The organism is Paraburkholderia sp. BR10937, from assembly GCF_040965695.1.
In the GTDB taxonomy this organism is placed as follows: Bacteria; Pseudomonadota; Gammaproteobacteria; order Burkholderiales; family Burkholderiaceae; genus Paraburkholderia.
On the sequence record NZ_JBFRCL010000074.1, the window covers coordinates 1 to 40379 of the forward strand.

31 protein-coding genes and 3 pseudogenes are annotated in these 40379 nt (G+C 66.7%); 20 read left to right on the plus strand and 14 right to left on the minus strand.

All coding sequences use genetic code 11. The features are described 5' to 3' along the window. Positions 1–402 (plus strand): annotated as a pseudogene (locus AB4Y44_RS37345) (M48 family peptidase); the annotation flags it as partial. 8 nt (positions 403–410) lie between these two features. On the opposite strand, the gene AB4Y44_RS37350 reads toward AB4Y44_RS37345, so the two are convergent. From AB4Y44_RS37350 to AB4Y44_RS37375, 6 genes are all read right to left on the minus strand, one after another. Beyond that, positions 411–1046, minus strand: a complete 636-nt coding sequence (locus tag AB4Y44_RS37350; protein ID WP_368702305.1) for a DUF2946 family protein — start codon at positions 1044–1046, stop codon at positions 411–413. Next, on the minus strand, positions 1039–2109 hold the full coding sequence (locus AB4Y44_RS37355; RefSeq protein WP_342921190.1) for an alpha/beta fold hydrolase: 1071 nt from the start codon (positions 2107–2109) through the stop codon (positions 1039–1041). Before AB4Y44_RS37355 ends, AB4Y44_RS37350 begins: the two co-directional genes overlap by 8 nt. 27 nt (positions 2110–2136) lie before the next feature. Further along, positions 2137–2583 (minus strand): nuclear transport factor 2 family protein, encoded by a 447-nt coding sequence (locus AB4Y44_RS37360; protein ID WP_069262853.1) that lies wholly within the window; start codon positions 2581–2583, stop codon positions 2137–2139. Between the two features lie 302 nt (positions 2584–2885). Continuing rightward, positions 2886–3911: a lipopolysaccharide heptosyltransferase II gene (gene waaF / locus AB4Y44_RS37365; RefSeq protein ID WP_368702306.1), complete on the minus strand. Its 1026-nt coding sequence runs from the start codon at positions 3909–3911 to the stop codon at positions 2886–2888. Positions 3912–4118: 207 nt separating this feature from the next. After that, positions 4119–4313 (minus strand): zinc-finger domain-containing protein, encoded by a 195-nt coding sequence (locus AB4Y44_RS37370; RefSeq protein WP_028205950.1) that lies wholly within the window; start codon positions 4311–4313, stop codon positions 4119–4121. Positions 4314–4373: 60 nt separating this feature from the next. Further along, positions 4374–5297: a branched-chain amino acid transaminase gene (locus AB4Y44_RS37375; protein WP_342921188.1), complete on the minus strand. Its 924-nt coding sequence runs from the start codon at positions 5295–5297 to the stop codon at positions 4374–4376. A 496-nt stretch (positions 5298–5793) separates the two neighbouring features. Between AB4Y44_RS37375 and AB4Y44_RS37380 the strand changes: the two genes are divergently transcribed. The 7 genes from AB4Y44_RS37380 to AB4Y44_RS37410 all read left to right on the plus strand — a co-directional run bounded on the left by AB4Y44_RS37380 (position 5794) and on the right by AB4Y44_RS37410 (position 14319). Continuing rightward, complete coding sequence (locus AB4Y44_RS37380; RefSeq protein ID WP_368702307.1) at positions 5794–6993, plus strand: phosphoglycerate kinase; 1200 nt, start codon at positions 5794–5796, stop codon at positions 6991–6993. Between the two features lie 429 nt (positions 6994–7422). Continuing rightward, complete coding sequence (pyk, locus tag AB4Y44_RS37385) at positions 7423–8859, plus strand: pyruvate kinase (protein WP_069262849.1); 1437 nt, start codon at positions 7423–7425, stop codon at positions 8857–8859. Positions 8860–9257: 398 nt separating this feature from the next. Next, positions 9258–10322: a class II fructose-bisphosphate aldolase gene (gene fba, locus AB4Y44_RS37390; protein ID WP_133182807.1), complete on the plus strand. Its 1065-nt coding sequence runs from the start codon at positions 9258–9260 to the stop codon at positions 10320–10322. Positions 10323–10538: 216 nt separating this feature from the next. Continuing rightward, positions 10539–11429 (plus strand): phosphoribosylaminoimidazolesuccinocarboxamide synthase, encoded by an 891-nt coding sequence (locus AB4Y44_RS37395; RefSeq protein ID WP_368702308.1) that lies wholly within the window; start codon positions 10539–10541, stop codon positions 11427–11429. Between the two features lie 30 nt (positions 11430–11459). Beyond that, positions 11460–11978, plus strand: a complete 519-nt coding sequence (purE, locus tag AB4Y44_RS37400) for a 5-(carboxyamino)imidazole ribonucleotide mutase (protein WP_028205944.1) — start codon at positions 11460–11462, stop codon at positions 11976–11978. Positions 11979–12034: 56 nt separating this feature from the next. Then, complete coding sequence (locus AB4Y44_RS37405) at positions 12035–13252, plus strand: 5-(carboxyamino)imidazole ribonucleotide synthase (protein ID WP_368702309.1); 1218 nt, start codon at positions 12035–12037, stop codon at positions 13250–13252. A gap of 14 nt (positions 13253–13266) precedes the next feature. After that, entirely contained in the window at positions 13267–14319 is a 1053-nt protein-coding gene (locus tag AB4Y44_RS37410; protein ID WP_368702310.1) for an L-threonylcarbamoyladenylate synthase, read from the plus strand. Positions 14320–14416: 97 nt separating this feature from the next. Here AB4Y44_RS37410 and AB4Y44_RS37415 read toward each other — a convergent pair whose 3' ends face one another. The 3 genes from AB4Y44_RS37415 to dacB form a co-directional block, all read right to left on the minus strand. After that, positions 14417–15799: an acylhydrolase gene (locus AB4Y44_RS37415; RefSeq protein WP_368702311.1), complete on the minus strand. Its 1383-nt coding sequence runs from the start codon at positions 15797–15799 to the stop codon at positions 14417–14419. A gap of 182 nt (positions 15800–15981) precedes the next feature. Then, positions 15982–16956, minus strand: a complete 975-nt coding sequence (locus AB4Y44_RS37420) for a sterol desaturase family protein (RefSeq protein ID WP_368702312.1) — start codon at positions 16954–16956, stop codon at positions 15982–15984. A 343-nt stretch (positions 16957–17299) separates the two neighbouring features. After that, positions 17300–18970: a D-alanyl-D-alanine carboxypeptidase/D-alanyl-D-alanine-endopeptidase gene (gene dacB / locus AB4Y44_RS37425; RefSeq protein WP_368702313.1), complete on the minus strand. Its 1671-nt coding sequence runs from the start codon at positions 18968–18970 to the stop codon at positions 17300–17302. A gap of 420 nt (positions 18971–19390) precedes the next feature. Between dacB and AB4Y44_RS37430 the strand changes: the two genes are divergently transcribed. The 6 genes from AB4Y44_RS37430 to AB4Y44_RS37455 all read left to right on the plus strand — a co-directional run bounded on the left by AB4Y44_RS37430 (position 19391) and on the right by AB4Y44_RS37455 (position 25256). Beyond that, positions 19391–20053: a response regulator gene (locus AB4Y44_RS37430; RefSeq protein ID WP_028205939.1), complete on the plus strand. Its 663-nt coding sequence runs from the start codon at positions 19391–19393 to the stop codon at positions 20051–20053. An 86-nt stretch (positions 20054–20139) separates the two neighbouring features. After that, positions 20140–21441, plus strand: coding sequence for an ATP-binding protein (locus AB4Y44_RS37435; RefSeq protein ID WP_368702314.1), 1302 nt, complete (start codon positions 20140–20142; stop codon positions 21439–21441). Positions 21442–21577: 136 nt separating this feature from the next. Then, positions 21578–23083 carry a DegQ family serine endoprotease gene (locus tag AB4Y44_RS37440; protein WP_368702315.1) on the plus strand — a complete coding sequence of 502 codons (1506 nt, stop codon included), beginning with the start codon at positions 21578–21580 and terminating at the stop codon, positions 23081–23083. A 196-nt stretch (positions 23084–23279) separates the two neighbouring features. Next, entirely contained in the window at positions 23280–23786 is a 507-nt protein-coding gene (locus AB4Y44_RS37445; protein WP_342921178.1) for a carboxypeptidase regulatory-like domain-containing protein, read from the plus strand. 321 nt (positions 23787–24107) lie between these two features. After that, positions 24108–24473: a DUF427 domain-containing protein gene (locus tag AB4Y44_RS37450; RefSeq protein ID WP_368702316.1), complete on the plus strand. Its 366-nt coding sequence runs from the start codon at positions 24108–24110 to the stop codon at positions 24471–24473. Positions 24474–24506: 33 nt separating this feature from the next. Next, positions 24507–25256, plus strand: coding sequence for a CoxG family protein (locus AB4Y44_RS37455; RefSeq protein ID WP_368687602.1), 750 nt, complete (start codon positions 24507–24509; stop codon positions 25254–25256). Between the two features lie 48 nt (positions 25257–25304). Here the strand turns inward: AB4Y44_RS37455 and AB4Y44_RS37460 are convergent, their stop codons facing one another. Beyond that, a complete protein-coding gene (locus AB4Y44_RS37460) occupies positions 25305–26291 on the minus strand; it encodes a helix-turn-helix domain-containing protein (RefSeq protein ID WP_368702317.1) in 987 nt (328 codons plus the stop codon). 139 nt (positions 26292–26430) lie between these two features. Here AB4Y44_RS37460 and AB4Y44_RS37465 point away from each other — a divergent pair, with 139 nt between their 5' ends. Then, positions 26431–27072 (plus strand): cysteine hydrolase family protein, encoded by a 642-nt coding sequence (locus tag AB4Y44_RS37465; RefSeq protein WP_368702318.1) that lies wholly within the window; start codon positions 26431–26433, stop codon positions 27070–27072. 68 nt (positions 27073–27140) lie between these two features. Here the strand turns inward: AB4Y44_RS37465 and AB4Y44_RS37470 are convergent, their stop codons facing one another. Then, positions 27141–27794: a TetR family transcriptional regulator gene (locus AB4Y44_RS37470; protein WP_368702319.1), complete on the minus strand. Its 654-nt coding sequence runs from the start codon at positions 27792–27794 to the stop codon at positions 27141–27143. 435 nt (positions 27795–28229) lie between these two features. Here AB4Y44_RS37470 and AB4Y44_RS37475 point away from each other — a divergent pair, with 435 nt between their 5' ends. From AB4Y44_RS37475 to AB4Y44_RS37485, 3 genes are read left to right on the plus strand one after another with little or no spacing between them, the layout of a single operon-like run. After that, positions 28230–29492 carry an efflux RND transporter periplasmic adaptor subunit gene (locus AB4Y44_RS37475; protein ID WP_368702320.1) on the plus strand — a complete coding sequence of 421 codons (1263 nt, stop codon included), beginning with the start codon at positions 28230–28232 and terminating at the stop codon, positions 29490–29492. Positions 29493–29507: 15 nt separating this feature from the next. After that, complete coding sequence (locus tag AB4Y44_RS37480) at positions 29508–32774, plus strand: efflux RND transporter permease subunit (protein ID WP_368702321.1); 3267 nt, start codon at positions 29508–29510, stop codon at positions 32772–32774. A 1-nt stretch (position 32775) separates the two neighbouring features. Further along, positions 32776–34326, plus strand: a complete 1551-nt coding sequence (locus AB4Y44_RS37485; protein ID WP_368702322.1) for an efflux transporter outer membrane subunit — start codon at positions 32776–32778, stop codon at positions 34324–34326. 245 nt (positions 34327–34571) lie between these two features. On the opposite strand, the gene AB4Y44_RS37490 is transcribed toward AB4Y44_RS37485, so the two are convergent. Beyond that, a complete protein-coding gene (locus tag AB4Y44_RS37490) occupies positions 34572–36026 on the minus strand; it encodes a nucleobase:cation symporter-2 family protein (protein WP_368702323.1) in 1455 nt (484 codons plus the stop codon). Positions 36027–36610: 584 nt separating this feature from the next. On the opposite strand from AB4Y44_RS37490, the gene AB4Y44_RS37495 reads away from it, so the two are divergent. Together AB4Y44_RS37495 and AB4Y44_RS37500 are read left to right on the plus strand one after the other, a co-directional pair. After that, a complete protein-coding gene (locus tag AB4Y44_RS37495; RefSeq protein ID WP_368702324.1) occupies positions 36611–38089 on the plus strand; it encodes a xylulokinase in 1479 nt (492 codons plus the stop codon). Positions 38090–38129: 40 nt separating this feature from the next. Continuing rightward, positions 38130–39231: pseudogene (locus AB4Y44_RS37500) on the plus strand (S-(hydroxymethyl)glutathione dehydrogenase/class III alcohol dehydrogenase). A 71-nt stretch (positions 39232–39302) separates the two neighbouring features. Here AB4Y44_RS37500 and AB4Y44_RS37505 read toward each other — a convergent pair. Together AB4Y44_RS37505 and AB4Y44_RS37510 are read right to left on the minus strand one after the other, a co-directional pair. Further along, positions 39303–40085: a metal ABC transporter permease gene (locus tag AB4Y44_RS37505; RefSeq protein ID WP_368702325.1), complete on the minus strand. Its 783-nt coding sequence runs from the start codon at positions 40083–40085 to the stop codon at positions 39303–39305. Next, positions 40078–40379 (minus strand): annotated as a pseudogene (locus AB4Y44_RS37510) (ABC transporter ATP-binding protein); the annotation flags it as partial. The pseudogene AB4Y44_RS37510 and the gene AB4Y44_RS37505, both read right to left, overlap by 8 nt.

Below are 40379 nucleotides of genomic sequence, written 5' to 3' on the forward strand. Positions count from 1 at the left end.
GACGACGCCGTGCGGCAGGCCCTGGCCGCGCACAAGGCGTGGCCAGGCTCCCACGCGGCCACCGATGCGCTGCTGCAGGCGCTGATCGCGGCGCGGCGCTTCAAGGAGGCGCAGACGCTCGCGCGCAGCGAAACCGAGGCCGAACCGCAGCAGGACGCATGGTGGCTCTATCTGGCGCAAGCGAGCGCCGGACTCGGCGACGCGCTCACCCAGCATCGGGCGATGGCCGAGAAGCTGGCGCTCGACGGCGCCTGGCCCTCGGCGATCCGTCAGCTCAAGGAGGCGCGCGATATGAAATCGGTGGGCTACTACGACCTGTCGACGATCGAGGCGCGTCTGCACGACTTCGAGGCGCGTTACCAGCAGGAGCGCCAGGACGAGAAGGATGAGGGCCGCGGCTAAGTCGGGGCTCAGTCTGCGGATGCAGGCGGCGTGCCGCTCGCGCCGTGCCCCGCGGCCCGCGCTTCGCGCTCGGCGCGCGCCGGGCTCGTCACGAAGGCAAAGCGCTTGCTCACGTCGGCGCGCTTGATCGGCTGCAGCGGCAGCGCGGCGTCGGCGCGCCAGTGGAATGTGCCGCTGTTGGCGTCGTCCGCGAGCGTGGCGTGGTCGGTGAAGAGGTCGAGGTCGTGGTCGTGCAGCAGCGCCGCGCGCGGCGGCGCGCTCGCATCGGCGAAGATCACGCTGCCCGCTTCGTCGAGGTAGGCAGCCACGGGCTCGAACGTTTGACCGCCCTGATCGGTGAGCGTCAGCGCGTCGTCGCCGTCACGACCCGCGGCGAGACGCACGATCCACGGCGTGTATTCCAGCTCGACATACACGCGCTGCGGCCCGTTCTGGAAGTACCACTGGCCTTGTTCATCGCGCTCGTAATTGCGGTTGATGAAGCCGAGCAGCGCTTCGTGGCGGATCGCCGTGCCGGGTGCGTTCTGCGCCTGGGCGGCCTCGTCACGCATGCGCCAGTTGCCGCGTGCGTCGAGCATCAGCCAGCCCGTGCAATGCGGGACGTTGGGCCAGCGCGCGAGCGCTTGTTTGACGATGTCATCCATGAGCGACGAAAGGCGAGAGATAAGCGAACACGCGCTGCGAAAGCCAGTCGCTGCGGCCAGGGAACGGTCCCGTCATGAAGCCGACGTGGCCGCCGTGCGCGGGCTGATCGAGCTCGACGGCGGCGCTCACTTCGTGGCGCGCAGGCAGCGCGCGGTCCGGCAGGAACGGATCGTTGCGCGCGTTCAGAATGAGCGTGGGGACGGCGATTTCGCCGAGCTTCGGGCGGATCGTCGCCTGGGTGTAGTAGTCGTGGGTGTCGCGAAAACCGTGCAGCGGCGCCGTCACGACATTGTCGAATTCATACATCGTGCGGCTGGCGAGCACGGCTTGCGCGTCGAACAGGCCGGGGTACTGTTCGAGTTTCTGGAGCGCCTTCACCTTCAGCGTCTTCAGGAAGCTGCGCGTGTAGATCATGCCGAAGCCCTGCGTCAGCATCTCGCTGCCTGCATGCACGTCGAGCGGCGTGGAGATCGCGGCGGCCGCGGCGACGATCGCGGCGTCTTCGCGACGCTGGGCGAGCCAGTGCAGCAGCACGTTGCCGCCGAGCGACACGCCCGCGACCACGAGCGGCCCCGCGTGGCGGGCAGCGAAGCGGCGCAGCACCCAGTCGACTTCGGCGGAATCGGCGAGATGGTAGAAGCGCGGCAGCAGGTTCAGCGGACCGCTGCAGCTGCGAAAGTGGGGGATCGCCGCATGCCAGCCGCGCGCATGCGCAGCGGCAGCGAGCGCGCGCGCGTAGTGGGAGCTCGAGCCGCCTTCCAGGCCGTGGAACAGGACGAACAGCGGGGCGTTGTGTGAATCCGCACCGGCACGCTTGCCGTCCAGCCAGTCCACTTCGATGAAGTCGCCATCCGGCGTGTCCCAGCGCTCGCGCCGGTAGGCGGGCGCGGGCAGGCGCGAGAACAGCGCCGGCACGATGGTCTGGATGTGCGCACCGGGCAGCCAGAACGGCGCGCGGTAGTCGTTGTCGTAGTGAGGGCCGAGCAGGGCAGTCTGGGCTTCGAGCGCGGCCGCGACGCGGGCTGCCTCGCCGGGCCTGCGGGTGTCGTCGGTCGTACTCATCACTGCCCCCTGCTTTGCGCCCTTATGTCAGTGCAGCGCGCCCTGGCCGTGGCGCAATCTGGCCGAGAACTGGGTAGCTGCGTCGTCGGGCATGCGGCTCGCGTGAATGTGCGCAATGCGCCACTCGCCGCGCTCGTGAACCATCACGTAGGTCGTGAAGACCATGGTGGGAATCGCACTGGGATCGACCGGGCGGTGCGCTTCCACGATCGCGTAGACCACGGTGCCGAGGCTGTCGTACACGCGGATGTCGAGCGGCTCGATCGACACCGGCGCCGCTTCGAGCTGCGCGGCGAGGCCCGCGCGGATGCTCGGCAGGCCGTGCAGATGCGCGCCTTCCGCCGTGATGCAGCTCACGAACTCTTCATCGATCCACAGACCCATCAAGCTGTCGATGTTGACTTCCGCGACGGCCTGGTAGTACGCGTTGAGGGTGTCCGCGGCGGCTTCGAAGATGTGGGCAAAACGTGGCATGGCTCGTTGGTCTTGTGCGCTCGGTGGCGTCTGCCTGGGCGCGGGTTGGCGATTGGTCGGTTGCGTCGCTGCTCGGCTGTCGCTGCATGCCGCGCGTTTGCCGCGAGCATGCCGCTTTCGCGAGACAGGCCTGTGACGTCCTCCGATGCGGCGCTTTGGTCTCTCCCGCGCCTCGATGCCTCTATTGGGCGCGCGCAACGCGCATGGCGTCCGTTGCGTGGCGCACATCCATTTGTGTGCGCGATGTTTTCAGCGTGGCGGGCGGCACACAGCCGCCCCACGCTGCCGGCGAGACCTGTTGCTTATCGCTGCCCGAGCAGCATGCCGCGCAGATCGCCGAAAACCTGCTCCGGGCTCAGTTCGCGCAGGCAGTTCAGATGCCCGAGCGGACACTCGCGCGCAAAGCAGGGACTGCATTCGAGATGGAGCCATTGTACCTTTGCAAGCTCGGACAAGGGCGGCGTGTGGCGCGGATCCGTCGAACCGTACAGCGCGACGAGCGGGCGGCGCAGCGCGGCGGCCACGTGCATCAGGCCCGAATCGTTGGTGACCACGGCGTTCGCGCGCGAGATCAGCGCGCACGCTTCGCCGAGCGCGGTTTGCCCGCACAGGTTGCGCACGTTCGGCGCGCGATCGGCAATGGCCTGGGCGAGCGGGGCGTCCTTCGGCGAGCCGAGCGCGACGATCTGCGTGTACGGGAACGACTGGCCCACCATCTTCGCGAGCGCCGCGAAATGCTCGGGCGGCCAGCGCTTGGCCGGGCCGTACTCGGCGCCGGGGCAGAACACGAGCAGCGGCACGCGCGTATCGAGATTGAAGCGTGCCGACACGCGCGACGCCTCGTTCGGGTCCGACTCGAGGCGCGGCGTCGGCAGGTCGTCGGGCACGCTCGCGCCGGGCGCGTACGCGAGCGCGGCGTAGTGCCTGACCATCGGCGGGCGCTCGTCCTTCGGCGGATTCGCGTGGCGCACGTTCAAGAGGCCGTAGCGGTTCTCGCCCGTGTAGCCGATGCGCAGCCCGATATTGGCGAGCCACGGGATCAGCGCGGACTTGAGCGAATTGGGCAGCACGTAGGCGGCGTCATAGCGCTCGGCGCGCAAGTCGCCCGCCAGTTGCCAGCGGCGCAGCAGCTGCAGCTTGCCGTGGCCGAGGTCGGTGGCGTAGACGTCGCGGATCTCGGGCATACGCTCGAGCACGGGCGCAACCCAGGTTGGCGCGAGCGCATCGATCTGAATGCGCGGGTGCAGTTTCACGAGCCGCGAAAAAAGCGGCTGCGCCATCAGTGCGTCACCGATCCAGTTCGGTGCGATTACCAGCGCGCGGCGCATCGGGAGTCAGGGTCCGGAGAGGGTAAAGGTTGCACGTGCGGCTGGCCCGCCCGGGGCCGGCACTGGCCGGCATGGGGGCGTATCGGGCCGCGCGCGAAACACGGTTGGGAAAATGACGAACAGCCGCGCGCCGGTGAACGGGCGGCGGCGGCACGTAAAACGCGCCGCCGTATGCACGACGGCGCGCCGCGAATGAGGCGAAACGCGTCAGTGGCCGTGGACGACCTCGCCCGCGCGCAGCTTGTAACGCGTGCTGCAGTACGGGCACTTCGCTTCGCCGTGCGTCACGTCGAGGAACACGCGCGGGTGGTTGCTCCAGCGCGGCATCGACGGATTCGGGCAGTAAGCGGGCAGATCCTTGGCCGAAAGTTCGACCAGCGGCATTTCCTTAATTTCGCTCATGAGGACGATTCTCTGTGTAGCTGTGGGGGCCGGGCGCAGGGGCGCCCGGACCTTTAATTCTTAGACCTTCGCGAGCCAGTGCGCGTACTTGTCGTTCTTGCCCGAGACGACGTCGAAGAAGGCCGATTGCAGCTTCTCCGTGACCGGGCCGCGCGAGCCGCTGCCGATGGTGCGGTTGTCGAGCTCGCGGATCGGCGTGACTTCGGCGGCGGTGCCCGTGAAGAACGCTTCGTCGCAGGTGTACACCTCGTCACGCGTGATGCGCTTTTCGATCACGGGAATGCCCATGTCGCGCGCGAGCGTGATGACGGTGTCGCGCGTGATGCCGTCGAGGCACGACGCGAGGTCCGGCGTGTACAGCTTGCCATTGTTCACGAGGAAGAAGTTCTCGCCCGAGCCTTCCGAGACATAGCCGTCCACGTCGAGCAGGAGCGCTTCGTCGTAGCCGTCGGCGGTGGCTTCCTGGTTGGCGAGGATCGAGTTCACGTACCAGCCCGAAGCCTTGGCGCGCACCATCGACACGTTTACGTGATGGCGCGTGAACGACGACGTCTTCACGCGGATGCCCTTGGCAAGGCCGTCTTCACCAAGATAGGCGCCCCACGGCCAAGCGGCGATGGCCACGTGAATGGTGTTGCCCTTGGCCGAAACGCCGAGCTTTTCCGAGCCGACCCAGATGATCGGGCGGATGTAGCACGACTCGAGCTTGTTCGCGCGCACGACTTCGAGTTGCGCGTCGGCGAGCGTCTTCGCGTCGAACGGCACGTCCATCTGGAAGATCTTGGCCGAGTTGAGCAGACGCTTGGTGTGCTCGGCGAGGCGGAAGATGGCGGTGCTGCCGTCGGCGGTCTGATAGGCGCGTACGCCTTCGAAAACACCCATGCCGTAGTGCAGCGTATGGGTCAGAACGTGAATGTTGGCGTCGCGCCAATCAATCAGCTTGCCGTCCATCCAGATCTTGCCGTCGCGGTCGGCCATTGACATACGATTCTCCAGACAAGTGCAGTAAATATCGGGCTTATACAGGGGTTTCGCCGCGCGCCGCGTGGCTGCGATTGGCAAAGACGATTATTTTAGCGTCATTTGACGCCTGCCAGCGCGAGCGCGGGCGCGTGAGGCTGGGTTTTCGGGCGATTTTAGGGTCGTTTCGCACCGCCTCCAGCCGAATTTTTTTCGGGTTTCGCGCGTGCTGCAACGCAGCAAATCGCGTGAACGCCCGCCCGGCGAGCAGCGCCTGCCCAAATACGGGAGATTCGCCTGGACACGTCTCAGATCGTCCTGGCTATCAGCTAAAATACCGATCTCGCAATTCGATGCCGGCTCGTGCCAGCGACGAGCAGCGACATGGAGCCGCGACCCGAGACAGCGTTCAAACCCGGATCCCGCGCCGTGCCGCTGAGCACGTCTTGCCGCGCCAGAATACGGCCCGCGGCGCCGCATCGCCTTGCCACCGCCTTCCCACCATCAAGATGACATGCCCATGAACAAGGTTCTGCGTCTTTCCGATCTGATCTCCGAAGGCAAATTGAAGGGCAAGCGCGTATTCATCCGCGCCGACCTGAACGTGCCGCAGGACGACAACGGCAACATCACCGAAGACACCCGCGTGCGCGCCTCCGTGCCGGCCATCAAGGCCGCACTCGACGCCGGCGCGGCCGTCATGGTCACCTCGCACCTGGGCCGCCCGACCGAAGGCGAATTCAAGCCCGAAGACTCCCTCGCGCCCGTCGCGAAGCGCCTCGCCGAACTGCTCGGCCGCGACGTGCCGCTGGTCGCGAACTGGGTGGAAAACGGCGTGAACATCGAGCCGGGCAACGTGGTGCTGCTCGAAAACTGCCGCGTCAACAAGGGCGAGAAGAAGAACTCGGACGAGCTTTCGCAAAAGATGGCGAAGCTCTGCGATATCTACGTGAACGACGCGTTCGGCACCGCCCATCGCGCCGAAGCCACGACCTACGGCATCGCGAAGTACGCGAGCGTCGCCTGCGCGGGCCCGCTGCTCGCGGCTGAACTCGACGCCCTCGGCAAGGCGCTCGGCGCGCCCAAGCGTCCGCTGGTGGCGATCGTGGCGGGCTCGAAGGTGTCGACCAAGCTCACTATTCTCAAGTCGCTGGCCGAGAAGGTCGACCAGCTGATCGTCGGCGGCGGCATCGCCAACACGTTCATGCTGGCCGCGGGTCTGAAGATCGGCAAGTCGCTTGCCGAAGCCGATCTGGTGGACGAAGCGAAGGCCATCATCGACGCGGCGCGCGCACGCGGCGCCTCGGTGCCGATCCCGACCGACGTCGTGACCGCCAAGGAATTCTCGCCGACGGCCAGGGCCGAGACGAAGAACGTGGCCGACGTGGCCGACGACGACATGATCCTCGACATCGGTCCCGTCACCGCCAACGCACTCGCCGCGCAACTCGCGCAGGCCGGCACGATCGTGTGGAACGGCCCGGTCGGCGTGTTCGAGTTCGACCAGTTCGGCAACGGCACGAAGACGCTCGCGGATGCGATCGCCAGCTCGGGCGCGTTCTCGATCGCCGGCGGCGGCGACACGCTCGCAGCCATCGCGAAGTACAACATCGCCGACAAGGTCAGCTATATCTCCACCGGCGGCGGCGCCTTCCTCGAGTTCCTCGAAGGCAAGAAGCTGCCGGCGGTCGAAGTGCTCGAAACGCGGGCGGCCGGTTAAGTGGCGCCGCGCGCCCCGGCCGGGAAGGCCATGAGCAAACTTCCTCGTGCAGGCGCACAGAAGTCGCGCAGCGCAGCCGGGGCCGCAGCAAAACAGAAGGGGCGCGCAGCGCCCCAGGCAGAGACGGAAAAGGCGAGGGCCGACGCGACCCCCGCCGCCGCTGCCGAATTGGACATTGCGGCGACGCAGTCGACTGCTGAATCGACAGCCGCACAGAATCCGACAGGGCGCCCATCCACGCCCGCATCGAATACGACTACGCATGTAGATAGCGCCGCAGCGGCTCATGTGAGCCCTGCGGCGCCCTCCAAGAAAGCGACGCCGGGTACACCCGGTGCGCGTTCCGGCGCCTCCGCACCCGCGGCGCAGCCGGCCAGCACTTCTCGCAGCAACGGTTTTCCCAGCGATCCTATCCAGACGAGGAGACTCATGCATCGCGCCACCAAGATTGTCGCCACCATCGGTCCGGCTTCCAGCACGCCGGACATCCTGCTGAAAATGATCCGCGCAGGACTGGACGTGGTGCGCCTCAACTTTTCGCACGGCACCGCCGACGACCATCGTCAGCGTGCTGAAATGGTGCGGGACTGCGCCCGCCAGGCTGGCCGCGAAGTTGCGATCATGGCGGACCTGCAAGGCCCGAAGATTCGCGTCGGCAAATTCGAGAATGGCAAGACGACGCTCGAGCCGGGCCATCCGTTCATCCTCGACGCCGAATGCGAGCTCGGCAATGACGAGCGCGTCGGTCTCGACTACAAGGACCTGCCGCGCGACCTGAAGCCGGGCGACATCCTGTTGCTCAACGACGGCCTGATCGTGCTCGACGTCGCACGCGTGATCGGCAGCGAGATCCACACGATCGTGCGCGTGGGCGGCGACCTGTCGAACAACAAGGGCATCAACCGCCAGGGCGGCGGCCTCACGGCGCCCGCGCTCACCGCGAAGGACATGGAAGACATCCGCACGGCCATGTCGCTGGGCGCGGACTTTGTCGCCGTGTCGTTCCCGAAGAACGCCACCGACATGGAAATGGCGCGCCAGCTCGCGAACATCGCGGGCGCGCCGTACGGCATCAAGCCGAAGATGATCGCGAAGATCGAGCGCGCCGAAGCGATTCCGGCGCTACAGGAAATTCTCGATTCGTCGGACGGCATCATGGTCGCGCGCGGCGACCTGGCCGTGGAAGTGGGCAATGCCGCCGTGCCGGCGCTGCAAAAGCGCATGATCCGCATGGCGCGCGACTCGAACAAGCTCGTCATCACGGCCACGCAGATGATGGAGTCGATGATCCACGCGCCGGTGCCCACGCGCGCCGAAGTCTCGGACGTCGCCAACGCGGTGCTCGACGGCACGGACGCGGTGATGCTCTCGGCCGAATCGGCGGCGGGCAAGTACCCGGTGCAGACCATCGAGGCCATGGCCGCGATCTGTCTGGAAGCGGAGAAGTCGGAGCAATCCGAGCTGGACAAGGATTTCCTCGACCGCACCTTCACGCGCATCGACCAGTCGATCGCCATGGGCGCGCTGTTCACGGCCTACCATCTGGGCGCGAAGGCGATCGTCGCGCTCACGGAGTCGGGCTCGACCGCGCTCTGGATGTCGCGCCACTGGACCCACGTGCCGATCTTCGCGCTCACGCCGCGCGCAGGCAGCGAGCGCGCCATGTCGCTCTACCGCAATGTCACGCCGCTGCACCTCGACACGAGCAGCGACCGCGACACGGCGCTTCAGCAAGCCATCGAGGTGGTGGTGAGCAAGGGCTACGCGTCGCACGGCGACATGGTCGTGCTGACCGTGGGCGAGCCGATGGGGCAGCCGGGCGGCACGAACACGCTGAAGATCGTGCGCGTCGGCGACGTGCTCTAAATTCGGTGCGCTAATCTCGAGGCGATTTTTTGCGCTTTATTTTCGCGACTCCCGAAAATAAATATGGTCGGCGTCGACTGGTATCACACTGGTATCAGATCGGCGCCAGATCGATGCCATTTAGATGCCTTTTCCCCGCAATTGCAGCCCGTACGCCGTAGAAACGGCGGCGCGGGCTGTCAACTCTTTTTGCACCTTCTCGCGCTTTTGACGCTCCGATACGCCAATTTCATGCCAGTTACGTGCCTGGCGCCGGGAACGGACGCGCTTCGCGATAAAATCACGCCATCGAGCCCGCGGCAGGTCACGCGGGCGGCGGCTGCCAGGCCGTCCTCGACCGGCTGCGCAAGACAGCCGGCGGCAGAAGCATTTCGTTTCAAATCAAAGGAGTAGCAACAATGCCTCTCGTATCAATGCGTCAACTGCTCGACCACGCGGCTGAACACGGTTATGGCCTGCCTGCGTTCAACGTGAACAACCTGGAACAGGTCCAGGCGATCATGGAAGCCGCGAACCAGGTCGGTTCGCCGGTGATCATGCAGGCATCGGCCGGCGCGCGTAAGTACGCGGGCGAGCCCTTCCTGCGCCACCTGATCGAAGCCGCGGTCGAGTCGTATCCGCATATTCCGGTCGTGATGCACCAGGACCACGGCCAGTCGCCGGCGGTCTGCATGGCGGCGATCCGCAGCGGCTTCACCAGCGTGATGATGGACGGCTCGCTCGAAGCCGACGGCAAGACGGTCGCATCGTACGAGTACAACGTCGAAGTCTCGCGCAAGGTCGTCGAAATGGCGCACTCGATCGGCGTGACGGTCGAAGCGGAACTGGGCGTGCTCGGTTCGCTGGAAACGATGAAGGGCGACAAGGAAGACGGTCACGGCGCCGAAGGCACCATGACGCGCGAGCAGCTCCTGACGGACCCGGAGCAGGCCGCCGACTTCGTGAAGCTCACGCAGTGCGACGCGCTGGCCATCGCCATCGGCACCTCGCACGGCGCGTACAAATTCTCCAAGAAGCCCACGGGCGACATCCTGTCGATCCAGCGCATCAAGGAAATCCACGCGCGCATTCCGAACACGCACCTCGTGATGCACGGTTCGTCGTCGGTGCCGCAGGAACTGCTGGCCGAGATCCGCGAATTCGGCGGCGACATGAAGGAAACGTACGGCGTGCCGGTGGAAGAGATCCAGGAAGGCATCCGTCACGGCGTGCGCAAGATCAACATCGACACCGACCTGCGTCTGGCGATCACGGGCGCGATCCGTCGCTATATGTATGAAAACCCGTCGAAGTTCGACCCGCGCGACTACCTGAAGCCGGCTCGCGAAGCCGCGAAGAAGGTGTGCGTGGACCGCTTCCTCGCGTTCGGCTCGGAAGGCCAGGCTGGCAAGATCAAGCCGGTCGCGCTCGACAAGATCGCCGAGAAGTACAAGTCGGGCGAATTCGCGCAGATCGTTCGCTAAGCGGGCTTCTGTGCCAGGCGCTCCGCGCCTCGAGTAGCAAAACATCGCCGTTTCCGCCTGTTTTGGGGGAACGGCGATGGGCTTTTCCGGGAAATTTGCCAGTTTTTGGTTTACCCTCGCATTACCTTCGGTTTTACGGTTTCCTGCCGCGGTTGCAACCGCGATTCCGGACCGAACCCGCCTCCGTTTCGATTGTCCTTTTAGCGAATCACGACGATGTCTACCCTCTACGAATCCACGCTCCGCTCGCTGCCGCTTCTCGGCCGCGGCAAGGTCCGCGACAACTATGCCGTGGGCAACGACAAGCTGCTGATCGTCACCACCGACCGTCTGTCGGCGTTCGACGTCATCATGGGCGAGCCGATTCCGCGCAAGGGCGAGGTGCTCAACCAGATGGCCGACTTCTGGTTTGAAAAGCTCAAGCACGTCGTGCCGAACCATCTCACGGGCGTCGCGCCGGAAACCGTCGTGGCCGCCGACGAAGTCGAGCAGGTCAAGGGCCGCGCCGTCGTGGTGAAGCGCCTCGAGCCGATCCTCGTGGAAGCCGTGGTGCGCGGTTATCTGGCCGGCAGCGGCTGGAAGGACTATCAGGCAACGGGCGCCGTATGCGGCGTCGAACTGCCGCCGGGCCTGCAAAATGCACAAAAGCTGCCCGAGCCGATCTTCACGCCGGCAGCGAAGGCCGAAATGGGCCACCACGACGAGAACATCACGTACGACGAGATGGAGCGCCGCATCGGCACCGAGCTGTCGCGCACCATCAAGGAAATCTCGATCAAGCTGTACAAGGAAGCCGCCGACTACGCGGCCACGCGAGGCATCATCATCGCCGACACGAAGTTCGAATTCGGTCTCGACAACCACGGCCAGCTGTATCTGATGGACGAAGCGCTCACCGCCGACTCGTCGCGCTTCTGGCCGGCCGACCAGTATCAGGTGGGCTCGAACCCGCCGTCGTTCGACAAGCAGTTCGTGCGCGACTGGCTCGAAACCCAGGACTGGAAGAAGGAGCCGCCGGCGCCCAGGCTGCCCGACGAAGTGGTCGCCAAGACGTCGGCGAAGTATCAGGAGGCGCTTGAGCGTCTCACGGGTCAAAAGCTCGTCTAATCGAGCGCGAAGAGGGAAGAAGGAAGCACAATGAGCGAAGTTCAGACGGCTCACCAGCATGCGGCGCCGCTCGTCGGCGTGTTGATGGGCTCCAGCTCCGACTGGGACACGATGAAGCACGCGGTCGCGATCCTGCAGGAGTTCGGCGTCGCGTACGAGGCCAAGGTGGTCTCGGCGCACCGCATGCCCGACGAGATGTTCGAGTACGCGGAAAAGGCGCGCGAGCGCGGCCTGCGCGCGATCATCGCCGGCGCGGGCGGCGCTGCACACCTGCCGGGTATGCTGGCGGCCAAGACCACGGTGCCCGTGCTGGGCGTGCCGGCGGTCAGCAAGTATCTGAAGGGCGTGGATTCGCTCCACTCGATCGTGCAGATGCCCAAGGGCGTGCCGGTCGCGACCTTCGCCATCGGCGAAGCGGGCGCGGCCAATGCGGCGCTCTTCGCCGTCTCGATTTTGAGCGTGACCAACACCGAGTACGCGAACAAGCTCGCCGCTTTCCGCGTGCGCCAGAACGAAGCGGCGCACGCCATGGTGCTGCCCCCGCTTTGATTGCCCCGCTTTGATTGTCCCCACGCGCCGCGGCCATCCCGCGGCCGACCACGAAGATGACTCCTGACAATTCACCGGTATCACCGATCCTGCCCGGCGCCTGGCTGGGCATGGTGGGTGGCGGCCAGCTCGGCCGCATGTTCTGCTTTGCCGCGCAGGCGATGGGCTACCGCGTCGCCGTGCTCGATCCCGACGCGACCAGCCCCGCGGGCACCGTGGCCGACCGCCACATCTGCGCCGCGTACGACGACGAAGCCGCGCTCACCGAACTCGCGCGCCTGTGCGCGGCCATCTCGACCGAGTTCGAGAACGTGCCCGCGGCGAGCCTCGACACGCTCGCGAAGTCGACCTTCGTGAGCCCGGCCGGGCGCTGCGTGGCGGTGGCGCAGGACCGCATCGCCGAGAAGCGCTTTATCGCGGCGGCCGGCGTGCCGGTCGCGCCGCACGTGGTGATTGAGTCGTCGCAGGCGCTCGCCGGCATCGACGACAAGGCGCTCGCCGCCGTGCTGCCGGGCATTCTCAAGACGGCGCGCATGGGCTACGACGGCAAAGGCCAGATTCGCGTCTCCAACGCCGAAGAAGTGCGCGAGGCGCATGCGTCGCTCGGCGGCGTGCCGTGCGTGCTGGAAAAGCGCCTGCCGCTGAAGTTCGAGGTGAGCGCGCTGATCGCGCGCGGCGCGAACGGCAAGGCCGTCGTTTATCCGCTCGCGCAGAACACCCACCGCAACGGCGTGCTCTCGCACACCATCGTGCCCGCGCCGGACGCCAGCCCGGCGCTCGTGCAGCAGGCCCAGCAGGCCGCGATCCAGATCGCGGCGAAGCTCGGCTATGTGGGCGTGCTGTGCGTGGAGTTCTTCATCCTCGAAGACGGCTCGCTCGTCGCCAACGAAATGGCGCCGCGTCCGCACAACTCGGGCCACTACACGACCGATGCGTGCGCCACGAGCCAGTTCGAGCAGCAGGTACGCGCCATGACGGCCATGCCGCTCGGCGACACGCGCCAGCACTCGCCGGCCGTGATGCTGAACATTCTCGGCGACGTGTGGTTCCCCTGCGCCGTGGGCGAGGCAAAGCCCCAGAAGGGCGCCGCGCCCGTCACGCCGCCGTGGGACCAGGTGGCCGCGATGCCGGCCGCGCGCCTGCATCTGTACGGCAAGGAAGACGCGCGTCCGGGCCGCAAGATGGGCCACGTGAACTTCACTGCGCCGACGCTCGACGAAGCGCGCACGGCCGCACGCGACTGCGCGCGCCTGCTGCACATCGCCACGAGCTGAGGTTGGACCGCATCATGTCCGATCAGCAGAACGCGCCGCACGATGGCACGCCGCCCCTGACCGCAGCCGACATCGAGCATGCCGCCGCGCTGCTCGACGCGGGCGAGCTGGTCGCGTTCCCGACCGAGACCGTTTACGGTCTGGGCGGCGATGCGGCGAGCCCCGAGGCGGTCGCGCGCATCTATGCGGCTAAAGGGCGGCCGGCGAACCATCCGGTGATCGTTCACCTGCCGCCCGGCGGCGATCCGCAGTACTGGGCCGCTCAGTGGCCAGAGGCGGCGCAAAAGCTCGTCGACGCCTTCTGGCCCGGCCCGCTCACGCTGATCGTCAAACGCCACGAGCGCATTCCCGACGCCGTGAGCGGCGGCCAGGATTCGGTGGGGCTGCGCTGCCCGTCGCATCCGGTAGCGCAGCAGTTGCTGGCGGCGTTTTCCGCGCGTCGCGGCGGCCATGGCGGCGTGGCGGCGCCGTCGGCGAACCGCTTCGGCCACGTGAGCCCGACCACGGCGCAGCACGTGCGCGACGAATTCGGCGCGGCGGTGCATGTGCTCGACGGCGGCGCATGCGACGTGGGAATCGAATCGACGATTCTCGATCTCTCGCGCGGATTTCCCGCGTTGCTGCGGCCGGGTCATGTGACGCCGCACGACATCGCACGCGTGCTGGGCGAGGCGCCGCGCTTGCCCGACGGCTCGGACGCCACGGCGCCGCGCGCCTCGGGTACGCTCAAGGCGCACTATGCGCCGCGCACGCCGCTCGCGCTGCTGCCGTTCGAGGCGCTGGAGCCGCTGCTTGCGGCGGCGCGTGATGCCGGGGAAACGGTGGCGCTCGTGGCGCGCGCCTCGCGCGCGGGCGATTGGGCGCAGGCCCAGGGCGTGCACTTCGTCACCGCGCCGGAAGAGCCGCAGGAATATGCGCGTGAGCTGTATGGCTTGCTGCGCGCGCTCGATCGCGCGAACGTCTCGCGCATTCTCATCGAGAAACTGCCGGAGACGATCGAGTGGATCGCGGTCAATGACCGGTTGGGTCGGGCGGCGGCGGCGTTCGAGGCGCAGCAGCAGGGCTGAGCACCTTCTTTCGCGTTCAATGAAAAACACCCCACGAGCCTGACGGTTCGTGGGGTGTTTTTTCTTGCACCGGTAGGCCCGGTGCAAGCGACGCTTATCAGGGCGCCTTGCCGATGCCCGCGGCAGCCAGCTGCGTTTCGACGAACGTCGCGAATTGCGAGTGCAGTGCCGTGGTCGGGTGCACGAGATCCGCGAACATGTAGGTCGTGGGCGCGTTGGCCGTCGTCAGCGTTTGCGGCGAGCAGAACAGCGAGCTGCCGAAGCTCTGGCCATACGCCGCGGCATACGCGTTGATGGTGGCTTGCGGCGTCGTGGCCGGGTTCAACCCGAGCGTTGCCTGCGGATTGGCGAGCGCGTAGTTGGTCGCGCTGGTCGTCATGGCCGTGAGGTTACAGGCCGTATCCGTGTTCGTCACGGTAAAGCCGAGGCTCGCCGCGTTCGCGATCGACTGGTCGAGCCACGAGAACGTATCGACCAGCACGACCTTCTTCGCCTGCACGTCGGCCGCGCTCGCCTGGATCAGCGTGAGGTTGTACATCGCCGAAATGAGCGAGAGCGCCTGGTCGGCCGAGCTCGCAGAGCCGGGCGTTGCACCGACGGCGGCATCGGCCTTCAGCGCCGCCGGCGTCTTGCCGATGTCGGGCACCGTGACGAGCGCGATCTTCGGATTGCCGGGGACGATATCTGCATGGACAAGTGCGCTCAGCGTAGCCGCTGCTGTCAGGACCGGGGTGATCGACGAGAAGGCGGTCGGATTTGCCTTATAGAGGCCAAGCGCAACGGCTGCCGGCGCGAGCGCCGTGGCCTGGGCCTGCGTGAAGCCTTCCGTCATCAGCGTTGCGACGGCGGTCGGGCCGTTCGCGGTGACTGCGGCCGAGAAATTGTTCGCGACGAGCGCCGCGCCGAACAACGCCAGGCCCGTCGGGCTGCCGTCCGTAGGCACGTCCAGCAGGTTCAGGATTTCATTCGCGCCGCCTTCCACGAGCACGAGCTGATTCGCATTGAAGCTGCCGTGCTGCGCCACATACTGCTGGAGCTGCCAAGTGACCGGCTGCTCGCTCGCGGCAGGGATCACGGCGCTGGTATTCGCCACGCCGCCGCCCGTCACCAGCGCGCCGCCTTGCGCGTAGTCGAGCCCGCCCGTTGCCGTCAGCGGCAGACCGAAGCCGCCTTCGAAGGCCGGCGAAAGCGTGTTGCCGAAGTACTCGGACACGTGCTGCGCCCAGACTTCGCCCGGGTTGGTCGTGAAGCGGCCGCCGCCGAAGCCCGGCAGAATCTGCTCCGAATACGTGCCCGCGTCGGTCAGGCTCGTGCCGAACGCCACCACCTGCATGTTGACGCCCGACGGCGGCGGCGTGCTCGCATTGTTGTTCCCACTGCTGCCGCCACCGCAGGCGGCGAGCAGCGCAAAGGCGGCGCTCGCGGCAGCGATCTGGGTGGCGCGCAACAACGTACGGTGTCTCGGTCCTTGATGCTTCATATTCACTTCATCTCCTCTGTGTGTGGCCTTTGATGCCATGCTTGCCTACTCATGCAACGGGTGCTCGTGGCACGAGCGGCTGCCCCGTTGTCGATGTTTTTCTCGATCGCCGGCCTTGCATGCAACCCCCTGCGTGCTGCTGCCCCAGGGTCAGGGCCAAGGCCGACAGACTACGCAATCTCTCAGCTATTGCGCGACCCGAACTCACCCTCGGTGTTGTTTTCCGGCACGCCGCAGCGTGTTCCCGCGGGTGTCGCCGGCGCCGTCACGGATGCGAGGCCGAGCGCGTCGTGGCGCTCGCACCAATCGGGCGGCGCGAACAGCGCGGCGAGACGCGAGCGCCAGTCGGGCATGCGCGCGAAGTCCCGCGCCATCGCGAGCCACTCGTGAAATGTCGCCTTAAGCGGATTGCATGATGCAAGCGGCTTGACGATGCCGTAATCGGGCGCGTCGTGCGCGTCTTCCTCGACATAGCTGCCGAACAGGCGGTCCCAGATCGCGAGCACCCCGGCGTAATTGCGATCGATGTAGCGCGCGTTGCGCGCGTGGTGGACGCGATGCATCGACGGCGTGTTGAACACGTATTCGAGCCAGCCGAGCTTGCCTACGGCCTGGGTGTGCACGAAGAACTGGAACGCGAGATTGACGAGCACGACCGCGACGATCTGCTCCGGCGTGAAGCCGAGCATGGCGAGCGGAATCCAGAAGATCCACATGCCCGCCACGGGATACATCAGGCTCTGGCGAAACGCCGTGGAAAGGTTCAGGCGCTCCGACGAATGGTGGACGACGTGCGCGGCCCAGAGCCAGCGCACGCGATGGCTCGCGCGGTGAAACACGTAGTAGAGCAGGTCCTGTGCGATAAAGAGTGCGAACCATGCGACGAGCCCCGGCTGCCACGCAACGAGCCGGAAGTGCCGGTACACGTAGGCATAGACGGGCACGGCGACGAGCCACGCAAGCTTGTCGGCGCCCTGGTGCATGAGCGCGAGCGCGGCGTTGCAGAGTGTATCGGGCCAGGCGTAGCGGGCGCTGTCGGGGGTGGCGTTCGATGCAGCGCGCGGCCGCGTGCGGGAGAGATGCCACGCTTCCCAGCCGATGCAGGCGAGAAACACGGGGGCGAGGGCAAGCAGCAGCCATTGCGCATCGAACTGCACGAACGTCGTCCTCCTTGTCCCGTGGGCGGCGCTGGTGGGCAGCGCGGCGGTTGTAGTCTCATGTCTTGTCGGCCGCGTTGGTGCGCGTTCTCACGGGCGCGCGGCTCGATTGGCGGGCGCGTGTGACAGATTTTTATAACGCGCCTTCGGCCTTTGCCCGTCAGGGTACACGCCTCGCGCCCAGGACGGGCGGGGCTTTGCTAGAGGAAAGATTCGAGCCCGACGCGCGGCGGCGGGCTCGGGCGAGCTGTACGGGGACAGGTCCGCGGCGCCCCGCCCGGCGTGCACACAGCATGTTCGCCGTGTGCAATCAGCGTGCGCCCGGCGCGTGGTCAATGCGTGGTCAATGCGCGCCGCGTCGTCGGGCCGGAGCCTTGTGCGTGGACTTCGCAACCTTTGCCGCGCGCTTCGGATGCGGCTCGACGTACACAGGCTTTTCTTCGGGCATGCCCTTGTAGACCCACTCGAGCAGTGCGTCGTGCGCGGCGCGTGCGGCCTCGGCGCGCGGATCGTTGATGAGGCTCACCACGATCCAGCTCTCGCCGTTCTCGGCCGCTACGTAACCGGCGATGGCGCGCACGTCGCGCAGCGTGCCCGTCTTGATATGCGCGTTGCCTTCGACGCCCGCGTTGGTGAGGCGGTTGCGCATCGTGCCGTCCACACCGACGATCGGCAGCGAGTCGATGAACACCTGCGCGACCGGGCTAGCGTTCGCGTTCTGCAGCAGGTTCGCGAGCGAGAGCGCGCTGACGTGCTCTTCGCGCGAGAGGCCGCAGCCGTTGTCGAGCACGAGTTCGGGCATGTTCAGGCCGCTGCGCCGCAAGAACGTATTGACGGCCGTGGCGGCCTTGGTCGTGGTCGCAGGCGGCCTGCCCTCGACGGCGCCGAGCGTGAGGAACAGATTGCGCGCCATCACGTTGTTGCTGAACTTGTTGATGTCGTGCACGACGTCCGAGAGCGGCGGGCTCTGGTGCACGGCGAGCAAACGCGCGCGCGGCGGCACGATGCCTTCGCGCACCGCGCCGGCCGGCGTGGCGAAGAGGCTGCCGCCCGTTTGCTGCCAGAGGGCGAGGAAGCCGTCCGCGAAGAACGTGCTGTGGTCCACGGGTGCGGCCATGTTGAGCGTGCGCTCGCCGCAGCGCATCGCGTAGCTGCCCGCGAAGCTCGCGGTGACGACGCCGTTGCCGCTGGGCGAAACCTGCGGGCTCGGCAGCATGCCGCCGCAGGCGCCGGCGCGCTCGCGGATCTGGTTGTCGATCTGCCACTGCGCAACGGGCGGCACCACGTCGATCGACACGCCCTCGCGGGAGGGCGAGAACGTGAACGAGACCGACTTGAACGCGTACATCAGCGGATCGGGGCCGACGTTGTAGGGGGCGCTGTCGTCGCCGTCGAACGAGGGCAGGTCGCGCGTGGACGGATCGAACTCGCTCTTGTCGAGCACGAGCGCGCCGTCGATGCGCGCGACGCCCGCCGCGCGAATCTTCTGCACGAGGTCGATCAGCTCTTCAGGCACGAGCTTCGGGTCGCCTGTGCCCTTGATATAGAGGTTGCCGTGCAGCGTGCCGCTCGCATCGACTTCGCCGTCGGTATAGGCGCTCGTTTTCCAGCGATAGTCGGGACCGAGCATCGCGAGGCCGCTCCACGTCGTGACGAGCTTCATCGTCGAGGCGGGCATCATCGGCTGGCCGGCATTCACGGCGACGCTGGGCTGGCGGTCGCCGACCTTTTCGATCACCACGCTGACCGACGAGAGCGGCACGTGCGCGCGCTCGAGGGCCGCCATCACGGTGGGCGGCAGCACGGTGGTCACGTTGACCGTGGGCATGCGCGCGCCTTCGGGCTGCGCATACGCGGCCGGCGCGGCGGCGAAGCTCGCGGCGAGCGTGGCGCAGGCGAGAGCGAGGGCGAGCGTTCGTTGCCGCCGCGCAGTGGCGGCGCGATGCGTGCGGTCGGTGCGCGAGGCAGGCAGTCTGAACAAGGAGCGTAGGCGGGACAGCGAAGCGGGCAGCATGAAATGCGTTCGGGCGAGTGCAGGGGCGGTGCTTGGGCCGGGCGTGGTGCACGGAAAGCGGAGACTCTCCGGTGCTGCGCGCGGACGCGAAAATTGGGGCGGCGTGTGATTCGTGGTGCGCGCGCGATGCGCTCGCTTGAACGTACTGTACAAGTCCGCACGCGCGCATCGCGGCCGAATCACGAGTGGAGCGCCGCAAAAGCGCACATTGTAAAGACCTCGCGCCGCGTGCGCGCATTGCCGCAAGAAAACGTTGCACATTGCGTGGCGTGATGCAAACACTGCCCGCCACGCGCGCCATTGCATCGCGACCGGCTGCGTGCCGCAGCGGCGCGGCGCCCCCTGTTCAGGCGCTAGAATGCTCGCATCCTCATCCACTTACGCAGCGCGGCGCAGCAGCGCCGCCCGGCCAACATTACGATGCGCATACTGCTAGTCGAAGATGACCGCATGATCGCCGAAGGCGTGCGCAAGGCGCTGCGCGGCGAAGGCTTCGCGGTCGACTGGGTCGAAGACGGCGATGCCGCCCTCTCCGCCGCGAGCGCGGATTCTTACGATCTCATGCTGCTCGATCTCGGATTGCCGCGGCGCGACGGTCTCGACGTGCTGCGTACGCTGCGCGCGCGCGGCGCGGCGCTGCCCGTGCTGATCCTCACCGCGCGCGACGCCGTCGCCGACCGCGTGAAGGGTCTCGACGCCGGCGCGGACGACTACCTCATCAAGCCTTTCGATCTCGACGAACTGGGCGCACGCATGCGCGCGCTGATCCGCCGCCAGGCGGGCCGCAGCGATTCGACCATCCGCCACGGCTCGATCACGCTCGATCCGGCCTCGCACCAGGTCACCCAGGACGGTTCGCCCGTTGCGCTCTCGGCGCGCGAATTCGCGCTGCTCGAAGCGCTGCTCGCGCGTCCGGGCGCGGTGCTCTCGAAAACCCAGCTCGAAGAGAAGATGTACGGCTGGGGCGAGGAGATCGGCAGCAATACCGTCGAGGTCTATATTCACGCGCTGCGCAAGAAGCTCGGGGCCGACCTGATCCGCAACGTGCGCGGCCTCGGCTACATGATCGCCAAAGACGCATGAAGCAGGTAATCAAGCGCGGCCTTGCATGGGACCGGAGTAAGCGCGAAAGCGCTAACTCCGGATCGACAGGGAGACTCCTTTAGCCGATGAGTTCCATCCGACGACAACTGCTGTTCTGGCTGCTCGCGATCGTCGTCGCGGGCGTTGGGCTCGCGGGCTGGCTGATCTATCGTCAGGCGCTCGCCGAAGCCAACGAGCTGTTCGACTACCAGCTGCAGGAAATCGCCGAGGCGTTGCCCTCCGAGCCATTCAACGAGATCCTCAGTTCGCGCGACACGGGCGACGAAGGCATCGTGCTGCAGATCTGGAATCGCAACGGCGTGCTCATGTACTACTCGCATCCGCGTGCGCCGCTCGCGCCGCGCGCGGAACTCGGCTTTTCGACGGAGCGCACCGATCGCGGCGACTGGCGCGTGTATGGCGCGATCGTCGGCGACAACGTCGTGCAGCTCGCGCAGCCCGTTTCCGTGCGCAACCGGCTCGCCGCGAACGTCGCGTTGCGCACGCTCTGGCCGCTCATCGTGGTGCTGCCATTTCTCGGCATCGCGGTCTGGATCATGGTGGGGCGCGGGCTCAGGCCGCTCTCGCGAGTCGCGCGGGCGCTCGACACGCGTCATCCCGAAGCGCTCGACCCGCTGCCCGAAGAGCGTCTGCCCCGCGAAGTCACGCCGCTCGTGCATGCGTTGAATGCGCTGCTCGAACGCCTCGCGCAGGCCATCGACACGCAGAAGGCCTTCGTCGCCGATGCCGCGCATGAGTTGCGCACGCCGCTGGCGGCCGTGCAGATTCAGGCGCAACTCGTTGCGCGCGCAAAGGATGACGAAACGCGCCGCGAGGCGCTCGTCGATCTGCAGGCCGGTGTGACGCGCGCCACGCGTCTTGCCGAGCAACTGCTCGCCCTCGCGCGCTCCGAACCCGACGCTCACGCGCGCGCGCAGAACGTCGATCTGCATGCGCTGCTCGATGATTGCGTGCTCAACTATGCGCCGCTTGCCCAGCAGCGCGGCGTCGATCTCGGCATCGAGGAAAGCGCGGCGACGAGCGTGCATGGCGACGCCGATGCATTGCGCGTGATGCTCAACAACCTGCTCGACAACGCGACCAAATACACGCCCGCGGGCGGCCGCGTGGACGTGAGCCTCGCGGTCGTCGACGGGCATCCGCGCGTGCGCATCGCGGACAGCGGGCCGGGCATCCCGGAAGAGGAGCGTGCACGCGTGTTCGATCGCTTTTATCGCGTGGGTGCGGGTGCGAATCGCGCGCGCACCGATATCGCCGGCACGGGACTCGGGCTCGCTATCGTGCGACGCATCGCGGATCAGCACGACGCGACCATCACACTCGGCGATTCACCGGCCGGCGGCCTGCTCGTGGACGTGCGCTTCTGACTCCGAATCACCCGCAAATGCCCGCCGCACGGGCGTTTGCGCGATTATTGCGATTTCCGCGTACTTAAGACTCCTTTAAGCGACACGGCTTACTCTTCGGTACGTCGTGATGAGTACCCCGCGCAAGGAGTCCGCAATGAATACAAAAGTTCTTTCCCGCAGTACCGTGGCAGCCGCCGTGGTCGTCGCATTGTCGGCGGGCTACGTAGCAGGGCACCGTGATCTGCCTGCTCCGCAGGTCATCTCGCAGGCCCAGGCCGCGGCGATGATGCCCGCCGAAGCCGCAGCCAAGACTGGCATTCCCGACTTCTCGGGTCTCGTGGAAACCTACGGGCCCGCGGTGGTCAACATCAGCGCCAAGCACGTCGTGAAGCAGACGGCGCTGCGCAGCGGCGGCAGCGGTTCGCAACAACTGCCGATCGATCCGAGCGATCCGTTCTACCAGTTCTTCAAGCACTTCTATGGCGGCGCGCCCGGCATGGGCGGCGGCGACAATGGTCCGCAGGCCGACCAGCCGAGCGCGAGCCTCGGCTCGGGCTTCATCGTCAGCCCGGACGGCTACATTCTCACGAACGCGCACGTCGTGGACGGGGCCAACGTCGTGACGGTGAAGCTCACCGACAAGCGCGAATACAAGGCGAAGGTCGTGGGCGCGGACAAGCAGTCGGACGTCGCCGTGCTCAAGATCGACGCGAAGGATCTGCCGACCGTGAAGATCGGCGACCCGCGCCAGAGCAAGGTTGGCCAGTGGGTAGTGGCGATCGGCTCGCCGTATGGCTTCGACAACACGGTGACCTCGGGCATCATCAGCGCGAAGTCGCGCTCGCTGCCTGACGAAAACTACACGCCGTTCATCCAGACCGATGTGCCGGTCAACCCCGGCAATTCGGGCGGCCCGCTGTTCAATCTGCAGGGCGAAGTAATCGGCATCAACTCGATGATCTACTCGCAGACGGGCGGCTTCCAGGGCCTTTCGTTCGCAATCCCGATCAATGAGGCGATCAAGGTCAAGGACGAACTCGTCAAGACCGGTCATGTGAGCCGTGGGCGTCTCGGCGTCGCGGTGCAGTCGATGAACCAGACGCTCGCCAACTCGTTCGGCATGGACAAGCCGCGCGGCGCGCTGGTGAGCTCGGTGGACGCGAGCGGTCCGGCCGCGAAGGCGGGCCTGAAGCCCGGCGACGTGATCCTGTCCGTGAACGGCCAGGCCGTGGACGACTCGTCCGCTCTGCCTTCGCTCATCGCCGGCATGAAGCCGGGCACGAAGGCCGATGTTCAGGTGTGGCGTGACAAGAGCACGAAGGACCTCACCGCAACCATCGGCACGCTGGGCGACGCGAAGGTGGCTTCGAACGAGGCACCGCAGGCGCAGATGCAAGGGCGCCTCGGCGTCGCCGTGCGCCCGCTCACGCCGGAAGAGAAGAGCAACGGTTCGCTCGATCACGGTCTGCTCGTCGAGCAGTCGGGTGGCGCGGCCGAAAACGCGGGCGTCCAGCCCGGCGACGTGATTCTCGCCGTGAATGGCCGCCCGGTGACGAGCGCCGATCAGCTCAAGCAAATGGTTTCCAAGGCTGGCAACAGCATTGCGCTCCTGATCCAGCGAGACGACGCACAGATTTTCGTGCCCGTCGATCTCGGCTGATCCCTGCTGTCGCGAATCCGGCTCCGTGCGCCGGATTCGCGGCGAGAGCAGGTTTCATTACGTTGTACCTGTGCTGCCGCCGTTGGCCCTTGGCCCCGGCGGCAGCGGTTTTTTGGGGCGCACAAGACCTTCGACGCGCTGATCGGGCATGCCCCTTGCGAGAGCATTACATCGGACAACCTGAAAGGAGCGATCGATGAAGCGTTTCCACAACTCGCGCCCCGTTCATGCCACCGCTTACGCGACGGTTCTCGCGGCCACGCTTGCGCTCGGCTACTCGGGCGGCGCGGTGGCGCAACAGGCCGATGCCTCGGGCACGGTCGGCGGCTCGACCACCGACAACACGAGCGCCGGCAACACCAACGGCGGCGGCATGCCCCAGGTTCAGCAGCAGGGCGACGTGTCGTTCGTCTCCGGCGGCGTGGGTCTCGACGAATCCAGGGCGCTGCTCAGCGCGGAGCGCGAGTGGCCACTGGCGTTGCGCTTTACCCAGCGCAGCGGCGAGTACGTGGCGGATGTGCGCGTGCAGATCACCGACTCGCACGGCGCGAGCGTGCTCGATACGACTTCCCGCGGGCCGTACATGCTCGTCAAGGTGCGTCCGGGCCGCTACAACGTGCATGTGAGCCATGCGGGCGTCGACAAGACGAGCGCCGTGACGGTGGGCTCGAACGGCAGCGCGCGGGCGGCGTTCATCTGGTAAGCCGCCTGACCGGGCCCCGCCGCGTTTGGGCGTTGCCGCGCGCGCGCCGCGCATAAGATTCACGCAGCCAGGACGAGTTTGGCCGATAATGAAGCCGAAGGGAGGCCGCGATCGCTCAGGCGTTTCGCGAGCGGGTTCGCGTGTTGCCGTCGGTCGCCGTCGCTTGCGTGACCGGCGCGGCGACAGGCGGCTGGCGAGCGGCCATCCCGTGGCATTGCACGGCACGCGCCTTCGTGGCGGCGGGCCACGCGAACCGGTGCGGCCTGCCGCCCGGCGAGGGCAGGGCGCCGCAGGCGCCGCCTACCAACAGGGGAGCCGAACATGGCGGTCGAACCGGATGCGGACCATCGCATCGAACTCGTCGCGAACCGTCACCGCGTGCGCGTGATTCATGGCGGCATCACCATTGCCGATACGCTGCACGCCGTCACCCTTTGCGAAACCGGCTACCCCGACGTCTTCTACTTTCCGCGCGCCGACGTGAACATGGCGCGACTCGAACGCTCCGGACAGATCTCGCATTGCCCGTTCAAGGGCGAGGCGACGTATTTCCATTTGCGTACCGAAGACGGGCGCGTCGACGACGCGGCCTGGAGCTACGAAGCGCCGCTCGATGACGCACGCGGCATCAAGGGGTATCTGGCCTTCTACGCGACTCGCGTGGACCGGATCGACCAGACCTCCTGAAATGGCCCGGTAGCTTGCATAGGGGGAGCCGCCATGGAACTGAACGATGCGTTGAGAATTCCGCTCGAACCGGCCGCCGTCTGGGCGGCGCTGCAGGACGTGGCGCTCGTGCGCGCGAGCATGGAGCATTGCGAGTCGTTCAGGCGGCTCGGCCCCGGCGAATACGCGATCACGCTCACGGTGCCGCTCGGGCCGCTGCGCGCACGCTACGAAGTGCGCGCCCACATTGCCAGTGACACGGCGCAGGTGCCGCTCACGCCCCGGCGCGTGCTGAGCTTTCGCGCCCGCGCGGACGGCATCGGCTCGCTGCGCGGCCAGATCGACGTCGCGCTGCGCCCCGAAGAGCGCGCCACGACGCGGGAGCCGGGTACGGGCAAGGATGTGAGCACGCGGATCGACTACTCGGTGTGGGCCACGCTCACGGGCCCGCTTTCCGAGCTGCCGCCGCGCCAGATCGAGAACGCGCTGCACGAGCTCGCCGACGACTTCTTCACGGAGTTCTGCGCCGTGGTCGCGGTCAAGCACGGCCAGGCGCCGAACCGCGTGGCGGGCGAGCAGCCGCGCCGGCAGCACGTGTTCCTGCGGCCGATCAACCTCGCCGGTCTGGCCCGCCGCGCGCATATCCTGCCGCAGCACCATGCGGGCGGCACGCTATCGGGCCGCGCGGCAAGCACGCTGAATCACGAGCCGCCGCCGCATGCCATGCCGTATTGGGCGTGGGCCGCGATGATCTTTTTCGTCGCGTTGCTGCTCTATGCGGCCCGCTGGTTTACTGCGACCTGAAATCGGCGGCGGGCGGCGCGCCGCCCGCCGGACCGCGCAAAGAAACGTTCACGCCCCCCGAAACTCCCGCCGCCACGCCGACGGCGAAATCCTGAACGCCTCCACGAAATGCTGACGCAGCGACGCAGCCGAGCCGAAGCCCGCGCGTTGGGCGATCGCGTCGATCGGCTGATCGGTGCTTTCGAGCAGCTGCTGCGCGCGGGCGAGGCGCTCGCCGAGCAGCCACGCGCTCACCGTCGTTCCCGTCGTCGAACGGAACTGGCGCGTGAAGGTGCGCCGGCTCATCAGGGCGCGCTGCGCGAGCGAGTCGAGCGTGTGGGGCGCGTCGAGGTGGGCGCGAATCCAGTCGAGCAGACCCGGTAGACGCTCGCCGCGCCCGGCCGCCGCGAGTGGCTGCTGTACGTACTGGGCCTGGTTGCCCTGGCGATGCGGCGGCACGACGAGCCGCCGCGCCACATAGTTCGCGGCGCCCGAGCCGCACAGGCGCCGCATGAGATGCAGACAGCAGTCGAGTCCCGCCGCCGTGCCCGCCGAGGTCAGCAGGTCGCCGTCGTCGATGTAGAGCACGCCGGGGTCGAAGCGCACGGCCGGAAAGCGCTGCGCGAAGTCGTCGGCGGCGGCCCAGTGCGTGGTGCCCGGGCGGTCGTCGAGCAGGCCCGCATGCGCGAGCACGTAGGCGCCGAGGCAGAGCCCGACGAGGATCGCGCCGCTCGCGTGCGCGTCGCGCAGCGCGTCGCAAAGCGCGGCGGGCGGCGCCTCGTGGGTGTCGCGCCAGCTGGGCACGACGATCACGTCCGCGCCGCGCAGCCCCTCGAGGCCGTGCGGCGCGCCGATCGTGAAGCCTGCCGTGGTCGTGAGCGTGCCGGGCTCCGCCGCGCAGACGGCGAGTTCGAACGGCGGCACGCCGCCTTCGCTGCGGGATTCGCCGAACACGACGCAAGGCACCGAGAGATGGAACGGGCTGATGCGGTCGAACGCGATCACGGCGACGCGCAACGGGGTCGGTGAAGGAGCCTGACGGATAGCAGCGGCCATGACGAGTCCCGAAGAGGAATGGCCCGATTCTAGCGAAAGTTGTCATCCGGGCCACTGTCGCGTGGGTGCACGCGGCGCCACAATCCCGCCATCGACTGCGCGTCTTCGGACCGGTCGGTTTCTCTCAATCCCAGGAGGCATGGCCATGTCCGCGAATCCGCGCCGGGCGCTCGTCGTCATCGACGTGCAGAACGAATATGTCAGCGGCGATCTGCCGATCGAATATCCCCCCATCGAGACGTCGCTCGCCAATATCGGCCGCGCGATCGACGCCGCGCACGCCGCTGGCGTGCCGGTCGTGGTGGTGCAGAACGTCGCCCCGGCGGATTCGCCGCTCTTCGCGAGCGGCAGCGTGGGCGCCGAGTTGCATCCGGTCGTGGCCTCGCGCGAGCGCGATCACTATGTCGAAAAAGCGCTGCCGAGCGCCTTCGCGGGCACCGATCTCAAGGCCTGGCTGGCCGGGCGCGGCATCGACACGCTCACGGTGGTGGGCTACATGACGCACAACTGTGACGCTTCGACGGTGTTCGAGGCGACCCACGCGGGTCTTGCCGTGGAGTTTCTGGCCGATGCGACCGGTGCGGTGCCGTATGCAAACGAGGCGGGAACGGCGAGCGCCGAGGAGATCCACCGCGCGTTCAGCGTGGTGATGCACACGCGCTTCGCGGCGGTCGTGAGCACGGATGCCTGGCTTGCCGCCGTCGAAAAAGGCGTGCCGCTCGCGCGCGACAACATCTACGCGTCGAATCAGCGGGCCCGCGCGAACCGCGTGCCGGCCTGAGCGCTCAAGAAAAAGGCGGCCTCGTCAGCGGGCCGCCTCGGTCGATCCGGGAACTGCGCGCGCAGGGCTCAGGCGTCCGGCTCGCCCGCCCCGATGCGCAGTGACGAGCTGAAGCGCAGCGCGTCGAGCATCGCGTCGACGTGCAGTTCGGCGTTGCTCGCCACGTCGAACACGTCCGGCAGGATCGCCATATCGCGCAGCGCGCCGCCGATGAACGAATGGAGCACGCGCGAAGCGCGCTTCGGGTCGAGGTCGGCGGGCAGCTGACCCTTCGACATCGCATTGCGCAAACCCTGCTCGATGCTGGCCAGCCCCTCGCGCATATCGGTCTGATGGCGCGCCATCACGGGGCCCATCTCCTCGACGAACTCGCACTTCAGGAACAGGATCTCGAACACGCGGCGGCGGCGTACGTCGGTGGCCGTATTGCGCAGACACAGAATGCATAGATCGCGCATGCGCCCGAGCGGGTCGGGCTCGCCGGGATCGGTCGATGCCACCTTCAGCTCGTCGAGCGGCAGCACCACGCGGTCGAACATGGCCGTGAACAGGTCGCCCTTGTTCTCGAAATGCCAATAAATCGCGCCGCGCGTCACGCCCGCAGTCTGGGCGATGTCGGCCAGCGAAGTGCGCGACACGCCCTTTTCGTAAAAGACGTGTTCGGCGGCGTCGAGGATCCGGTTGCGCGTCTCCAGCGCTTCCTCTTTCGTGCGGCGGACCATTTTGTAAAGTCAGTGCGTTGCAGTGGGTTAGGGGGAATAAATGTATTTGGGGTGCGAACCGTAATGTATTGATTTGTAATATAGAGGTGATGCGCGGATCGCTCCTGAAGTACCACTCAACGGTTACGTAACGTCCTTTTACATTCGTTCGCGAATGTATCTATAATAGCACCCCACCACCTGGGTGCCTCAAGTGGTGATGTCCGGTTAATATCCGTCCTTGGCCAAGTGGTCGTAGAAACCCCAATGCGCGACGCCTCTCGCGGCGGCGCGCGGCAGTATCGCCCGGACGGATGTGCAGACCGGAACGCGCCTTTCTAGAAGAAGTACCGGGTTTATCCGTCAGGTATTTGCCAGATGCTGGCGTGCGTGGTCGTCCTCCTCGTTGCAGGACGCCGCACGCTTTTATTGTCAGTTATAGACAGAGGTCGCTCCATGCGCGTCGAACGGGTTCCATTCCGCCTAATCAGTGTCGCGACGGCTGCCATCGTGCTCGCAGCCTGCGGGCAAAAGCAGTCGGCGCCGCCGCCGCAAACCCCCGAAGTGGGTATCGTCACCCTCCAGCCGACCGCCGTGCCGGTCGTCTCCGAGCTGCCCGGCCGTACCAGTGCCTACCTCGTCGCGCAAGTGCGCGCACGGGTGGACGGCATCGTGCTGCGCCGCGAATTCACCGAAGGCGCGCTCGTCAAGGCCGGTCAGCGGCTCTACAAGATCGATCCGGCGCCGTACATCGCCGCGCTGAACAATGCCAAGGCCACGCTCGCCAAGGCGCAGGCCAACCTCGTCACGCAGAACGCGCTGGTCGCGCGCTACAAGGTGCTGGTGCAGGCCAACGCGGTGAGCAAGCAGGACTACGACAACGCCATTTCCGCCCAGGGCCAGGCCGCAGCCGACGTCGCCGCCGGCAAGGCCGCCGTCGACACGGCACAGATCAACCTCGGCTACACCGACGTCACTTCGCCGGTCTCGGGCCAGGTCGGCATCTCGCAGGTCACGCCGGGCGCCTACGTGCAGGCGAGCGCGGCCACGTTGATGTCGACGGTGCAGCAGCTCGATCCGATGTACGTGGACGTCACGCAGTCCAGTCTCGAAGGCCTGAAGCTGCGCCGCGAGATCCAGGAAGGACGCCTGAAGACCAACGGCCCGAACGCCGCCAAGGTCTCGCTCGTCCTCGAAGACGGCCGCACCTATTCGGAAAAGGGCAAGCTCCAGTTCTCCGACGTCACCGTCGACCAGACCACGGGCTCGGTCACGGTTCGCGCGATTTTCCCGAACGCCGACCGCGTGCTGCTGCCGGGCATGTTCGTGCGCGCGCGCATCGAAGAAGGCATCAACAACAACGCGTTCCTCGTGCCGCAGGTCGGCGTGCAGCACGACCAGAAGGGGCAGGCCTCGGTGTACGTCGTCAACCAGGACAACAAGGTCGTGCCGACGCCGATCACCACGGCGGGCACGCAGGGTCAGGACTGGGTCGTTCAGAGCGGTCTGAACGCCGGCGACCGCGTGATCGTTCAGGGCACCGACAAGGTCAAGCCGGGTGCGCAGGTCAAGCCGGTTCCCGCGCAGCTGCCGCCGCCGCCGCCGCAGGGCGCGCCTTCGGCCGACATGGCAACGGCTTCGGGCTACGCGAACGCCGCCAGCGCCGCATCGGGGCCGAAGGCTGCCTCGGCTGCACCTGCCGCCTCCGCAGCGCAATAACGGGGAGCCTGCTTCATGGCAAAGTTCTTTATTGATCGCCCAATCTTTGCATGGGTGATCGCCATCATCCTGATGCTGGCGGGTGTGGCGTCGGTGTTCACGCTGCCGGTCGCGCAGTATCCGACCATCGCGCCGCCTTCCATCCAGATCAGCGCGAACTATCCGGGCGCATCGGCCAAGACGGTGGAAAACACGGTCACGCAGGTGATCGAGCAGCAGATGAGCGGTCTCGACCACCTGCTGTACATCTCGTCGACTTCCGATGACTCGGGCACGGCTACGATCACGCTGACGTTCGCGGCGGGTACTAACCCGGACATCGCGCAGGTGCAGGTGCAGAACAAGTTGCAGCTCGCCACGCCGATCCTGCCGCAGGTGGTGCAGCAGCTCGGTATCAGCGTCACGAAATCGAGCAGCAGCTTCCTGCTGGTGCTCGCGTTCGTGTCCGAAGACGGCAGCATGACCAAGTACGACCTCGCGAACTACGTGGCGTCGAACGTGAAAGACCCGATCAGCCGTATCGACGGCGTGGGTACGGTCACGCTGTTCGGCTCGCAGTACGCGATGCGTGTCTGGCTCGATCCAAACAAGCTCACGAACTTCCAGCTAACGCCAACCGACGTCACAGCGGCAATCACCGCGCAGAACGTGCAGATCGCGGGCGGTCAGCTGGGCGGCACGCCGGCGGTGGCGGGGCAGGCGTTCCAGGCGACCATCACCGAATCGACGCTGCTGCAGACGCCCGAGCAGTTCGGCAACATCCTGCTGAAGGTGAACCAGGACGGCTCGCAGGTGCGCTTGAAGGACGTGGCGCGTATTGGTCTGGGTGGCGAAAACTACAACTTCGACACGAAGTACAACGGTGCGCCGACGGCCGGTCTGGGCATTCAGCTCGCGACGGGCGCCAACGCGCTGCAGACCGCGAAGCTCGTGCGCCAGAAGATCGACGACCTCTCGAGGTACTTCCCGCACGGTCTCGTCGTGAAGTACCCGTACGACACGACGCCGTTCGTGCGCCTGTCGATCGAGGAAGTGATCAAGACGCTGCTGGAAGGCATCGTGCTCGTGTTCCTCGTGATGTACCTGTTCCTGCAGAATCTGCGCGCGACGTTGATTCCGACGATCGCGGTGCCGGTGGTGCTGCTGGGCACGTTCGCGATCATGGCGGCGGTGGGCTTCTCGATCAACACGCTGTCGATGTTCGGTCTCGTGCTCGCCATCGGCCTGCTGGTGGACGACGCGATCGTGGTCGTGGAGAACGTCGAGCGGGTGATGGTGGAAGAGGGGTTAGGGCCGAAGGAGGCCACCCGCAAGGCGATGGGCCAGATTACCGGCGCACTCGTTGGCGTGGCGCTCGTGCTTTCCGCGGTGTTCGTGCCGGTGGCGTTCTCGGGCGGCTCGGTCGGCGCCATCTACCGGCAGTTCTCGCTCACGATCGTGGCGGCGATGGTGCTGTCCGTGCTCGTCGCGCTGATTCTCACGCCGGCGTTGTGCGCGACCATTCTCAAGCCGATTCCGAAGGGTCATCACGAAGAGAAGAAGGGCTTCTTCGGCTGGTTCAACCGTACGTTCGAGACGAGCCGCGACAAGTATCACTCCGGCGTGCACCACGTGATCAAGCGCTCGGGCCGCTGGCTCATCATCTATCTCGCGGTGATCGTCGCGGTTGGTCTGCTGTTCGTGCGCCTGCCGAAGTCGTTCCTGCCCGATGAAGACCAGGGCACGATGTTCGTGATCGTGCAGACGCCCGTGGGCTCGACCCAGGAAACGACGGCACGCACGCTCGCCAACATCCAGAACTGGCTGCTCAAGGACGAAGGCAGCATCGTCGAGTCGGTGTTCACGGTGAACGGCTTCAGCTTCGCGGGCCGTGGCCAGAACTCGGGTCTCGTGTTCGTACGGATGAAGGACTACAAGCAGCGTCAGAACGCGGACCAGAAGGTCCAGGCGCTGGTGCGGCGTATGTTCATGCACTATGCGGGCTACAAGGACGCGATGGTGTTCCCGGTGAATCCGCCTTCGATTCCTGAACTCGGCACCGCGTCGGGCTTCGACTTCGAATTGCAGGACCGCGGAGGTCTCGGTCACGAGAAGCTGATGGAAGCGCGCAACATGCTGCTCGGCATGGCTGCGAAGGATCCGACGCTCGCACTTGTGCGCCCGAACGGCCTGAACGACACGCCGCAGTTCACGGTGGACATCGACCGGGAAAAGGCCGAGGCGCTCGGTGTGACGGCGGCCGCGGTCGACCAGACCTTCTCGATCGCGTGGGCGTCGGCGTACGTGAACAACTTCCTCGACACGGACGGCCGTATCAAGAAGGTGTACGTGATGGCCGATGCACCGTTCCGCATGACGCCCGAGGACATGAACCTCTGGTACGTGCGCAACAGCGCGGGCGGAATGGCGCCGTTCGGCTCGGTCGCGAAAGGCCGCTGGACCTTCGGTTCGCCGAAGCTCGAACGCTACAACGGCATTTCCGCTCTGGAAATCCAGGGTCAGGCGGGGCAGGGCAAGTCGACCGGCCAGGCCATGACGGCCATGGAGCAGATCGCGGCGAAGTTGCCCGCGGGTATCGGCTACGAATGGACGGGGCTCTCGTATCAGGAGCGCCAGTCGGGCTCGCAGGCGCCGATCCTGTACGGCATTTCGATCCTCGTCGTGTTCCTGTGTCTTGCGGCGCTGTATGAAAGCTGGTCGATTCCGTTCGCGGTCATCATGGTGGTGCCGCTCGGCGTGCTCGGTGCGCTGCTGGCGGTGACCTTGCGCGGCCTCGAGAACGACGTGTTCTTCCAGGTGGGCCTGCTAACCACTGTGGGTCTGTCGGCGAAGAACGCGATTCTGATTGTGGAGTTCGCGCGCGACCTGCAGGCCGAGGGAAAGATGGGACCGATCGAGGCGGCGCTCGAAGCTTCGCGACTGCGTCTGCGGCCGATTCTCATGACGTCGATGGCGTTCATTCTCGGCGTGCTGCCGCTCGCGATCAGTAACGGCGCGGGTTCGGCTTCGCAGCACGCGATCGGCACGGGCGTGATCGGCGGGATGATCACGGCCACGTTCCTCGCGATCTTCATGATCCCGATGTTCTTCGTGGTGATCCGCGCAAAGTTCGCCGGCGAGAAGGAAGACGCCGACGTCGCGCTCCAGCACTACGAAGAGCACCACGCGCACGACCATGACCAGGACAATGGCGCGAATGGTGGCGGCGCCGGCGGTCAGGGTGGCAACGACCGTGGTGGCGAAGGTGGCAACGGCGACGGCCCGGGCAAGGAAGGACATTGAGATGCATAAACTATCCGTAATTGCAGCGGCCGCCGCAGCGGTGGCCGCCGCGCTCCTCGCGGGTTGCACGATGGAGCCTTGGTACCACCGGCCCGAAGCGCCGGTGTCGCAGAGCTTCCCGCAGGGCGGCGTGTACGCCACGCAGCCCGCTGCTGCGGGCGCGAATGGCCAGAACGGCCAGGCCGCCCCGAGCGCCAATGGCGCCGCGGCGACCGACATCGGCTGGCGCGAATTCTTCGTCGATCCGCGCCTGCAGCAGCTCGTGGACATCGCGCTGAAGAACAACCGCGATCTGCGCGTGTCGGTGCTCAACGTCGAGGCGGCGCGCGCGCAGTATCAGATCACGCGCGCCGAACTGTTCCCGGCGATCAACGGTGTGGCTTCGGACACGCGCACGCGCGTGCCGAGGAACTTCCAGACCACGGTGAATAATCCGTACAGCGTCTACAACGTGGGCGTGCAGGCGTCATGGGAACTGGACTTCTGGGGGCGCATCCGCAGCCTGAAGGACCAGGCGTTGGCGCAGTACCTCTCGACGGCGTATGCGCGCAAGGCGGCCGAGATCACGCTGGTTTCGGAAGTCGCGGACCAGTACCTGACCATGCTCTCCGACGACGACCTCCTCAAGGTCACGCAGGAAACGCTCAAGACGGCGCAGGACTCGTACAACATCGCGAAGGCGCAGTTCGATACGGGCACCGGCACCGAACTCGATTTGCGTCAGGCGCAAACCGTGGTCGAGAACGCGCAGGCCAACATGCAGGCGCAACTGCGCGCACGCGCCCAGGCCGAAAACGCGCTCGTGCTGCTGATCGGCGAGCCGCTGCCGGCGGATCTGCCGCAAGGCCTGCCGCTCGACGGCCAGGCCCTGCTCAACGACATTCCGGCAGGCCTGCCTTCGGATCTGCTCACGCGTCGCCCGGACATCATGCAGGCCGAAGAGACACTGCTCGCGGCAAACGCCAACATCGGCGCGGCGCGTGCGGCGTTCTTCCCGAAGATCTCGCTCACGGCGGCGTTCGGCACCGAAAGCCTGTCGCTCGGCGGGCTCTTCAAGGCCGGCACGGCGGCGTGGAGCTTCGTGCCGCAGATCACGCTGCCGATCTTCGAAGGCGGTTCGAACATCGCGAACCTGCAACTCGCGAACGTCGAGAAGCGCATCGAGATCGCCAACTACGAGAAGTCGATCCAGTCGGCGTTCCGCGAAGTGGCCGACGGCCTGGCTGCGCGCGGCACCTACGATGAGCAGATCGCCGCACTCGAGCGCAGCACCTTTGCGAACCAACGCTCGCTCACGCTTTCGGAACTGCGCTACAAGAACGGCGTGGACAGCTATCTGCCGGTGCTGGCCGCGCAGACCAGCCTCTACACGGCGCAGCAGTCGCTCGTCACGGCGCGCCTCGCGCGCCTGACCAACCTCGTCGATCTGTATCGCGCGTTGGGCGGCGGCTGGATCGCGCATGCGGGCGAGACGCCGCGCGAACCCGATGCGCCGGCCGATTACGGCGCGGCCAGCGCGCCGGTGGCGGCTTCGGCGGCTACGACGGGGTAACGCGCTACGGTTCGCGCTACGGCTTCGGAACCGGAAGCCAGAACGCCACGGGAGACCGTGGCGTTTTTTTTTGCGCGTGAGCGTGCGCAACGCAAGGACGAAAAAAAAGCGCCATGGTTTCCCATGGCGCCGAACCAGCAAAAGACCCCGCCCGCCATGTGCATGGATGGGCACCTGCGAGCGGGGCACCTCTCGCGTCAACTCAATACGTTCAAACCCGCTTCGATTGGCTCACTGCGATCGACTCAATGCGCGGCCGAGCGCGGCATTTCGTGGCCCGCGTCTGGCGTCTGTTCCGCATCCGGACGGCCTTCGAGATCGTGTCCGGCGCGGCGGATGGCGCGCTCGGCGGCTTTCTCGCTCCTGGCACCGTTGAAGATCAGGTTCAGCACCACCGCCGAAACCGAAGCAAGCAGGATGCCGCTATGGAGCAGCGGCGAAAGCGCGGGCGGCAGCTTGGCGAAGAAGTGCGGCGACACTACCGGCACGAGGCCGAAACCCACGCTCACGGCCACGATGAAGAGGTTGTGCTGGTTCTTCACGAAGTCCACGCGCGAGAGCACCTTGATGCCGTTCGCCGCCACCATGCCGAACATCACGATGCCTGCGCCGCCCAGTACGAAAGCGGGCACCGAGGCGACCATCTGCGCCATCTTCGGGAAGAGCCCGAGCAGCACGAGAATCACGCCGCCCATCGCGCACACATAGCGGCTCTTCACGCCCGTCACGCCGATGAGCCCCACGTTCTGCGAGAACGACGTATGCGGGAACGAGTTGAAAATGCCGCCGATCATCGTGCCGAGACCGTCCACACGCAGGCCGCGCACGAGTGTGGCCTGATCGACGGGGCGCTCGACCATGTCGCCCACGGCGAGGAACATGCCCGTCGATTCGATGAAGGTCACGAACATCACGATCACCATCGTCGCGATCGGCAGGACGTGGAACTTCGGCATGCCGAAGTGGAACGGCATGACGATGCCGACCCACGGCGCGCTCGCCATGCCTTCGAGATTCACGCGGCCGAGTGCAAGCGCAATGGCGAAGCCCGCGACGATGCCGAGCAGCACCGAGATATTGGCGATGAAGCCGCGTCCGAACTTGTTGATGAGCAGGATCAGCATCAGTACGAGCAGCGAGAGGCCGAGGTAGATGGGGTTCCCATAGTCGGGGTTGCCCACGCCGCCCGCAGCCCAGTTGATGCCCACTTCCATGAGCGAGAGGCCGATCACCGCGATCACGGTGCCCACCACGACAGGCGGGAAGAAGCGCAGCAGCTTGCCGATCATCGGCGCGATCACGATGCCGATTGCGCCCGCCGCGATGGTCGAGCCGAAGATGTCGAGCAGGCCGAGCGACGGATTGGTGCCGATGGCGATCATCGGGCCCACCGAGGCGAACGTGCAGCCCATGATCACGGGCAGGCGGATGCCGAAGATCCACAGGCCGAGCGTCTGGATCAGCGTGGCGATGCCGCAGGCGAACAGGTCGGCGCTGATGAGAAAGGCGATCTGGTCCTTCGGCAGCCCGATCGCGCCGCCGACGATGAGCGGCACGGCCACCGCGCCTGCGTACATCACGAGCACGTGCTGGATGCCGAGTGTCAGCAGCTGGCTAAACGGCAGGCGCTCGTCGCAGGGGTGGACCTGCTTCTGGCCAGACCGCTGGGCGGCCTGGTCCTCAATGCCCTTGGCTTGCATGTCGTCTGTCTCCGTCTCTTTGTTTAAGGGATATGGCCTCCAAGGTATGCGGTAAGAAAATAGGCAACAAGACCACTGGAGACTATTCCGTGCTTTCCGGCGACGATATGCGCGCGTCGGGATGGGCCGGCGACATAAGGGTGGGATCGGCGCGCGTGGCGGCATCATGGCGGCGTCGCGAGGCGCCGGTTCGGACCGCGCGTGCGGCGGCGCAAGGCGGGGAGGCCCCTGTTTGCGGCGATTGGGCGGCTTCGCGCTGTGGGTGCCGCGGTGCGGCCGTGGCGGTACGGCGCCATGGCGGAGCGCGTGCAGGTGGCTCGAAGTGAGGCCGGCGATGCCCAGCGGGTCATGTCACCTATGTCAGCGTCGTTATGATCTCTATTTCGAATGCGCAATGTGAGCCATTTTGCACCTCGCGAACACCCAACGGGTTAACCCGCGAATGGGCATGATTCGCGTCGAAATCGGCTGCGTTGCACGCGGGTTCGCGGCAGGTTTGAATCCCCCGCTTAACGCACATTCGGCGGCGTGCTCGCCGGTATGATCGTTCTTCCCGTCCTCACCCACCTCGCACAGCGTTCCCCATGAGCCCATCGCAGACGCGTTTTCTCGGCATCGACCTCGGCACCGGTTCACTCAAGCTCGGCATCATCGATGGCGATGGCGTCGAGCGTGCCGCCGCGAGCGTGGCCTATGCGCTCGAAACACCGCAGCCCGGCTGGGCCGAGATCGCCGTGGATCGGTGGTGGGACGCGCTCGTCGTGGCCTGCGCGCGATTGCCGGAGAGCGAGCGCGCCGCGGTGCGGGCAATCGGCTTTTCCGGACAGATGCACGGCGTCGTGCTCACCGACGCAGCGGGCCGCGCGTTGCGCCCCGCGATGCTCTGGCCCGACACGCGCGCGCATGCGCTGCTCGACGCGTGGCCCGACGACGCCGAACACGCGCAGCCCAACCCCGTGGCGCCCGGCATGGCGGGGCCGCTGCTGCGCTGGGTCCTGCAGCATGAGCCGCAAGTCGCCCAAGCCGCGCGCTGGGCGCTGCAGCCGAAAGACTGGTTGCGCGTGGCGCTGGGTGGCGCGTTCCACGCCGATCCCTCGGACGCGTGCGCGACGGCGCTCGCCGCACCCGATGGCGCGTGGGACTTCGCGTTAATCGAGCGGCTGGGACTGCCGGCGCGGTGGTTCGCGCCGCTTGCCGCGTCGCATGAAGCGAGCGGCGCGCTGAGCGCGCAGGCCGCCCAGGCGCTCGGGCTGCCCGCTGGCATCGCGCTCGCGACGGGCGCGGGCGACACGCCTTGCGCCGCGTTCGGCAGTGGCCTGGCCGACGAAGGCGACGCGCTCCTCACGACCGGCACGGGCGGCCAGATCGTCGTGACCGCGCGCAGCGAGCCGCCCGCGCGGCGCGGGCTGCATCGCTACCGCTCGGCGACGGGCGGGTGGTACACCATGGCCGCCATGCAGAACGTGGGCGTGGCGCTGGAAGCGGCACGCGGCTGGCTGGCCTACGACTGGGCTTCGGCTTACGCGGATGCGTTCGCCGTGCCGCCGTCGGCGACGCTCGCGTTCCTGCCTTACCTGAGCGGCGAGCGCTCGCCGTGGCTCGACCCGGCGGCGCGCGGCGGCTGGCTGGGCGCTTCGCTCGGCGACTCGCGCGGCACGCTCATGCGCGCGGCGTTCGAAGGCGTCACGTTCGCGTTGCGCGCGGGCCTCGACGCCGTGCGCAGCACCCATGAAGCCGCCGATGGAGGCACGCGGGATGCGCGCAGTGTGCCGACGCTCAAGCTCGCGGGCGGCGGCTCCGTGGACGCGCGCTGGCGGCAGTTGCTCGCCGACACGCTCGACGCGGACCTCTACGCGATCGACTGCCCGAACGCAGCGGCGCGCGGCGCCGCGATGCTGGGCGGCCTCGCGTGCGGGCACTGGCGCATGAGCGACCTCGCGGCGCTTGCGCCGGCCGCGACGCTGGTGGCGTCGCCGCGCGAGGACGCCGCGCTCGCGCAGCGCTATGCGCGCTTCATCGATCTGTATGGCCGCGTGCGAACCTGGTTTGCACCGGCACCGTGATGAGGCGTATCGACATCACCGAGACACAGGAGCAGCGAAGATGAAGACGAAAGCCGCCGTCGCATGGAAAGCCGGGACCCCGCTGACGATCGAGGAAGTGGATCTGGAAGGTCCGCGCGCCGGCGAGGTGCTGATCGAGGTGAAGGCGACGGGCATCTGCCATACCGATTACTACACGCTCTCGGGCGCGGACCCGGAAGGAATCTTTCCGGCGATCCTCGGCCATGAAGGCGCGGGCATCGTGGTCGATGTCGGTGCGGGCGTGGGCACGGTGAGGAAAGGCGACCACTCCGCTTTACACGCCGGAATGCCGCCAGTGCAAATTCTGTCTCTCGCGCAAGACGAACCTGTGTCAGGCCATTCGCGCGACGCAAGGCAAGGGCCTCATGCCCGACGCCACCTCGCGCTTCTCGCTGGGCGGCAAGCCGCTCTATCACTACATGGGCACGTCGACGTTCTCGAACTACATCGTCGTGCCGGAAATCGCCGTGGCGAAAATCCGTGAGGACGCGCCGTTCGGCAAGGTCTGCTATATCGGCTGCGGCGTGACGACGGGCGTGGGCGCCGTGGTGTACTCGGCGAAAATGGAAGCGGGCGCGAACGTGGCGGTGTTCGGCCTGGGCGGCATTGGCCTGAACGTGATCCAGGGCGCGAAGATGGTGGGCGCCGACAAGATCATCGGCGTGGATATCAACCCGAAGCGCGTCGAACTCGCAAAGCAGTTTGGCATGACGCATTTCGTCGATCCGAACGATGTGGAGAACATCGTCGATTACATCGTGCAACTGACCGATGGCGGCGCCGACTATTCGTTCGAATGCATCGGCAACACGAAGGTGATGCGCGAGGCGCTCGAATGCACGCACAAGGGCTGGGGCCAGTCGTTCATCATCGGCGTGGCGGCGGCCGGCGAGGAGATCAGCACGCGCCCGTTTCAGCTCGTCACGGGCCGCCAATGGAAAGGCTCGGCGTTCGGCGGCGCGCGCGGGCGCACCGACGTGCCGACGATCGTCGACTGGTACATGGAAGGCAAGATCAACATCGACGATCTGATCACGCACACGCTCGAACTCGACCAGATCAACCAAGGCTTCGACCTCATGAAAAAGGGCGAGTCGATCCGCTCGGTCGTGCTCTACTGAGCGAGGCGTAACAGCAAAAAAGGCGTTGCCACCGCGAGGGGCAACGCCTTTTTCATGGCGCGTACAGCGTGCTAGCGACGCTCGATCAGACTCGCGCCGTAGACGAGCGCGGCGAGCGCGGTGATCCAGAAGCTGGTGGGCCAGTCGGTGTAGAAGGCGAGCGTCACGCCGAGCCATGCCTGCACGAGCGCGAGCAGCGCGGCGAGCACGAGGCCGGTGGACAGGCGCGTGGTGAGATTCTGCGCGGCGGCGGCCGGACCGACCATCAGCGTAAAGACGAGCAGCACGCCGACGATCTGCGTGCACGCGGCCACCGCGAGCGCGGCGATGGCGAGGAACAGCATCGAGACCGCGCGCAGCGACACGCCCTTCGCTTCGGCGAGTTCGGGCTGCAGCGAGGCGAACAGCAGCGGCCGCATGATGGCGGCCAGCGCCGCGAGACTCGCCACGGCGAGGGCGGCCAGCACGCCGAGCGTCTCGCGGTTCACGCCGAGCACGTTGCCGAACAGCAGCGCCGTGACCTGCGTGGCATACGACGTGAAGAAGTGCAGAAACAAGAGGCCGAAGCCGAGCGCGAGCGAAAGGATCACGCCGATCGCCACATCGCGGCCCGCGAGCTTTTCGCCGAGCGCGCCCATCGAAACGCCAGCGGCGAGCGTGAAGCCCACCATGCCCCACATCGGCGAGACGCCGAGCAGCACGGCGCCCGTCGCGCCCGTGAAACCCACGTGTGAGAGCGCGTGGCCCGCGAAGGTCTGACCGCGCATCACGAGGAAATAGCCCACCACGCCCGCGAGCACCGCGACGATGCCCGCCGCCGCGAAGGCGTTCACCATGAAATCGTATTCAAGCATCGTGCGTGTGGCCGTGGGTGTTGTCGTTGTTGTTGCCGTGGGCGTGACTGTGTCCGTGCGCGTGGCCGTGGCCGCCGTGGTCGTGCTCATGCTCGTGGTCGTGCTTTTCGACTTCCACGTCGCCCGACATCACGAAGATGCGGCCCTTCATGCGCATCACTTCGATCGGCGAGCCGTAGAGGCGCGAGAGCACGGGCGCCGTGATGACTTCGTCCACGCTGCCGAGCGCGGCCACGCCATTGCCGAGATAGAGCACGCGGTCGAGCGCGTTGAGCAGCGGGTTGAGTTCGTGGG

Excerpts from the sequence above, each read along its gene's own strand:
- AB4Y44_RS37435 (WP_368702314.1), top strand. The coding sequence starts at position 20,140 with ATGAGTTCCATCCGACGACAACTGCTGTTCTGGCTGCTCGCGATCGTC.
- AB4Y44_RS37360 (WP_069262853.1), bottom strand. The coding sequence starts at position 2,583 with ATGCCACGTTTTGCCCACATCTTCGAAGCCGCCGCGGACACCCTCAAC.
- AB4Y44_RS37445 (WP_342921178.1), top strand. The coding sequence starts at position 23,280 with ATGAAGCGTTTCCACAACTCGCGCCCCGTTCATGCCACCGCTTACGCG.
- dacB (WP_368702313.1), bottom strand. The coding sequence starts at position 18,970 with ATGCTGCCCGCTTCGCTGTCCCGCCTACGCTCCTTGTTCAGACTGCCT.
- AB4Y44_RS37395 (WP_368702308.1), top strand. The coding sequence starts at position 10,539 with ATGTCTACCCTCTACGAATCCACGCTCCGCTCGCTGCCGCTTCTCGGC.
- AB4Y44_RS37505 (WP_368702325.1), bottom strand. The coding sequence starts at position 40,085 with ATGCTTGAATACGATTTCATGGTGAACGCCTTCGCGGCGGCGGGCATC.
- AB4Y44_RS37375 (WP_342921188.1), bottom strand. The coding sequence starts at position 5,297 with ATGTCAATGGCCGACCGCGACGGCAAGATCTGGATGGACGGCAAGCTG.
- pyk (WP_069262849.1), top strand. The coding sequence starts at position 7,423 with ATGCATCGCGCCACCAAGATTGTCGCCACCATCGGTCCGGCTTCCAGC.
- AB4Y44_RS37355 (WP_342921190.1), bottom strand. The coding sequence starts at position 2,109 with ATGAGTACGACCGACGACACCCGCAGGCCCGGCGAGGCAGCCCGCGTC.
- AB4Y44_RS37460 (WP_368702317.1), bottom strand. The coding sequence starts at position 26,291 with ATGGCCGCTGCTATCCGTCAGGCTCCTTCACCGACCCCGTTGCGCGTC.
- AB4Y44_RS37495 (WP_368702324.1), top strand. The coding sequence starts at position 36,611 with ATGAGCCCATCGCAGACGCGTTTTCTCGGCATCGACCTCGGCACCGGT.
- AB4Y44_RS37455 (WP_368687602.1), top strand. The coding sequence starts at position 24,507 with ATGGAACTGAACGATGCGTTGAGAATTCCGCTCGAACCGGCCGCCGTC.
- AB4Y44_RS37490 (WP_368702323.1), bottom strand. The coding sequence starts at position 36,026 with ATGCAAGCCAAGGGCATTGAGGACCAGGCCGCCCAGCGGTCTGGCCAG.
- AB4Y44_RS37465 (WP_368702318.1), top strand. The coding sequence starts at position 26,431 with ATGGCCATGTCCGCGAATCCGCGCCGGGCGCTCGTCGTCATCGACGTG.
- waaF (WP_368702306.1), bottom strand. The coding sequence starts at position 3,911 with ATGCGCCGCGCGCTGGTAATCGCACCGAACTGGATCGGTGACGCACTG.
- AB4Y44_RS37440 (WP_368702315.1), top strand. The coding sequence starts at position 21,578 with ATGAATACAAAAGTTCTTTCCCGCAGTACCGTGGCAGCCGCCGTGGTC.
- AB4Y44_RS37405 (WP_368702309.1), top strand. The coding sequence starts at position 12,035 with ATGACTCCTGACAATTCACCGGTATCACCGATCCTGCCCGGCGCCTGG.
- purE (WP_028205944.1), top strand. The coding sequence starts at position 11,460 with ATGAGCGAAGTTCAGACGGCTCACCAGCATGCGGCGCCGCTCGTCGGC.
- AB4Y44_RS37480 (WP_368702321.1), top strand. The coding sequence starts at position 29,508 with ATGGCAAAGTTCTTTATTGATCGCCCAATCTTTGCATGGGTGATCGCC.
- AB4Y44_RS37470 (WP_368702319.1), bottom strand. The coding sequence starts at position 27,794 with ATGGTCCGCCGCACGAAAGAGGAAGCGCTGGAGACGCGCAACCGGATC.
- AB4Y44_RS37410 (WP_368702310.1), top strand. The coding sequence starts at position 13,267 with ATGTCCGATCAGCAGAACGCGCCGCACGATGGCACGCCGCCCCTGACC.
- AB4Y44_RS37415 (WP_368702311.1), bottom strand. The coding sequence starts at position 15,799 with ATGAAGCATCAAGGACCGAGACACCGTACGTTGTTGCGCGCCACCCAG.
- AB4Y44_RS37380 (WP_368702307.1), top strand. The coding sequence starts at position 5,794 with ATGAACAAGGTTCTGCGTCTTTCCGATCTGATCTCCGAAGGCAAATTG.
- AB4Y44_RS37350 (WP_368702305.1), bottom strand. The coding sequence starts at position 1,046 with ATGGATGACATCGTCAAACAAGCGCTCGCGCGCTGGCCCAACGTCCCG.
- AB4Y44_RS37370 (WP_028205950.1), bottom strand. The coding sequence starts at position 4,313 with ATGAGCGAAATTAAGGAAATGCCGCTGGTCGAACTTTCGGCCAAGGAT.
- AB4Y44_RS37450 (WP_368702316.1), top strand. The coding sequence starts at position 24,108 with ATGGCGGTCGAACCGGATGCGGACCATCGCATCGAACTCGTCGCGAAC.
- AB4Y44_RS37475 (WP_368702320.1), top strand. The coding sequence starts at position 28,230 with ATGCGCGTCGAACGGGTTCCATTCCGCCTAATCAGTGTCGCGACGGCT.
- AB4Y44_RS37430 (WP_028205939.1), top strand. The coding sequence starts at position 19,391 with ATGCGCATACTGCTAGTCGAAGATGACCGCATGATCGCCGAAGGCGTG.
- fba (WP_133182807.1), top strand. The coding sequence starts at position 9,258 with ATGCCTCTCGTATCAATGCGTCAACTGCTCGACCACGCGGCTGAACAC.
- AB4Y44_RS37485 (WP_368702322.1), top strand. The coding sequence starts at position 32,776 with ATGCATAAACTATCCGTAATTGCAGCGGCCGCCGCAGCGGTGGCCGCC.